Annotated in this window: 58 protein-coding genes (1 of these 58 cut by a window edge); 31 read left to right on the top strand and 27 right to left on the bottom strand. The window is 71.3% G+C overall.

The features are described from left to right. Positions 1-100 carry the beginning of a nucleopolyhedrovirus P10 family protein gene (locus AQI88_RS03850; RefSeq protein ID WP_066991867.1) on the bottom strand. Its footprint begins 623 nt before the window's first position, so the window shows 100 of its 723 coding nt (coding positions 1-100); its start codon is at positions 98-100; the stop codon falls past the left edge of the window. 87 nt (positions 101-187) lie between these two features. Between AQI88_RS03850 and AQI88_RS03845 the strand changes: the two genes are divergently transcribed. From AQI88_RS03845 to amaP, 5 genes are read left to right on the top strand one after another with little or no spacing between them, the layout of a single operon-like run. After that, positions 188-658, top strand: a complete 471-nt coding sequence (locus tag AQI88_RS03845) for an Asp23/Gls24 family envelope stress response protein (RefSeq protein WP_066991864.1) — start codon at positions 188-190, stop codon at positions 656-658. 49 nt (positions 659-707) lie between these two features. Continuing rightward, positions 708-902, top strand: coding sequence for a hypothetical protein (locus AQI88_RS03840; protein WP_066991861.1), 195 nt, complete (start codon positions 708-710; stop codon positions 900-902). Continuing rightward, positions 899-1,282 carry a hypothetical protein gene (locus AQI88_RS03835; protein WP_066991858.1) on the top strand — a complete coding sequence of 128 codons (384 nt, stop codon included), beginning with the start codon at positions 899-901 and terminating at the stop codon, positions 1,280-1,282. The genes AQI88_RS03840 and AQI88_RS03835 overlap by 4 nt, the downstream gene beginning before the upstream one ends. Next, positions 1,279-1,914, top strand: coding sequence for a DUF6286 domain-containing protein (locus AQI88_RS03830; RefSeq protein ID WP_066991854.1), 636 nt, complete (start codon positions 1,279-1,281; stop codon positions 1,912-1,914). The genes AQI88_RS03835 and AQI88_RS03830 overlap by 4 nt, the downstream gene beginning before the upstream one ends. Before the next feature lie 5 nt (positions 1,915-1,919). Beyond that, on the top strand, positions 1,920-2,501 hold the full coding sequence (gene amaP / locus AQI88_RS03825) for an alkaline shock response membrane anchor protein AmaP (protein WP_066991852.1): 582 nt from the start codon (positions 1,920-1,922) through the stop codon (positions 2,499-2,501). 3 nt (positions 2,502-2,504) lie between these two features. Here amaP and AQI88_RS03820 read toward each other — a convergent pair whose 3' ends face one another. From AQI88_RS03820 to AQI88_RS03795, 6 genes are all read right to left on the bottom strand, one after another. Further along, the gene (locus tag AQI88_RS03820; RefSeq protein WP_066991848.1) at positions 2,505-3,260 is read right to left on the bottom strand and encodes an SDR family oxidoreductase; all 756 of its coding nucleotides are present in this window, start codon (positions 3,258-3,260) and stop codon (positions 2,505-2,507) included. Between the two features lie 5 nt (positions 3,261-3,265). Continuing rightward, complete coding sequence (locus tag AQI88_RS03815; RefSeq protein WP_066991845.1) at positions 3,266-5,050, bottom strand: glycoside hydrolase family 15 protein; 1,785 nt, start codon at positions 5,048-5,050, stop codon at positions 3,266-3,268. A gap of 84 nt (positions 5,051-5,134) precedes the next feature. Beyond that, complete coding sequence (locus AQI88_RS03810) at positions 5,135-5,941, bottom strand: SURF1 family cytochrome oxidase biogenesis protein (protein WP_066991842.1); 807 nt, start codon at positions 5,939-5,941, stop codon at positions 5,135-5,137. A gap of 49 nt (positions 5,942-5,990) precedes the next feature. Further along, the gene (locus AQI88_RS03805) at positions 5,991-6,224 is read right to left on the bottom strand and encodes a hypothetical protein (RefSeq protein WP_066991839.1); all 234 of its coding nucleotides are present in this window, start codon (positions 6,222-6,224) and stop codon (positions 5,991-5,993) included. Between the two features lie 93 nt (positions 6,225-6,317). Continuing rightward, on the bottom strand, positions 6,318-7,304 hold the full coding sequence (locus AQI88_RS03800) for a DEDDh family exonuclease (RefSeq protein WP_066993610.1): 987 nt from the start codon (positions 7,302-7,304) through the stop codon (positions 6,318-6,320). A gap of 313 nt (positions 7,305-7,617) precedes the next feature. Then, positions 7,618-8,244, bottom strand: a complete 627-nt coding sequence (locus AQI88_RS03795; protein ID WP_066991836.1) for a TetR/AcrR family transcriptional regulator — start codon at positions 8,242-8,244, stop codon at positions 7,618-7,620. Between the two features lie 102 nt (positions 8,245-8,346). Here AQI88_RS03795 and AQI88_RS03790 point away from each other — a divergent pair, with 102 nt between their 5' ends. The 6 genes from AQI88_RS03790 (at position 8,347) to AQI88_RS03765 (ending at position 14,872) form a co-directional block, all read left to right on the top strand. Next, on the top strand, positions 8,347-9,144 hold the full coding sequence (locus AQI88_RS03790; RefSeq protein ID WP_066991833.1) for an acetoacetate decarboxylase family protein: 798 nt from the start codon (positions 8,347-8,349) through the stop codon (positions 9,142-9,144). Between the two features lie 85 nt (positions 9,145-9,229). Then, positions 9,230-10,114 (top strand): SDR family NAD(P)-dependent oxidoreductase, encoded by an 885-nt coding sequence (locus tag AQI88_RS03785; RefSeq protein ID WP_066991830.1) that lies wholly within the window; start codon positions 9,230-9,232, stop codon positions 10,112-10,114. A 13-nt stretch (positions 10,115-10,127) separates the two neighbouring features. Further along, on the top strand, positions 10,128-11,423 hold the full coding sequence (locus tag AQI88_RS03780; RefSeq protein ID WP_066991825.1) for an amidohydrolase family protein: 1,296 nt from the start codon (positions 10,128-10,130) through the stop codon (positions 11,421-11,423). Further along, positions 11,420-12,646, top strand: a complete 1,227-nt coding sequence (locus AQI88_RS03775; protein WP_066991823.1) for an amidohydrolase family protein — start codon at positions 11,420-11,422, stop codon at positions 12,644-12,646. The genes AQI88_RS03780 and AQI88_RS03775 overlap by 4 nt, the downstream gene beginning before the upstream one ends. Positions 12,647-12,976: 330 nt before the next feature. Continuing rightward, positions 12,977-13,687, top strand: coding sequence for a VIT1/CCC1 transporter family protein (locus tag AQI88_RS03770; RefSeq protein WP_066991821.1), 711 nt, complete (start codon positions 12,977-12,979; stop codon positions 13,685-13,687). 135 nt (positions 13,688-13,822) lie between these two features. Continuing rightward, on the top strand, positions 13,823-14,872 hold the full coding sequence (locus tag AQI88_RS03765; RefSeq protein ID WP_066991819.1) for a zinc-dependent alcohol dehydrogenase family protein: 1,050 nt from the start codon (positions 13,823-13,825) through the stop codon (positions 14,870-14,872). Positions 14,873-14,876: 4 nt separating this feature from the next. Here AQI88_RS03765 and AQI88_RS03760 read toward each other — a convergent pair whose 3' ends face one another. From AQI88_RS03760 to AQI88_RS03745, 4 genes are all read right to left on the bottom strand, one after another. Next, entirely contained in the window at positions 14,877-15,881 is a 1,005-nt protein-coding gene (locus AQI88_RS03760; RefSeq protein WP_066991814.1) for a CopD family protein, read from the bottom strand. A gap of 106 nt (positions 15,882-15,987) precedes the next feature. Beyond that, complete coding sequence (locus AQI88_RS03755; protein ID WP_066991811.1) at positions 15,988-17,367, bottom strand: CoA transferase; 1,380 nt, start codon at positions 17,365-17,367, stop codon at positions 15,988-15,990. 79 nt (positions 17,368-17,446) lie between these two features. Further along, the gene (locus AQI88_RS03750) at positions 17,447-18,970 is read right to left on the bottom strand and encodes a S8 family peptidase (RefSeq protein ID WP_066991808.1); all 1,524 of its coding nucleotides are present in this window, start codon (positions 18,968-18,970) and stop codon (positions 17,447-17,449) included. A 65-nt stretch (positions 18,971-19,035) separates the two neighbouring features. Then, positions 19,036-20,562, bottom strand: coding sequence for a S8 family serine peptidase (locus tag AQI88_RS03745; protein ID WP_066991806.1), 1,527 nt, complete (start codon positions 20,560-20,562; stop codon positions 19,036-19,038). A 285-nt stretch (positions 20,563-20,847) separates the two neighbouring features. Here AQI88_RS03745 and AQI88_RS03740 point away from each other — a divergent pair, with 285 nt between their 5' ends. From AQI88_RS03740 to moaA, 3 genes are all read left to right on the top strand, one after another. Next, entirely contained in the window at positions 20,848-21,204 is a 357-nt protein-coding gene (locus tag AQI88_RS03740; RefSeq protein ID WP_066991803.1) for a DUF485 domain-containing protein, read from the top strand. After that, the gene (locus AQI88_RS03735; protein WP_066991802.1) at positions 21,201-22,826 is read left to right on the top strand and encodes a solute symporter family protein; all 1,626 of its coding nucleotides are present in this window, start codon (positions 21,201-21,203) and stop codon (positions 22,824-22,826) included. The genes AQI88_RS03740 and AQI88_RS03735 overlap by 4 nt, the downstream gene beginning before the upstream one ends. Positions 22,827-22,998: 172 nt before the next feature. Beyond that, the gene (gene moaA, locus AQI88_RS03730; RefSeq protein ID WP_066991799.1) at positions 22,999-23,988 is read left to right on the top strand and encodes a GTP 3',8-cyclase MoaA; all 990 of its coding nucleotides are present in this window, start codon (positions 22,999-23,001) and stop codon (positions 23,986-23,988) included. Here the strand turns inward: moaA and AQI88_RS03725 are convergent. Together AQI88_RS03725 and AQI88_RS03720 are read right to left on the bottom strand one after the other, a co-directional pair. Then, positions 23,985-24,200 carry a hypothetical protein gene (locus tag AQI88_RS03725; protein ID WP_066991797.1) on the bottom strand — a complete coding sequence of 72 codons (216 nt, stop codon included), beginning with the start codon at positions 24,198-24,200 and terminating at the stop codon, positions 23,985-23,987. The two genes, moaA and AQI88_RS03725, sit on opposite strands and share 4 nt — an antisense overlap. A 216-nt stretch (positions 24,201-24,416) precedes the next feature. Beyond that, positions 24,417-24,815 (bottom strand): DUF3099 domain-containing protein, encoded by a 399-nt coding sequence (locus AQI88_RS03720; RefSeq protein WP_066993608.1) that lies wholly within the window; start codon positions 24,813-24,815, stop codon positions 24,417-24,419. 170 nt (positions 24,816-24,985) lie between these two features. Here AQI88_RS03720 and AQI88_RS03715 point away from each other — a divergent pair, with 170 nt between their 5' ends. Next, the gene (locus AQI88_RS03715) at positions 24,986-25,264 is read left to right on the top strand and encodes a GlsB/YeaQ/YmgE family stress response membrane protein (RefSeq protein ID WP_066991793.1); all 279 of its coding nucleotides are present in this window, start codon (positions 24,986-24,988) and stop codon (positions 25,262-25,264) included. Positions 25,265-25,351: 87 nt separating this feature from the next. Here AQI88_RS03715 and tyrS read toward each other — a convergent pair whose 3' ends face one another. Both tyrS and AQI88_RS03705 read right to left on the bottom strand, forming a co-directional pair. Next, positions 25,352-26,620 (bottom strand): tyrosine--tRNA ligase, encoded by a 1,269-nt coding sequence (tyrS, locus tag AQI88_RS03710; RefSeq protein ID WP_066991791.1) that lies wholly within the window; start codon positions 26,618-26,620, stop codon positions 25,352-25,354. A 56-nt stretch (positions 26,621-26,676) separates the two neighbouring features. Beyond that, positions 26,677-28,089: a metallopeptidase TldD-related protein gene (locus AQI88_RS03705; protein ID WP_066991788.1), complete on the bottom strand. Its 1,413-nt coding sequence runs from the start codon at positions 28,087-28,089 to the stop codon at positions 26,677-26,679. A 333-nt stretch (positions 28,090-28,422) separates the two neighbouring features. Here AQI88_RS03705 and AQI88_RS45745 point away from each other — a divergent pair, with 333 nt between their 5' ends. Further along, positions 28,423-29,055 carry a hypothetical protein gene (locus AQI88_RS45745; RefSeq protein ID WP_159050293.1) on the top strand — a complete coding sequence of 211 codons (633 nt, stop codon included), beginning with the start codon at positions 28,423-28,425 and terminating at the stop codon, positions 29,053-29,055. A gap of 120 nt (positions 29,056-29,175) precedes the next feature. On the opposite strand, the gene AQI88_RS03695 is transcribed toward AQI88_RS45745, so the two are convergent. Then, positions 29,176-30,735 carry a TldD/PmbA family protein gene (locus AQI88_RS03695; RefSeq protein ID WP_066991782.1) on the bottom strand — a complete coding sequence of 520 codons (1,560 nt, stop codon included), beginning with the start codon at positions 30,733-30,735 and terminating at the stop codon, positions 29,176-29,178. 248 nt (positions 30,736-30,983) lie between these two features. Here AQI88_RS03695 and fabG point away from each other — a divergent pair, with 248 nt between their 5' ends. The 3 genes from fabG (at position 30,984) to AQI88_RS03680 (ending at position 32,971) form a co-directional block, all read left to right on the top strand. After that, positions 30,984-31,688 (top strand): 3-oxoacyl-[acyl-carrier-protein] reductase, encoded by a 705-nt coding sequence (gene fabG / locus AQI88_RS03690; RefSeq protein ID WP_066991779.1) that lies wholly within the window; start codon positions 30,984-30,986, stop codon positions 31,686-31,688. A 5-nt stretch (positions 31,689-31,693) separates the two neighbouring features. Further along, positions 31,694-32,461 (top strand): enoyl-ACP reductase FabI, encoded by a 768-nt coding sequence (gene fabI / locus AQI88_RS03685; protein ID WP_066991777.1) that lies wholly within the window; start codon positions 31,694-31,696, stop codon positions 32,459-32,461. Between the two features lie 159 nt (positions 32,462-32,620). Next, positions 32,621-32,971, top strand: a complete 351-nt coding sequence (locus tag AQI88_RS03680; RefSeq protein ID WP_066991774.1) for a hypothetical protein — start codon at positions 32,621-32,623, stop codon at positions 32,969-32,971. Here AQI88_RS03680 and AQI88_RS03675 read toward each other — a convergent pair. Next, complete coding sequence (locus AQI88_RS03675; protein ID WP_066991770.1) at positions 32,949-33,641, bottom strand: FadR/GntR family transcriptional regulator; 693 nt, start codon at positions 33,639-33,641, stop codon at positions 32,949-32,951. The two genes, AQI88_RS03680 and AQI88_RS03675, sit on opposite strands and share 23 nt — an antisense overlap. A 217-nt stretch (positions 33,642-33,858) precedes the next feature. Between AQI88_RS03675 and AQI88_RS03670 the strand changes: the two genes are divergently transcribed. The 4 genes from AQI88_RS03670 to AQI88_RS03660 all read left to right on the top strand — a co-directional run bounded on the left by AQI88_RS03670 (position 33,859) and on the right by AQI88_RS03660 (position 36,242). Continuing rightward, positions 33,859-35,073 carry a CynX/NimT family MFS transporter gene (locus AQI88_RS03670; protein WP_066993603.1) on the top strand — a complete coding sequence of 405 codons (1,215 nt, stop codon included), beginning with the start codon at positions 33,859-33,861 and terminating at the stop codon, positions 35,071-35,073. Between the two features lie 70 nt (positions 35,074-35,143). Next, a complete protein-coding gene (locus AQI88_RS48435; RefSeq protein ID WP_279616522.1) occupies positions 35,144-35,263 on the top strand; it encodes an SGM_5486 family transporter-associated protein in 120 nt (39 codons plus the stop codon). A gap of 175 nt (positions 35,264-35,438) precedes the next feature. Then, positions 35,439-35,645: a hypothetical protein gene (locus tag AQI88_RS03665; protein WP_066991767.1), complete on the top strand. Its 207-nt coding sequence runs from the start codon at positions 35,439-35,441 to the stop codon at positions 35,643-35,645. A 78-nt stretch (positions 35,646-35,723) separates the two neighbouring features. Then, positions 35,724-36,242, top strand: coding sequence for a SixA phosphatase family protein (locus AQI88_RS03660; protein ID WP_066991764.1), 519 nt, complete (start codon positions 35,724-35,726; stop codon positions 36,240-36,242). 75 nt (positions 36,243-36,317) lie between these two features. Here AQI88_RS03660 and serB read toward each other — a convergent pair whose 3' ends face one another. Further along, positions 36,318-37,526 (bottom strand): phosphoserine phosphatase SerB, encoded by a 1,209-nt coding sequence (gene serB / locus AQI88_RS03655; RefSeq protein ID WP_066991760.1) that lies wholly within the window; start codon positions 37,524-37,526, stop codon positions 36,318-36,320. Positions 37,527-37,743: 217 nt separating this feature from the next. Continuing rightward, on the bottom strand, positions 37,744-39,807 hold the full coding sequence (locus AQI88_RS03650; RefSeq protein ID WP_079057381.1) for a streptophobe family protein: 2,064 nt from the start codon (positions 39,805-39,807) through the stop codon (positions 37,744-37,746). Positions 39,808-40,048: 241 nt separating this feature from the next. On the opposite strand from AQI88_RS03650, the gene AQI88_RS03645 reads away from it, so the two are divergent. Next, on the top strand, positions 40,049-42,622 hold the full coding sequence (locus AQI88_RS03645) for an ABC transporter ATP-binding protein/permease (RefSeq protein WP_066991754.1): 2,574 nt from the start codon (positions 40,049-40,051) through the stop codon (positions 42,620-42,622). A gap of 78 nt (positions 42,623-42,700) precedes the next feature. Here AQI88_RS03645 and AQI88_RS03640 read toward each other — a convergent pair whose 3' ends face one another. The 3 genes from AQI88_RS03640 to AQI88_RS03630 all read right to left on the bottom strand — a co-directional run bounded on the left by AQI88_RS03640 (position 42,701) and on the right by AQI88_RS03630 (position 45,528). After that, positions 42,701-43,447, bottom strand: a complete 747-nt coding sequence (locus AQI88_RS03640; RefSeq protein WP_066991751.1) for a transglycosylase SLT domain-containing protein — start codon at positions 43,445-43,447, stop codon at positions 42,701-42,703. 300 nt (positions 43,448-43,747) lie between these two features. Then, complete coding sequence (locus AQI88_RS03635; RefSeq protein ID WP_066991748.1) at positions 43,748-44,833, bottom strand: S-adenosylmethionine:tRNA ribosyltransferase-isomerase; 1,086 nt, start codon at positions 44,831-44,833, stop codon at positions 43,748-43,750. Next, complete coding sequence (locus AQI88_RS03630; RefSeq protein ID WP_066991744.1) at positions 44,830-45,528, bottom strand: SDR family NAD(P)-dependent oxidoreductase; 699 nt, start codon at positions 45,526-45,528, stop codon at positions 44,830-44,832. Before AQI88_RS03630 ends, AQI88_RS03635 begins: the two co-directional genes overlap by 4 nt. A 228-nt stretch (positions 45,529-45,756) precedes the next feature. On the opposite strand from AQI88_RS03630, the gene AQI88_RS03625 reads away from it, so the two are divergent. The 3 genes from AQI88_RS03625 (at position 45,757) to AQI88_RS03615 (ending at position 47,953) form a co-directional block, all read left to right on the top strand. Beyond that, on the top strand, positions 45,757-46,902 hold the full coding sequence (locus tag AQI88_RS03625) for a GAF domain-containing sensor histidine kinase (protein ID WP_066991741.1): 1,146 nt from the start codon (positions 45,757-45,759) through the stop codon (positions 46,900-46,902). Continuing rightward, complete coding sequence (locus tag AQI88_RS03620) at positions 46,895-47,536, top strand: response regulator (RefSeq protein WP_066991738.1); 642 nt, start codon at positions 46,895-46,897, stop codon at positions 47,534-47,536. Before AQI88_RS03625 ends, AQI88_RS03620 begins: the two co-directional genes overlap by 8 nt. Positions 47,537-47,707: 171 nt before the next feature. Beyond that, a complete protein-coding gene (locus tag AQI88_RS03615) occupies positions 47,708-47,953 on the top strand; it encodes a chaplin (protein ID WP_066991734.1) in 246 nt (81 codons plus the stop codon). A 93-nt stretch (positions 47,954-48,046) separates the two neighbouring features. Here AQI88_RS03615 and AQI88_RS03610 read toward each other — a convergent pair whose 3' ends face one another. Then, on the bottom strand, positions 48,047-48,835 hold the full coding sequence (locus AQI88_RS03610) for a hypothetical protein (protein WP_079057380.1): 789 nt from the start codon (positions 48,833-48,835) through the stop codon (positions 48,047-48,049). 150 nt (positions 48,836-48,985) lie between these two features. On the opposite strand from AQI88_RS03610, the gene AQI88_RS03605 reads away from it, so the two are divergent. From AQI88_RS03605 to AQI88_RS03595, 3 genes are all read left to right on the top strand, one after another. Further along, complete coding sequence (locus AQI88_RS03605) at positions 48,986-49,777, top strand: ABC transporter ATP-binding protein (protein ID WP_066991729.1); 792 nt, start codon at positions 48,986-48,988, stop codon at positions 49,775-49,777. Between the two features lie 61 nt (positions 49,778-49,838). Then, positions 49,839-50,270 carry an NfeD family protein gene (locus tag AQI88_RS03600; protein ID WP_066991726.1) on the top strand — a complete coding sequence of 144 codons (432 nt, stop codon included), beginning with the start codon at positions 49,839-49,841 and terminating at the stop codon, positions 50,268-50,270. A 110-nt stretch (positions 50,271-50,380) separates the two neighbouring features. Further along, positions 50,381-51,334: an SPFH domain-containing protein gene (locus AQI88_RS03595; protein WP_066991723.1), complete on the top strand. Its 954-nt coding sequence runs from the start codon at positions 50,381-50,383 to the stop codon at positions 51,332-51,334. Positions 51,335-51,403: 69 nt separating this feature from the next. Here AQI88_RS03595 and AQI88_RS03590 read toward each other — a convergent pair whose 3' ends face one another. The 4 genes from AQI88_RS03590 to AQI88_RS03575 form a co-directional block, all read right to left on the bottom strand. Further along, positions 51,404-51,775, bottom strand: coding sequence for a peptidoglycan-binding domain-containing protein (locus AQI88_RS03590; protein WP_066991720.1), 372 nt, complete (start codon positions 51,773-51,775; stop codon positions 51,404-51,406). Between the two features lie 195 nt (positions 51,776-51,970). Then, on the bottom strand, positions 51,971-52,477 hold the full coding sequence (locus AQI88_RS03585; protein ID WP_066993601.1) for an HNH endonuclease: 507 nt from the start codon (positions 52,475-52,477) through the stop codon (positions 51,971-51,973). A 154-nt stretch (positions 52,478-52,631) separates the two neighbouring features. Then, on the bottom strand, positions 52,632-53,183 hold the full coding sequence (locus tag AQI88_RS03580; RefSeq protein WP_066991717.1) for a YbhB/YbcL family Raf kinase inhibitor-like protein: 552 nt from the start codon (positions 53,181-53,183) through the stop codon (positions 52,632-52,634). A gap of 40 nt (positions 53,184-53,223) precedes the next feature. Next, positions 53,224-54,006, bottom strand: coding sequence for a sporulation protein (locus tag AQI88_RS03575; protein ID WP_066991713.1), 783 nt, complete (start codon positions 54,004-54,006; stop codon positions 53,224-53,226). 100 nt (positions 54,007-54,106) lie between these two features. Between AQI88_RS03575 and AQI88_RS03570 the strand changes: the two genes are divergently transcribed. Next, entirely contained in the window at positions 54,107-54,757 is a 651-nt protein-coding gene (locus AQI88_RS03570; protein WP_066991710.1) for a DNA-3-methyladenine glycosylase, read from the top strand. The last annotated feature ends 273 nt before the right edge of the window (positions 54,758-55,030 follow it).

The following is a 55,030-nucleotide window of genomic DNA, read 5'->3' as shown; positions in this document are numbered from 1 at the left end:
CCTCCGCGATCCACGCCCCGTCGCGCGGGCCGCCGAGCGGCAGCAGCCTGCCGAGACCCAGCTGATGCCGTACTCCCTGTGCCCACCGGTCCGCCGTCATTCCTCCAGCCTGCCGCACATCCGGCGCGCAACCGCGCAACCTTGCTTACGGTGGTCGAAGGACGACGACCGAGAGGGACGTACGGCGATGACCGAGATGACGACGACCTCAGACGGTGACAACGAACCCCAGGTGTCGACTCGCAAGACCACCCGGCGCGGCGGCGGGGACCCGGCGACCCGTGGCCGGACGACCATCGCCGACGGGGTCGTGGAAAAGATCGCCGGAATGGCCGCCCGGGACGTCGTCGGCGTACACGCCATGGGCGGCGGACTCTCCCGCACCCTCGGAGCCGTGCGCGACCGGGTGCCGGGCGGCTCGAAGTCGGTGACCCGGGGTGTGAAGGCCGAGGTCGGCGAGGTCCAGACGGCGCTCGACCTGGAGATCGTCGTGGACTACGGCGTGTCCATCGCCGACGTCGCCCGCGCGGTACGGGAGAACGTGATCGCCGGCGTGGAACGCATGACCGGACTGGAGGTCGTCGAGGTCAACATCGCCGTGAGCGACGTCAAGCTGCCCGAAGAAGAGGAAGAGGAGCCGGAGCCCCGGATCCAGTGAGGCATCGCGGCGCCGGACGCCGCCTGCCTGACGAGCTGAGGAGCGCTGCATGAGCATGGCCCTGGTCGGCATGATCGCCGGAATGGCGCTGGGTTTCGCCGGGTACTTCGGCGGGTTCGGAGCCTTCCTGCTGGTGGCGGCGCTGGGAGCCGTCGGGTTCGTCGTCGGCCGGTTCGCGGAGGGTGATCTGGAAGTCGGCGAGTTCTTCCGTACCCGCGGCGACCGGCGCGACCGGCGGCGGTGACCGCCGTGAGCGCGGAGACCGGCACGGTGCGCCCGTCCCTGGAGCCGGTGCTGCCGGGCGAGCGCGGCGCCACCCGGATCGCCGACCGGGTCGTCGCGAAGATCGCCGCGCAGGCCGCACGCGAGGCACTCGCCCCGCTGCCCGCGGGCGCCGCGGCCCCGCACGCCACGGTCGTCGTGTACCGGCAAACGGCCCGCGTCCGCGTCCATCTCGAACTCGGCTATCCCTGCGACCTCGGCACCCGCTGCGCCGCCGTGCGTCGCCAAGTCATGGAGCGGGTAGGCGCATGGGTGAGCATGGAGGTGCCGGAGGTCGTCGTCCAGGTCGAGCGGCTGCATCTGACACCGGCACCCGGCGCGCCACACGGGAGGACGCCATGAGCGAGCCCCGGCCACCCGAGGGCACCACCACCCAGCGACTGCCGGTCCTCGACAAGACCCCCACCGCCCTACCGCCCCTGCTCCCCGAGAGCAGCGGCCGCTTCTGGTCGGCGCGCCGCGTCCCGGCGGGCATCGTCGCCCTGCTCCTGCTGGCGGGCGCGGGTGTCCTCCTGTACGACATCGCCGCCGTCCGCGCCCACCGTCCCGCGATGCACTGGCGCCGCGCACTGGCCCGGCAGCTCGCCGAGCGCCCCCTGGACGACACCTGGGTGCTGGTCGGAGCGGGCATCGCCGCAGCCGTCGGCCTGTGGCTGATCGTGCTCGCCGTCACGCCCGGCCTGCGGGAGTTGCTGCCCATGCGGCGCCCGCACCTTGACGTCCGCGCCGGACTCCGGCGCGAGGCGGCCGCGCTGGTGCTGCGCGACCGGGCCATGGACGTCTCCGGCGTACGGGCGGTACGGGTGCGGATGCGTCGGAAGAAGGCCGACGTCCGCGCGGTCTCGCACTTCCGCGACCTGGACGACGTGCACGCCGATCTGGACGTGGTGCTCGCCGACACGGTCCGGGGGCTCGGGCTGGCCCGCCCGCCCGCGCTGTCGGTGCACGTCCGACGGCCCGGACGGAAAGGGTGAGGCGGATGCGCAACGGTGCCGTCAACCGCGTCCTGCTCGCCCTCGTGGGCCTGCTGCTGCTCGCCCTCGGCGGCTCGGTGCTGGCCGTGGGCCTGGGCGCACCGCCGCCGCACTGGTGGATCCACTCCGGCCCGCACGACGTGCTGCTCAGCCAGGCCGAGCGCACCCGTCGGCGGGACACCGTCTGGTGGTGGCCGGCGGTCATCGCGGCCCTGGCCGTTCTCGTCGTGCTCGCCCTGTGGTGGCTCACCGCCGTCCTGCGCCGGCGCCGGCTGACCGAGGTCCTGGTCGACACCGGCGACGGCGAGGGCGCCCTGCTGCGGGGCGGGACCCTGGAGTCCGCCCTGGCCGCAGACGCCGCCCGGCAGGAGGGGGTGGCCCACACCGAGATCCTCCTGACGGGCCGCCGTACGACTCCTGCGGTACGGGCCCGGCTTCAGCTGGAGCCGCATGTGGACCCCGGCACCTCACTGAGCGACTTCACCGCCCGGGCCCTGACCCACGCCCGGGAGTCGGCAGGCTTGGCGTCACTTCCGGCGGAGGTACGGCTGAGGGCAGTCAAACACCGTGCGGAGAGGGTGAGTTGACGCTCAGAACCCGTGCCTCATCCCGCCGTCCACAGGCACCATGATCCCCGTCAAGTACGACGCAGCCGGCGACAACAAGAAGGCCGCAACCCGCCCGAACTCCTCGGGCGCCCCGTACCGGCGCAACGGGATCCGCGACTCATTGGCCGCCCGAGTGGCCTCGGGATCCGCGGACATCCCGTCGAGCTCCCGCACGCGGTCCGTGTCGATACGCGACGGCAGCAGCCCCACGACCCGAATCCCGCGCGGCCCCAGCTCATCGGCGATCGACTTGGCGAACCCGGCAAGCCCCGGCCGCAGCCCGTTGGAGATCGTCAGCCCCGGAATCGGCTCGTGCACCGACGCGGACAGGACGAATCCGATGACCCCGCCCGTCTCCAGCTCGGCCGCCGCCGCGCGAGCGACCCGTACCGCGCCGAGGAACACCGACTCGAACGCGCCCCGCCACTGCTCGTCCGTGTTGTCGGCGACGAACCCGGGCGGCGGCCCGCCGACGCTGACGAGAACGCCGTGGAAGCCGCCGAAGTGCTCCCGGGCGGCCGCGATCAGCCGCTCCGGCGCCCCCGCCTCGGAGTTGTCGACGGCCACGCCCAGCGCGTTCGGGCCCAGTTCGGCGGCCGCGTCGGCGACCCGCTTCTCGTCACGGCCGGTGATGACCACCTTCGCCCCGTCGGCGACCAGTTCCCGCGCTGCGGCGTTGCCCAGCCCGCGCGTGGCGCCCGTGACGACGTACACCCGGTCCTTCAGTCCAAGATCCATGGTCCCTATCCTGCCCCCTCGCCCCCGAACAGCGTGAGGGCGGTGTTCACCAGCGCGATGTGGCTGAACGCCTGCGGATAGTTGCCCACCTGGCAGCCCAGTTCCGGGTCGTACTCCTCGGCCAGCAGTCCCACGTCGTTGGTGAGGCCCGCCAGCCGCTCGAACAGGTCCCGGGCCTCGTCCGTGCGGCCGGTCATGTGCAGGGCGTCGGCGAGCCAGAACGAGCAGGCGAGGAAGGCGCCCTCGCCGCCCGGCATTCCGTCGACGCCGACGGCGTCCGTGTCGTAGCGGCGCACGAAGCCGCCGTGGCCCAGGTCCTCGCGGATCGCGTCGACCGTGCCGATCACCCGGGGGTCGTCGGGCGGAAGGAAACCGACACGCGGGATCAGCAGCAGGGCGGCGTCCAGCTCGCGCGAGCCGTAGTACTGGGTGAAGGTGTTGCGCCGGGGGTCGAAGCCCCGCTCGCACACCTCCCGGTGCACCTCGTCGCGCATCGCCCGCCAGCGCTCCAGGTCGCCCTTCAGCTCCTGGTGCTGCTCCAGCGCCTGTACGGCGCGGTCCGCGGCCACCCACACCATCACCTTCGAGTGCACGAACTGGCGCCGGCCGCCGCGCACCTCCCACAGGCCCTCGTCGGGCTGCCGCCACGACGCCTCCAGGAACGTCATCAGCGCGCGCTGAATCGACCACATGTGCGGCTTGGTGGGCAGACCCGCGCCGCGGGCCAGCGACAGCGAGTCCATGACCTCGCCGTACACATCCAGCTGGAGCTGCTCCACGGCGCCGTTGCCGACCCGTACGGGCGCGGACCCGGCGAAGCCGGACAGCCAGGGCGCCTCCCACTCCGGCAGCCGTCGCTCGCCCGCCAGGCCGTACATGATCTGCAGGTCCGCCGGGTCGCCCGCGACCGCGCGCAGCAGCCAGTTGCGCCAGGCCTCGGCCTCTTTGTGGTAGCCCGCGGCCAGCAGGGCGCCGAGGGTGAGGGTGGAGTCGCGCAGCCAGCAGTAGCGGTAGTCCCAGTTGCGCACACCCCCCAGCTCCTCGGGCAGCGAGGTGGTGGCCGCGGCGACGATCCCGCCCGTCGGGGCGTAGGTGAGGGCCTTGAGCGTGATCAGGGACCGTACGACGGCCTCCCGGTGCGGCCCGTCGTAGCGGCAGCGGGCCGTCCAGCGCCGCCAGTCCCGGACGCTGGTGCTCAGCGCTTCGTACGGGTCGATGAGCGCGGGACGCGGCTCGTGCGAGGGGTGCCAGGTCAGCACGAAGGCGACCCGCTCGCCCTCGGCGACGGTGAACTCCGAGTGCGTCGCCATGCGCTCGCCCCAGGTGTGCACGGGCGGTTCGGAGCGCAGCCACGTCGAGTCCGGGCCGGCGACGGCCACCCGGTGGCCGTCGGCGCGGCGCACCCACGGCACGATCGAGCCGTAGTCGAAGCGCAGGCGGAGCGTGCTGTGCACGGTGACGCGCCCGCTGACGCCCTCCACGATGCGTACGACGTCGGGGGCGAGGTCGCGCTGCGGCATCAGGTCGGTGACGCGTACCGTGCCCTCGGCGGTCTCCCACTCGGTGTCGAGGACGAGGGTGTCACGCCGGTAGGCGCGGCGCGTGCAGGTGTCCGCGCCCTTCGGCGCGATTCTCCAGTGGCCGTTGTCCTCGTTGCCGAGGAGCCGGGCAAAGCAGGCTCCCGAGTCGAAGCGGGGCAGGCACAGCCAGTCGATCGAGCCGTCCCGGCCGACCAGTGCGGCCGTCTGTTCGTCGCCGATGAGGGCGTAGTCCTCGATGCGCGCGTTCACGGGATGCGGCTTCCCGCCGAACCTGGGGGCCAATCAGGTGGTGCGCCGGGGGAGTGACGTTTCCCCGGGGCGCCGGGCCGTGGATCACACGGTGGCCGGCGCCGTCTCCTCCGTCTCCTCGGGCTTCTCCTCGGCCGCGGCCTCCTCGCGGTCGCGGATCTCGCGCCGGACCAGGAACCACCAGCCCACCGGGACGCCCGCGGCGAACAGCCACCACTGGATCATGTACGCGTAGTTCAGCGGGGCGTCCTCGCTGCCCGGGTCGGTGATCTGCTCCGGGGAGCCGCCCTTGGAGTCGGGGGCCGTCTGCTCGACGTAGCCGCCGAGCACCTTCGCGCCGAGACGCCGGGCCTCCTCCGCGCTGTTGATCAGCATGATCTGCCGGTCCGGCAGGCCCTTGACGTTCTTGATGCCGCTCGCCGCGGTGGTCTCGTCGGCCTTCAGCCGCCCGGTGATGGTGACCCGGCCCGCGGGCGGCGCGGGGATCCTGGGAAAGGCGGTCTGCACGCCGTTCGCGGGGATCCAGCCGCGGTTGACCAGCAGCACCTTGCCGTCCGTCAGGACGAACGGGGTCAGGACGTGGAAGCCGACCTCGTCGTCGGAGTTGGTCCGGCGCCGGACCACGACCTCCCGGGAGGTGTCGAAGGTGCCGGTCGCGGTGACGGTGCGGTACTTCTCGGTGCGGGTCACGCTGTGACCGGGCGAGGTCAGCTGTTCGACCGGGACCGGCTTGGCGTGCAGCGCGTCGGAGACCAGGTTGTTCCGTGCGGTGCGCTCCTCGTACCGGTGCTGCTGCCAGAAGCCGAGCCTGATCATCGTCGGGATCAGCGCGATCGCGACGAGGGTGAGGATCACCCACTGGCGGGTCAGCAGGAAGCGGTAGCGGTGCACCCCACGACGGTACAACTCGGTCGTGGGGTGCGATCGGGCGGGTGCCGGGTCACACTCGGTCGACGATCCCCACCTTCCCCTCGGCGCGGGCGCAGTGGGCGCCGCAGTAGAAGCTGCCGTCGGCCTCCACGCCCTGGCCGATGATCGAGACCTTGCAGTGCTCGCAGACCGGGGCCATGCGGTGGATCGCACAGGAGAAGCAGTCGAACACGTGCACAGCACCCTGTGCGTGGACCTCGAAGGTCATCCCGTAGTCATTGCCGCAGACTTCACAATTCGCCATGCGCCACAGGGTGAGCCGTCGCCCGCGCCGCGGGCCGACGGGCGCCGGGCGAGTCGCGATGAATCACCCGTCCGTACGGGTCCTTGCGTCCGCTCACCCGTCGGCGGGCTCGACATCCCGCAGCAGCTGCCCGAAGGCGGCCTCGTCGACGACCGGCGTGCCGAACTGCCGCGCCTTGACCACCTTCGAGGTGCCCGAGTCGGGGTCGTTGGTGACCAGCAGGCTGGTCAGCCGGGACAGGCTCGTCGCCACGTGCAGCCCGGCCTCGGTCGCCCGGTCCTCCAGCAGCTCCCGTTCGGTGGACGTGTCCCCGGAGAACGCCACCCGCATGCCCTGTTTGAGGCGTTTGCCGTCTTCGTACCGTCCCGGGTTGGGGTAGGGGCAGGCCGGCCGCTTCCGGGACGGGCGCCAGCCGGACGGCTGGTAGCCGCCGTATCCCCCGCTCGCCTGCCGGCCGATCCGGGGCGTCTGCGCCCACTCCGTCAGCGGCCGGCACTCCAGCAGCGGCAGCCGTACGCCGCCCGCCGCGGCGGCCCGCAGGCTCGGCCGGAACGCCTCGGCGAGCACGCGCGCGTCGTCCAGCGCGTGGTGCGCCCGCTGCTGGACGACCCCGAAGTGGGCCGCCAGCGACTCCAGCTTGAAGTTGGGCAGCGGCAGCCCCAGCTCCTTCGACAGCGCGATGGTGCACAGCCGCTGCCGCACCGGCGCCTCACGCTGCACGCGCGCGTACTCGCGCGCGATCATCTGCCAGTCGAAGACCGCGTTGTGCGCGACCAGCACCCGGTCGTCGAGGCGGGCGGCGAACTCCTCGGCGACGTCCGCGAAGAGCGGCGCCCCTTCGAGCACCTCGCTCGTCAGACCGTGTATCCACACGGGGCCCGGATCACGCTCCGGGTTGACCAGGGTGTACCAGTGGTCCTCGACCTCACCGCGCGCGTCCAGCCGGTAGACGGCGGCGGAGATGATCCGGTCGTCCCGGGCCAGGCCGGTGGTCTCCACGTCAACGACCGCGTATCCCTTCGGATACGCGGCCGGCCACTGGGTGGGGGAGGACACTGCGGTCGCACGGTCTTCGAGCATGGTCACTGAGGATACGGGCCGCGACTGACAGCGCCGTCCCCCAGGGCCGACCCCGCCCCTTCGCACCCGCCCTCCCGCTCGGACACCGCACACGCGTGCGTGCCCGCAATGCGGCCGACCCGCAGGACAGTTCGGGCGGCCGGCCGGGCGTCGTCCGCGGCGCCGCAACCAGGTGCCGCGTCCCTCTTGGCGGCCGCGTGACCCGGACGGGCGCCGTCATCCGCCACATCCGCCGCGGGCTCCCGGTGCCCCGGCGGCGTCGGCGCGCGGACCCGGTGGCCGGTTCCCCGCCCCGGCGCCGGCAGCCCGCCGGTCATGTTCCGCTCGGTGTGAGCAGTGCCCCCACCAGCGCCCGTACGGAGGTGACGAAGAGCCGCTCCGTGTCCACCGGGCGGGCCAGCGCACGGGCCAGGGCCGGGTCGGCGCCGGTGGTCTCGGCGCTCCACAGCTCCTCCTCGCCCGGGCTCTGCACCGGGGCGCGCTCGCGGTTGCGCTCGACCAGCACATGGCCGACGACCTGGAACTGCACGGCCCGGACGAACTCGGCGGCCCGGGCACCGCGCAGTCCCGCCGCGCGTGCCTCGCGCACCAGGACCTGCTGGGCGGGCAGGAACATCCGCTCGGTCAGCCCGCGCTCGTGCACCAGGGCCACCAGATGCGGATGGTCGCGCAGCTGCCGGCGCAGGGCACACGCGACGGAGACGACCCGCTGTTCGGGTGTGCCGCCTGCCGGGCGGATCTCGCCGAGACCGGCCACGGTCCGCTCCACCAGGGCGTCCAGCAGGGCTTCACGGCCGCCGACGTGCCAGTAGATCGAGGTGACGGCGGTGCCCAGCTCGGCGGCGAGCCCCCGCATGGTCAGCGCCTGCGGGCCGTGCCGCTTCACCAGGCCCGCGGCGGTGTCCAGCACCTCGTCCCGGGTCAGCGTGCCTTTCGGCATGATCCCCCCAACTCTCCTCGGTGCACGCGTATTTACCCCGCACGCGGTCTGCTGTAACTGTGTTACAGGTGACGGTCCGTCAGGAGAAGGGCGGTACGGCATATGGCACGCGTACGGTACGGCGCACGGACCGAGCGGGAGATCGCCGCCACGCGCACCGCGAGTGCGCGGCTCCCGGAGATCTGGTCCACCGGTGTGGCGGCCGTCTGGGAGACCGACCCGGACGCGGTGGCGGTGGTGCTGCCACCCCCGCTCAAACCCACCTCACGCCCCCTGGCGCGGGTGAACATCAGCAAGGTCGACCTGCCCGGATACCCGCTCGGCGCGGGCTCCTTCGCGGTCGCCGCCGCCCACGGAGGTGTCGAGGGCTGGTACCCGCTGGTGATGCCGATGACCCACGAGCGGGCCCTCACCGGCGGCCGCGAGGTCTTCGGGGAGCCCAAGAAGCTCGGTGAGGTGGCCGTCGAGCGCGAGGGGCTCGTCGTGCGGGCGTCGCTGGCACGGCACGGCATCGCGTTCGTCGAGATACGCGGCGCGGTGAGCGGCACGCTGCCCCTGCCGGAGCCGTCCCGCAAGACCGACTTCTACTTCAAGTTCCTTCCCGCGGTGGACGGTTCCGGCTTCGACGGCGACCCCGTACTGGTGCACTGCGTACGGCACGAGAAGGTGCGCCGGCTGGAACGGGTCACCGGGGACGTGGTGCTCCGCGAGTCCCTGTACGACCCCGTCGCCGACCTCCCGGTGCTGCGCCTGCTGGAGATCACCATCGGTGAGAAGACCAGCGACCAGAGCGGCCGGGTGGTCGAACGGGTCGACGCCCAGGCCCTGCTGCCGTACGTCCACCAGCGCTACGACGACCCGCTCCAGGTCCATGACGGGCCGCCCGAAGGGAGCGCGTGATGCTGTGCCTGCCTGGGGGACAACCCCCGGACCCCCGGCCGGGAACCGTGTCGTCCCGGGCGACGTGGGGAGGAGGTGAGCGGCCGTGGAGCTGAGGGCAGGACAGGTCGCCGTCGTCACCGGGGCGGCGAGCGGGATCGGGCTGGCGATGGCCCGGCGGTTCGCCGCCGAGGGCCTGAAGGTCGTCCTCGCCGACGTCGAGGGGACCGCGCTGGACAAGGCCGCCGCGGACCTGCGCGCCGAGGGCGCCGACGTGCACGCGCGCGTGGTCGACGTCGGCGTACGCGAACAGGTCCTGGAGCTGGCCGAGTCCGCGTACGAGGTCTACGGCGCCGTGCATGTGCTGTGCAACAACGCCGGGGTCGGTTCGGGCGCCGAAGGGCGCATGTGGGAGCACGAGCCGAACGACTGGCAATGGGCCTTCGCCGTCAATGTGTGGGGCGTCTTCCACGGCATCCAGGCGTTCGTGCCACGGATGATCAAGTCGGGTCAACCTGGTCATGTCGTCAACACGTCCTCCGCAGACGGCGGCATCGCGCCGCTGCCGACCGCCTCCGTCTACGCGGTCACCAAGGCGGCCGTCGTCACCATGACCGAGTCCCTGTACGCCCATCTGAAGGCGGAGCACGCGCGCGTGGGCGCCTCGGTGCTCTTCCCGGGGCCGCACATGCTGCGCACCGGCCTGTGGGAGTCCCACCGCAACCGGCCCGCCCGCTACGCCAAGCAGCGCCCCCGCAAGACGCCCTACCGCAGCCTCGACCAGTGGGAGGCGGCGATGCGGGCGGCCGGCAAGGAGGTCCGCTTCACGCCCGTGGAGGAGGTCGCCGGGCTGGTCGTGGACGGCATCCGCGCCGACCGCTTCTGGCTGCTGCCGGCGAGCGACCACAGCGACGCCCTGATCCGCGCGCGGGCCCACTCGATGCTGGACCGCGCGAACCCGTCGTACCTCGAGAGCTTCATTCTGGACTGAGAGGGGGACTGCCGTGACCGACGCTGTTTCCGGCCAGGACCCGTACCTGATCATCTCCTCCGACTGCCATGCCGGGCTGCCCACCGAGGAGTACCGGCCCTACCTGGAGTCCCGTTTCCACCGGGACTTCGACGCGTTCCTCGCGGGCCGCGACCGGCGCCGCGAGGAGATGACCCGGCTCGGCGTCCGCAACGAGGCCTTCGCGGCCACGTGGTTCCAGGACAACGAGGAGGGTCTGCGCGGGGGCTGGGACACCGCGCAGCGCCTCAAGGAGCTCGACGGGGACGGCGTGGCGGCGGAGGTGGTCTTCCCGGACGCCGACGCCGTGGACAGCCGGACGGCCGCACCCTTCGGGGTGGGCCTCGGCCTGTCCGGCGACCACGACCCGGAGCTGGGCATGGCGGGCGCGCGGGCGCACAACCGCTGGCTCGCGGACTTCGTGTCCGAGCACCCCGAACGGCACTGCGGCGTCGCCCTGTTGCCGGTCACGGCCGACGCGCCGAAGGTGGTCGCCGAGATCCACCGCGCCAGGGAGGCCGGGCTCGGCGCGCTGATGATCCCCGCCCTGTGGGGCGACAAGGAGCCGTACCACGACCGCCGCTACGACCCCGTGTGGGCGGCGGCGGCCGAGTGCGGGATGCCGGTGCTGACGCACTCCGGATCGGCGCCGCGCCACGAGTACGGCGACCACCTGGGGATCTTCGTCAGCGAGGTCACCTGGTGGCCGGCCCGGCCGCTGTGGTTCCTGCTCTGGTCCGGCGTCTTCGAACGCCACCCCGGCCTGCGGTTCGGCGTCGCCGAGTCGGGCTGCTGGTGGCTGCCGAACCTGCTGTGGTTCATGGACCGCCTCTACCTCGGCGCGCACGGCGGCAAGAAGCTGTCCCCCTTCGAGGAGCTGAAGCGGCCGCCGCACGAGTACCTCGACCGCCAGATCTTCATCTGCGCGACGAACACCAAGCGCCGCGAACTCGCCCAGCGCTACGAGATCGGCGTCGACAACATCCTCTGGGGCAGCGACTTCCCGCATCCCGAAGGTACCTGGCCCGACACGCGCGCGTGGCTGCGCCGCACCTTCCACGACATCCCGGTGAGCGAGACGCGCCGGATGCTGGGCCTGGCGGCGGCGGAGGCCTTCGGCTTCGACGCCGACCGGCTCGCCCCGCTGGCCCGCCGCATCGGCCCTACCCCGGCCGACCTCGGCCAGTCGGCCGACCAGGCGGCCGTGGAGGCATCCTGGGCGCGCTCGCGCGAGGCGGGCCGGCACTGGCTGACCGATCACGACTTCCCGGTGCTGGGGGTGACGCAGTGAACGACCGGTACACGGTGATCTCCGCCGACTGCCACGCGGGGGCCGACCTCCTGGACTACAAGCCGTACCTGGAAAAGCGCTACCACGACGACTTCGACGTCTGGGCGGCCACCTACGTCAACCCCCACGAGGACCTGCTCGCCGACGCGGCCGACCGGAACTGGAACTCCGAGCGGCGCCTCGCGGAGCTGGAGGCGGACGGGATCGTCGCGGAGGTGATCTTCCCGAACACCATCCCGCCTTTCTTCCCGTCGAGTTCGCTGATGACGCAGCCGCAGACCGCCGAGGAACTCGAACGGCGCTGGGCGGGCCTGCGCGCCCACAACCGCTGGCTGGCGGACTTCTGCGCGGCCGCACCGGGCCGCCGGGCCGGCGTCTTCCAGATCCTGCTCGGCGACGTCGACGAGGCGGTCAAGGAGATCAGGCGGGCCGCGTCGGCAGGCCTCGAGGGAGGCCTGATGCTGCCCGGCACCCCGCCGGGTTCGGGCCTGCCCGAGCTGTACGCGCGCGCGTACGACCCGATCTGGGCCGTCTGCGCGGAACTCGGCGTCCCCGTCAACCACCACGCGGGCTCCGCCTCCCCGCCGCTCGGCGACGAACCGGCCGCCCGCGCGGTCTTCATGGTCGAGACGACCTGGTTCTCCCACCGCGCGCTGTGGCACCTGGTCTTCGGCGGCGTCTTCCGCCGTCACCCGGGGCTGAAGCTGGTACTCACCGAGCAGGGCTCCGGCTGGATCCCCGGCGTCCTCGACATGCTGGACTACTACCACGGCCGCCTGGTCTCGGCATCCACGAAGGCCGACACCGCCGAGGCCAAGTTCGGCGCCGGCCTGGCCGAGGGCATGGGCGAGGCGCCGTCCCGGGTCTGGCGCGACCACTGCTTCGTCGGCGCCAGCTTCATGAGGCCGCACGAGGTCCCGCTGCGCGGCCGGATCGGCATCGACAAGATCATGTGGGGCAGCGACTACCCGCACGATGAGGGCACCTACCCGTACACCCGAGAGGGCCTGCGGTTCGCCTACGCCGGCGTCCCGCGCGCGGAGGTCGCCGCCATGCTCGGCGGCAACGCGGCCCGTGTCTACGGCTTCGACCTGGACTTCCTGGACCCCATCGCGGCGAAAGTCGGCCCGACGGTGGCGGAGATCGCCGAGCCGCTCACGGAACCACCGCCGGACGCGACCAGCCCGGTCTTCGCGAGGGGAGCGTCGGTGCGGGTCTGGTGAAGCGGCACCTCGCGCTCCGGCCCGGGCCATGCCGACCTGCGCGTCGCAGGGGCACCCACACCGTCCGCCGCACCACCGGGATCGCTGGACGCCGGCCGTCCGGGACGCGGAACGGTGGGCCGCGGTCACCTGCGAGGCACGGTCACCTGCGAGGCGCGGACAGCTCGGGCAGCAGACCTGGCCCAGCGGTGACCGGCTGATGTCGGCGGTCGCCAAGTCCGCAGAGCCCGCGAGGGGCGGCGGCCCGCGAGGTCCGGTCCGTGGCGCCGGCCGCCCACTGCTGACGAGTCGGAGCGCGGATCCGTACGCCGGGGGTGTCATATTCCGGGTGTGACGGAACCACCCCACGACGAGGCCCACGGGGGCGCCCTCGGCTCCCGGCTGAACTGGCTGCGCGCGGCCGTGCTGGGCGCGAACGACGGCATCGTCTCCACCGCGGGACTCGTCGTTGGCGTGGCCGGCGCGACCCAGGACCGGGCCGCCCTGCTCACCGCCGGCCTGGCCGGGCTGCTCGCCGGGTCGATGTCCATGGCGGCGGGGGAGTACGTGTCCGTCTCCACCCAGCGCGACTCCGAGATGGCCGCGCTGGCCATGGAGAAGCGGGAGTTGAGGGAGCAGCCGGAGGCCGAACTCGAGGAGCTGACCGAGCTGCTCCGGGAACGCGGCCTCTCCCGGGACGTGGCCCGGGAGGCCGCCGCACAGCTCACCGCGCGGGACGCGCTGAAGGCGCACGCGCGCGTGGAGCTGGGTATCGACCCGGACGAGCTGACCAACCCCTGGCACGCGGCCTGGGCGAGCTTCGTGGCCTTCACGGTGGGCGCGCTGCTGCCCCTGCTGGCCATGGTGCTGCCCCCCGCCGCCTGGCGGCTCCCGGTCACCGTGGTGTCCGTGCTGGGCGCGCTCGTCCTCACCGGGTGGAGCAGTGCCCGGCTGGGAGCGGCCGACCCGAAGCGCGCGGTGCTGCGGAACGTGGTGGGCGGCGCGCTCGCCATGGGGGTGACCTACGCGGCGGGCAGCCTGCTGGGGGCGGCGGGGGTGTAGCCGGCCCGTGAGCCGTACCCGCTGGTCCGGGGCAACCCTCGGCGAGCAGCCCGCCGCGGCGACGGCGTACCGTGAAATGCGCTCGACCACCCCCCGAGCGCACCGCACGACACCCGCACGAGAAGGACCCTCGCCATGCGCGCCACCACCATCCACGCTCCGTACGACATGCGCGTGGAGAACGTGCCCGAGCCCGTGGTGCAGCTGCCCACCGACGCCGTGGTGCGGGTGCTGCGCGCCTGCATCTGCGGCAGCGACCTGTGGGCGTACCGGGGGGAGGCGGCCCGGCAGCCGGGGCAGCGCATCGGGCACGAGTTCCTCGGTGTCGTCGAGGAGACCGGCTCCGAGGTGGGCACCGTCCGGCGCGGTGACCTGGTGGTCGCGCCCTTCATGTGGTCCGACGGCGTCTGCGACTACTGCCGCGAGGGCCTGACGACGTCCTGCGAGCACGGCGGCTTCTGGGGCTCCGTCGGCTACGACGGCGGCCAGGGCGAGGCCGTGCGCGTGCCCTTCGCCGACGGCACCCTCGTCCAGCTGCCGAAGGAGGCGGTCTCCGACGACCACCTGCTCTCCGCCCTGCTGACCCTCTCCGACGTCCTCGGCACCGGCCACCACGCGGCCCTGGGTGCGGGCGCCCGCCCGGGCGCCACGGTCGCCGTGGTCGGCGACGGTGCGGTCGGCCTGTGCGCGGTGCTGGCCGCCAAGCGGCTGGGCGCCGAGCGGATCATCGCGCTGGGCCGGCACGAGGTCCGTACCGACATCGCGCGCCGTTTCGGCGCCACCGACGTCGTCGCCGAGCGCGGGGACGCGGCCGTCGAGGCCGTCCGGGAACTCACCCGCGGCCAGGGCGCGCACGCCGTCGTCGAGGCCGTCGGTACGGAACAGTCGATGCGTACGGCAGTCAACATCACCCGCGACGGCGGCGCGATCGGCTTCGTGGGCGTGCCGCACGGCAGCGGCACCGGCCTGGACCTCGGCGTCATGTTCGACCGGAACATCGCCCTGCGCGGCGGTGTCGCCCCGGTCCGCGCCTACATCCCCGACCTGCTGCCCGACGTCCTCGACGGCACGATCGACCCCTCGCCCGTGTTCGACCTGACCGTCGGCATCGAGGGCGTGCCGGACGGCTACAAGGCGATGGACGAGCGCACCGCCCTCAAGGTGCTCGTCACCAACGGCCGGTGACCGGCTAGGACCAGCGGATCGGCAGCGGCAGCGCCGTGAGCAGGCCCGAGACCGCGACCACCGCGCCCAGGGCGATCACCTCGGCCCGGGCGGGAGCGTACGCGGTCAGCGGGTCGGCCGCCCGGCGCAGCCGGATCCGCGCCCACAGGGCGAGCGCGGCGACGGCGGCGACCAGGATCGCCTTGGCCAGCAGCGTGCGTCCGTACGCCGTCGTCGTCAGCTGGTCCAGGATCGTGGCCGCCGGCATCCGCCGCAGCGCACTGCACAGGCCCGTCGCGGTGAGGGCCGCGAGCAGGACGGCCGCCACGCGCGCGTAGAGCCCGAGCAGCCTGGCCCCGGCCGCGTCGCCGTGCCACCGGCGCAGGGTCCGCAGCGCGTGCAGCAGGCCGCCCATCCACAGCGCCGCGCAGGTCAGATGCACCAGCGTCAGACCCGAGCCGGTCAGCGGGCCCTGTTCGGTCGTGGGGTGCGCGCGCAGCGCCTCCGCGACCACCACCGCGGCCAGCGGCCACACCTGGGCCGCCGGGCGGCGCGAGCGCGCGCACAGCGCCGCCACCAGGAAGCCGTTGACCTCCAGCAGGGCCAGCTTGCCGTCACGGGAGTCGTACAGGCCGCCGAGGTCGATCTGGCCGGGGCTGTGCGGGACCAGATTGCCGGTGGCGACCACCGAGGCGAGCACCAGTGCGGCGACGAAGCCGGTGCCGTTCGCGAACGCCGCCCAGCTGCGCGGCCGTTCGGGCGGGGCACCGGGCAGCTGCCGGGCGAGCCGGAGCACGAACAGCTCGCCCAGCGGGACGCACAGCGCGGCGAACAGCACCCCGCGCAGCAGCGCGATGCCTCCCACACCGGGAGCGGCGGCCTCCCCGGTGCCGTGCAGCGCGGCGGACGGCCCGAGCAGGGGTATCAGGGCGGCCAGGGACAGGAGGACCAGGACGGCGACGGCCCGGGCGGTGCCGGGCCGTCGGGCCGGGTCGTTCGCGTCGGCGGCGTCGGCACTCGGACGTGACAAGGTCCCCCCGTGATCTTCACCAGCCGCCGCAGAACCGGGCAAGTCCCGGAAAACGACTGGGGCTACGGCATTCCACCCATACGTACGTTTCCGGCCGCCCGCCCACTCATGCCCAGCGAGCCGGATCCGAACCCCAGGGCACCGGAGGCCGTGCCCAGCCGGCGGGACCACCCGCGAAGGAGACCGGCGGCCGGGCGTGCCGCAACCGCCCGAGCGGGCCGTCCGTCTCGGCCAGCCAGGCGTCCGGGCCCTCGTAGGGGGCGGCGTTCCCGGCCTGGTCCGCCGGTATTCCGTCCGTCAACCAGTGCGCGGTCCGGGCGAGGGCCAGCCGGACGAGCCGGCCGCCCCCGTCGTGAGACTGCTCGGTCACCGCCCGCAGCACGGCCGCCGCCAGCAGATAGCCGGTGCCGTGGTCCAGGGCCTGCGCGGGCAGCGCGCCGGGCTGCCCGGCCGAGCCCTCGGTCACCGCGATGCCGGTCGCGACCTGCACCAGGCTGTCGAAGCCGCGCCGGCCGCCCCAGGATCCGTACGCGCCCCATGCCGACACCTGCGCCACGACCAGACCCGGGCGCCGCTCGGCCAGCGCCTCGGGGGAGAGCCCGAACCGGTCCAGGGCGCCCGGACGGTAGCCGGTGACCACGACGTCCGCCGAGGCCAGCAGCTTCTCGAAGGTGTCCCGGTCGGCGGTGAGGTCCAGGGTCGCCGACCGTTTCCCGAAGCCCGTGTCGGCGTGCTGGTCGGCGAGTTCGGGCAGCTGCGGGGCGTCCACGCGCAGCACCTCCGCGCCGAGCAGGGCCAGCGTCCGGGTGGCGACCGGCCCGGCCAGCACCCGGGTCAGGTCGAGGACGCGGAGCCCGGCGGCGGGCAGCAGGGGAGAAGCCTCAGGGGCGAGCGGCGTGAGCACGCGCGCGTGCGTGGAGTCCAGCCGCTCGCGCTCGACCAGCGGGCGCGCGGCCACCTCGGCGGCCTGCTCGTGCGCCGCCCACTCCTTCGGGGTGCGCAGGGCCACGGCGAGGCCGCCGGCGCCGTAGACCGTCTCCTCCACCTCCAGGGCGGGCCGTTCGGCGAGCCGCGCGGCCACCTCCTCCACCGAGGCGCCGTCCGGCAGGTCCAGCGCGCGAAGCAACCGCGCCCGGTGGTGCGGGTAGTTGGCGTGCGTGCGCACCCAGCCGTCGGCCGTCTGCCAGAACCGCGACAGCGGCGCGAAGGCGACCGGCGCCCGCCCGTCGACCTGCAGGAGCCGCTCACTGTGGAAAGCGGCGGCGACCGCTCCGTCGTCCACCAGGGCCCCGGGCACCTCGGTGAGCCCGGCCCGCTGCGCCCCCAGCTCGGCCGCGGCCAGCGCACACGCGCCGACGCACGCGCGCGCCAGCCGCCGTACGGGGAGGCGCGCCGCAAGCGCGCCCTCCCGCACCACGGAGGTGACCCGTTCGGCCAGGGCGGGATCGCCGCCCAGGACGGACCATGCGAACTTGATTTCAGTCATGACTGCACTATGCAGTATTGACTGAATCAATACATGGAGGAGGCACCTCTGCAGGCCTCTGCAGTCCCTCTGGGTCCGTCTACTCGGTCACCGCGGCCAGCGCGTCCGCCGTGCCCCAGCCGTAGAAGCCGTTGTAGTTCTTCGACCCCTCGCACACCGCGTCGACCTTGCCGTCACCGTTGATGTCGTACGGGTCCGTGCACGGCGTGGCGTTGGCCTCGGCGTACAGCAGGGCTTTCACCAGGGCGGCGGGTGCATGCGGATGGGTTGACTTGATCAATGCGGCAACGCCGGCGACATGCGGCGTGGCCATCGACGTACCGGCCATGTAGCCCCACTTGCCACCCGGCAGCGGGCCCAGGATCTGGCCGCTGGTCGCCGGGGGCTCCGGCTTCTGGTAGGCCGTGGAGTCGCCGCCGGGAGCGGCGATGTCGATCACCCCGAGGCCGTAGTTGGAGAACGAGGACTTCAGGCCCTTCGCCCCGGTCGCCGCCACGGTCACCACACCCGGCAGCTGGGTCGGTATGTCGTAGCACTCGTGCGGGTCGATCACCCGGTCCGACGGAGTGCCGTCGTTCGGTGACACCGGGTCGGTGATCGAGTCGGACGCGAGGTCGTAGTTCTCGTTGCCCGCCGCCGCGACGTTGACCGTGCCCTTCCTCTCCGCGTACCGCGAGGCCCGGGCGATGGCGTCGACCAGCGCCTTCTGGTCCGGGTCGGTGCTGCAGTTGAAGTACCACGGATCGGTGTAATAGCTGTTGTTGGTCACGTCGACGTGGTGCTCGGCCGCCCACACGAAGCCGCAGACCACGGCCTCCGTGTAGAAGTAGCCCTTCGGATTGCCGACCTTGATCCCTGCCACCTTGACGCCCGGCGCCACGCCCGTGACGCCCACGCCGTTCCTGGCGGCCGCGATCTCGCCCGCCACGTGCGTGCCGTGCGGGCTCTCCGACGCGCTCGGCCGCCAGGCGCCGTCCGTCGTGTCCGGCTTGCCCGACACACAGTTGGCCGAGGCGTCACGGTCGAAGTTGGGCGCGATGTCCGGGTGGGTGTCGTCGACGCCCGTGTCGATGACGGCGACGGTCACGTCCGGGCTGCCCAGGGTCTTCTCGTGCGCCTTGTCCGCCTTGATGGCCGGCAGGTCCCACTGGAGCGGCTCCAGCGGGTCCTGCCCGTCCGTCGCCTTCGCACCGGCCGCGGCGACGTCCTCGGCGCTGAGCACCTTCGGCGTGCCGACGTCGGTGGTGGACTGGGCGGGCAGCGGCGCGTTGCGCGTGGCACCGGCCGAGTCGACCCCGCGCACCGTGCGGATCTCCTTGGCGAAGTCCGGGTTCGAGGAGTGCACGACGATCACGCCGATCTGGTCGTACGCGATCACCATCGACCCGCCGGCCTCGGCGACGGCCTTCTCCACGTGCGCCGAAATCCCGTGTCCGGGGCGGACGTTGACGACATAGCTGAGCGAGGGACCGTCGGCGGTGGCCGCGGAAGCGGCGTCGGCCGCGGACGCCGTGACGTTGGGCAGGAACGCGAGGGCCGTGGCCATGGCCATCCCGACCGGGATCACCAGGGCACGGCGGTAGCGCGGCTGGGGCGCTGTCATGTATCTGTCTCTCCAGTTCGTTCGCGATGCGGGCGTGCCGTGCGGGACGTCGTGCCGGAGGGCGCCTACTGGACCGCGCGCAGCGCGTTGACGACCCCGAAGCCGTAGAAGCCGTTGACGCGTTTGCCGCCGACACAGGTCGCGTCCACGACCCCGTCGCCGTTTCCGTCGTAGGGATCGCTCGGGCATCCCGGGTTGTCCGCCTCGGCCTTCAGAAGGGCCTGCAACTGGGCGGGGTTCGCGTACGGGTGGGCCGACTTCAGCAGCGCGGCCACGGCGGCCACGTGCGGGGAGGCCATCGACGTGCCCTGGAGGAAGCCGTACTGGTCGTTGGGCAGCGTCGACAGGATGCGGCCGTTCTTCGACGGCGTGTCCGGAATCTGGTACTTGTCGCCGCCCGGCCCCGCCACGTCGACCACACCCTGGCCGTAGCTGGAGTAGTACGACTTGGCGCCCTTGACGCCCACCGCGCTCACGGTGACCACACCGGGCAGCTGGGTCGGCACGTCGAAGCACTCGTGCGGGTCGACCGTGCGGTTCGTGGCGGTGGAGTCGTCGGGGCTGGAGGCGTCCACGATCGCGTCCGCGTCGAGGTCGTCGTCGGAGTTGCCCGCCGAAGCCACATTGAGCGTGCCCTTGCGCTGTGCGTACAGCTGGGCACGATTGACCGCGTCAACGATGGCACGTTGATCGGGGTCGTCCATGCAGTTGTACAGCCACGGATCAACGTAGTAGCTGTTGTTGGTGATCTCTATGCCGTGGTCGGCGGCGAACACGAAGGCGCAGACCACGCTCTCCGGGTAGAACAGCGACTTCGCGTCCGGCTGGGCCACGGTGATGCTCGCGACCTTCACCCCGGGGGCCACGCCCGCCACGCCTATGCCGTTGCGGGCCGCGGCTATCTCGCCCGCCACATGCGTGCCGTGGTAGTGATCGGCGTCCACCGGGCGCCAGGCGCCGTACGTCGTGTCCGCCTTGCCGCTCACGCAGTTCGCCGACTGGGACGCGGAGAAGTTCGGCGCTATGTCCGGGTGGGTGTCGTCGACGCCTGTGTCGATGACACCGACGGTCACGTCTCTGCTGCCCGGGTTGATTCCGGCGGCCTTGTCGGCGCCGATCGCCCGCAGATCCCACTGGTCGGCCTCGAGGGGCTCCTCGCCCGCCGCCGCCCCCTTGGCGATCTTCGCGGCCTCCGCCTTCGACAGGACCTGTACCGCGCCCTCGTCCGTCGTGCCCGCCGCGCTCAGCGGCGCGGTGCGCGTGGCACCCGCCGACTGCACCCCGCGTACCGCGCGCATCTGCGTGCCGAAGTCCGGGTTCGCGGAGTGGGCGACGATCACGCCGATCCGGTCGTAACTCGCCACGACGGTGCCGCCGTTGCGGGTGATCGCCTGCTGCACCGACTCGATCGTGTGGTGGTCCGTCCTGGTGTTGACCACGTACGCGAGGGCCGGGCCGTCCGCCGCCCGCGCCGCCGTGGGTGCCAGGGGTGCCGCGGAGGCCGCCGTCGGCAGGAAACCGAGCGAGGCGGTCAGCGACAGCACGACCGGCACGGCGAGCGCGAGCCGGCGTCTGGAGCGCAGATGAGCCATGGGATCTCCACATCATCCGGATACAAAACCGCCCGAGACACAGGTGGTGCTCGGGCAGGTACATGACGGGTGGTGCAGGGCGAAGCTATCTCCACGGGCTGATCTCCGAAAGGGCCCGGCGGACTTGAACCGCTCCGCGCGTGGCGCCGTGACCGTGGACGGAGGGCGCATCAGGATCGTGCCCCCGCCGGAATCACTATGGGGAGTCGGTCGGTGACAACCGGTAACGTGACCCCCGTCCCTGTGAGACCCAGAACGCGCATGCCCGCAACGCGAGGAGACTCCGTGGCTACCGAGACACCGCCCCCCGCGAAACCCCAAGCCCACCTTCCCTCCACCGAGGAGTTCGCCGAGGTGCAGCAGAGCGCGGAGTTCGGTGAACTGCGCCGCTCCCACCGCTCCTTCGCCTTCCCCCTGACCATCGCCTTCATCGCCTGGTACCTGCTGTACGTCCTGCTCTCCAACTACGCGGGCGGCTTCATGGGCACCAAGGTGGCCGGCAACATCAACGTGGCCCTCGTCCTGGGCCTCGCCCAGTTCCTCACCACGTTCCTCATCGCCTGGTGGTATGCACGTCACGCCGCCGCCAAGCTCGATCCCAAGGCCGAGGCCATCAAGTCCCGGATGGAGGGCGGAGCATGAGCCCCGCACAGCACACCCTGCTCGCCGCCGGCGAGGCGAGCGAGCACCGGTCGCTGATCATCACCCTGTTCGCGGTGTTCGTCGCAGCGACCCTCGTCATCACCGTCTGGGCGGGCCGGCAGACCAAGGACGCCGCCGACTTCTACGCCGGCGGACGCCAGTTCACCGGCTTCCAGAACGGCCTGGCCGTCTCCGGCGACTACATGTCCGCCGCGTCCTTCCTCGGCATCGCCGGCGCCATCGCCCTCTTCGGCTACGACGGCTTCCTCTACTCCATCGGCTTCCTGGTCGCCTGGCTCGTCGCCCTGCTCCTGGTCGCCGAGCCGCTGCGCAACTCCGGCCGCTACACGATGGGCGACGTGCTGGCCTACCGGATGCGCCAGCGGCCCGTCCGTACGGCCGCAGGCACCTCCACGATCGTCGTGTCGATCTTCTACCTGCTCGCCCAGATGGCCGGCGCGGGCGTCCTGGTCTCGCTGCTCCTGGGCATCACCAGTGACGGCGGCAAGATCGGCATCGTCGCCCTGGTCGGCGTGCTGATGATCGTCTACGTCACCGTCGGCGGCATGAAGGGCACCACCTGGGTCCAGATGGTCAAGGCGGTGCTGCTGATCGCGGGCGCCCTGCTGCTGACCTTCCTGGTCCTGCTGAAGTTCCACTTCAACATCTCCGATCTGCTCGGCAAGGCCGCCGACAACAGCGGCAAGGGCTCGGCCTTCCTGGAGCCCGGCCTGAAGTACGGCGCCACCGGCACCACCAAGCTGGACTTCATCTCGCTCGGCATCGCCCTCGTCCTCGGCACCGCGGGCCTGCCGCACATCCTGATCCGCTTCTACACGGTCCCGACTGCCAAGGCCGCCCGCAAGTCCGTGATCTGGGCGATCGGCCTGATCGGCGCCTTCTACCTGATGACCCTCGCCCTCGGCTTCGGTGCGGCCGCACTGATCAAACCGGACGAGATCATTGCCTCCAACAAGGCGGGCAACACCGCGGCACCCCTGCTCGCCCTGCATCTGGGCGGAGTGGACTCCGACGGGGGCGCGATCCTGCTGGCCACGATCTCCGCGGTCGCCTTCGCCACGATCCTCGCGGTCGTCGCGGGCCTGACCCTGGCCTCGTCCTCCTCCTTCGCCCACGACATCTACGCCAACGTCATCAAGAAGGGGCAGGCCACCGAGAAGCAGGAGATCAACGCCGCCCGCTACGCGACCGTAGGCATCGGCGCCGTCTCGATCGTCCTCGGCGCCCTCTCCCGCGACCTGAACGTGGCCGGTCTCGTCGCCCTCGCCTTCGCGGTCGCCGCCTCCGCCAACCTGCCGACCATCCTCTACAGCCTGTTCTGGAAGCGGTTCACCACCGCGGGCGCCCTGTGGTCGATCTACGGCGGCCTGGTCACCGCGGTCGGCCTGGTGCTGTTCTCGCCGGTGGTGTCCGGCAAGCCGACCTCGATGTTCCCCGACGTCGACTTCCACTGGTTCCCGCTGGAGAACCCGGGCATCATCTCGATCCCGGTCGGCTTCCTCCTGGGCGCCGTGGGCACCCTGCTCTCCAAGGAGGCCCCGGACGCCGGCAAGTACGCGGAGCTGGAGGTGCGGTCCCTGACCGGGACGGGCGCGCACTGAGTCTCGTGGCGCACTGAGCTTCGTACGGACGGCCGCGTCGTTCGGGATCGTACGGTCCTACGACGCGGCCGCGTCGTAGCTCGTCGGATCGGGTCGCTGTCGTTGTCAGTGGTCTCACGTAGGCTCGCAGGTAACGGAAAACAAGTGTTCCGGATCGAGGGAGGGGGCCCACGTGCTCATCGACACCTACGGCCGAGTGGCCACCGACCTGAGGGTCTCACTGACTGACCGGTGCAATCTGCGCTGTACGTACTGTATGCCCGAAGAGGGCCTGCAGTGGCTGGCCAAGCCCGATCTGCTCACCGACGACGAGATCGTCCGCCTCATCGACATCGCGGTCCGCCTGCTCGGCATCGAGGAGGTCCGCTTCACCGGCGGCGAGCCCCTGCTGCGCCCCGGCCTGGTCGGCATCGTCGAGCGCGTCGCGGCCCTGGCCCCCCGCCCCCAGACGTCCCTCACGACGAACGGCATCGGCCTCAAGCGCACCGCGTCCGCCCTGAAGGCGGCGGGCCTGGACCGGGTCAACGTCTCCCTGGACACCCTCCGCCCGGACGTCTTCAAGACCCTCACCCGCCGCGACCGCCACAAGGACGTCATCGAGGGCCTCTTCGCCGCGCGCGAGGCCGGCCTGACCCCGGTCAAGGTCAACTCGGTCCTGATGCCGGGCCTGAACGACGACGAGGCCCCGGACCTGCTGGCCTGGGCGCTGGAGCACGCGTACGAACTGCGCTTCATCGAGCAGATGCCCCTAGACGCCCAGCACGGCTGGAAGCGCGAGGGCATGGTCACCGCCGGGGACATCCTGGCCTCCCTGCGCACGCGTTTCGACCTCACCCCCGAGGGCGCGGACGAGCGCGGCTCGGCACCGGCGGAGCGCTGGCTGGTGAACGGCGGCCCGCAGCGGGTCGGCGTGATCGCCTCGGTCACCCGGCCGTTCTGCGCGGCCTGCGACCGCACCCGCCTCACCGCCGACGGCCAGATACGCACCTGTCTGTTCGCCACGGAGGAGACGGACCTGCGAGCAGCCCTGCGCTCCGGGGCCCCCGACGAGGAGATCGCCCGCATCTGGAAGCTCGCGATGTGGGGCAAGAAGGCGGGAGCGGGCCTGGACGACCCCTCGTTCGTGCAGCCGGACCGCCCGATGTCCGCAATCGGCGGCTAGGACCCTTCGGGGGCTTCCCAGTCCTCGAACTTCACCACGTCCTTCAAGAACCCCCGAACCCCGAGAAACTGCGAAAGATGCTCGCGATGCTCCGCGCAGGCGAGCCACGTCTTCCGCCGCTCCGGCGTGTGAATCTTCGGGTTGTTCCACGCCAGCACCCACACGGCATCGGCACGGCAGCCCTTGGCGGAACAGATGGGCGTCTCACTCACAGGTTCGTCTCACAAAACGGGGTGCAAACAAGGCGACGCCGAGCAGCCACGGGGGGAGCTGCCCGGCGTCGGTCCGTCGCTCCGACGGGGGATGCGGAGCGCGTACGCAGTATGTCACGGGTAACCCATCGCCCGGCACTGGAACTACACGATTGATCTGAGCTTTTCTTGAGCTTGACGCGCAGCCGCCGACCGGCTCTTCCGCGTCCGCCATGGTCAGGTCCTGTTGGGCCGCTCACCAGGGACTCCCGCCGCCGGATCCGGCGGCACATCCTCCGGAACGGACTCCGCCCGCGCGGCCTCTTCCTCCGCCCGCGGCGGCGCGATCATCGGCCGCATCGGTGCCTCGACGAAGGTCGAGGGAAGGTCGGGCGGCCGCTCGCGGCCCGCGTTCGCGATCACCACGGCGACGTAGGGAAGGAGTGCACCGAGGACCAGCGCCACGATCGCGACGTACCGTTCGACGTTCCACAGCGTGGCCGCGAGGATCACCGAGGCGGTGCGGATCGTCATCGAGATGACGTACCGCCGCTGCCGGCCCCGCACGTCCTCGGCCAGTCCCGTCCGGGCGCCGGTGATCCGGAACACTTGAACGCCGCCGCGCTGCTTCCCCATCACGCTCACCACGTTACGCCGCGCCCGCGAGGCCATCGAGACCGGGTTGCTTCCTGCCAGCGCGAATGCCATCGGCCCTGCCGCGTACGGGGGACCCCGACATGCGCCGTACGGCGGACGGACCCAGACTGACCGTAAGGCTCACATTCGAGCCGTAGGAGGAGGCAGCCATGGGCTGGTTGTGGGCGATCATCGTGGGATTCGTGCTGGGCCTCATCGCGAAGGCGATCATCCCGGGCAAGCAGCACAGCCCCCTGTGGCTGACCACCATCTGCGGCATCCTGGGCGCCGTCGCGGGCAACGCGATCGCCCGCGCCTTCGGCGTCGAGGAGACCCGCGGCATCGACTGGAGCCGCCACGCCTTCCAGCTCATCGCCGCGATCATCATCGTCTTCGCCGTGGACTCGCTCTACATGGCGACGCTGGGCAAGAAGAAACAACGGGCCTGAGTCGAAGCGCCCCGAAAGGGGCGCGGGGAACTGCGCGAACAACCACGAACGACCCGCGGCCCGCAGACCACCCACGCCCCGGCGGCGCTATGCGGAAACGACCTCCACAGCAGCCAGGTTCTTCTTCCCACGCCGCAACACCAGCCACCGCCCGTGCAGCAGCTCCTCCTTGGAAGCCACCGCATCCTCGGCGGTGACCTTCGCGTTGTTCACGTAGGCCCCGCCCTCCTTCACGGTCCGCCGCGCAGCGGACTTGCTGGCCACCAGACCGACTTCGGCGAACAGGTCGACCACCGGGCCCAGCTCGGCGACCTGGATGTGCGGTACCTCGGACAGCGCCGCGGCCAGCGTCCGCTCGTCCAGCTCCGTCAGTTCGCCCTGGCCGAACAGGGCCTTGGACGCGGCGATCACGGCGGCCGTCTGGTCGGCGCCGTGCACCATCGTCGTCAGCTCCTCGGCGAGCGCGCGCTGCGCGGCCCGGGCCTGCGGACGCTCCTCGGTCTGCTTCTCCAGCTCCTCGATCTCCTCACGGGACTTGAAGCTGAAGATGCGCAGGAACTTGGAGACGTCCCGGTCGTCCGCGTTGACCCAGAACTGGTAGAACGCGTACGGCGTGGTCATCTCGGGGTCGAGCCAGACCGTGCCGGACTCGGTCTTGCCGAACTTGGTGCCGTCCGCCTTCGTGATCAGCGGCGTGCCCAGCGCGTGCACGACGGCGTCCGGCTCGACCCGGTGGATCAGGTCCGTGCCCGAGGTGAGGTTGCCCCACTGGTCGCTGCCGCCGGTCTGCAGCGTGCAGCCGTACCGCCGGTACAGCTCCAGGAAGTCCATGCCCTGCAGGATCTGGTAGCTGAACTCGGTGTAGCTGATGCCCGCGTCGGAGTTGAGCCGCCGGGCGACGGCCTCCTTGGCGATCATCTTGTTGACCCGGAAGTGCTTGCCGACGTCCCGGAGGAACTCGATGGCCGACATGCCCTGGGTCCAGTCCAGGTTGTTGACCATCTCCGCCGCGTTCGGCCCCTCGAAGTCCAGGAACTTCTGGATCTGGCCGCGCACCCGCTCCACCCAGCCGGCCACGACCTCCGGCGAGTTCAGCGTGCGCTCGGCGGTGGGCTTCGGGTCACCGATCAGACCGGTGGCACCCCCGACCAGGCCCAGCGGGCGGTTGCCCGCCTGCTGGATCCGGCGCATGGTCAGGATCTGCACGAGGTTGCCGAGGTGCAGGCTGGGCGCGGTCGGGTCGAAGCCGCAATAGAACGTGACAGGGCCGTCCGCGAACGCCTTGCGCAGTGCGTCCTCGTCCGTGGAGAGGGCGATGAGCCCACGCCACTTCAGCTCGTCGACGATGTCCGTCACGGTTCTCGTGTCTCCTCGGTGATCTTCGGGCGGTCGGGTGACAGCCGACTACGAGGTTATACGCCCTGGCTGACAGAGCTCATATTGAAATCGGGGATCCGCAGCGCGGGCATCGCAGTCCGGGTGAAGTAGTCGCTCCACTCCCGCGGCAGCGTCTTCTCGGTCCGCCCCGCCTCCGTGGCCCGGCCGAGCAGGTCCACCGGCGACTCGTTGAACCGGAAGTTGTTCACCTGACCGGTCACCTCGCCGTTCTCGACGAGGTAGACGCCGTCCCGGGTCAGGCCCGTGAGCAGCAGCGTCGCCGGATCGACCTCACGGATGTACCACAGGCAGGTCAGCAGCAGACAGGGCCCGCGATGGTCCGTGGCCGCGACCATCTCCTCCAGGGAGCGGTCCTGCCCGCCGTCAAGGATCAGGTTTCCGAGGGCCGGGGCGACGGGCAGCCCGGTCAGACCCGCGCTGTGCCGGGTGGTGGTGAGGTGCTTCAGCACGCCCTCGCTCACCCACTCGGTGGCCTGCACCGGCAGCCCGTTGTCGAACACGGACTGGTCACCGCCGGAGGAGTGGGCGACCACGAAGGGCGGGCACTCCAGGCCGGGCTCGTTCGGGTCGCTGCGCAGGGTCAGTGGCAGCCCGGCGAGCTTCTCGCCGACGCGGGTGCCGCCGCCCGGCTTGGAGAACACCGTCCGGCCCTCGGCCGCGTCCCGGCCCGAGGCCGACCACAGCTGGTAGATCAGCAGGTCGGCGACCGCGGCCGGCGGCAGCAGCGTCTCGTACCGACCCGCGGGCAGCTCGATGCGCCGCTCGGCCCAGCCGAGGCGTACGGCCAGTTCGGCGTCCAGGGCGCCCGGGTCGACGTCCTTGAAGTCCCGCGTGGAGCGGCCCGCCCACGCCGAGCGCCTCTGGTCCGGGGACTTGGCGTTCAGCTCCAGCGTGCCGGTGGGCTGGTCGTGCCTGAGGCGCAGCCCGGTGGACGTGCCCAGGTACGTCGACACCAGCTCGTGGTTGGCGAAGCCGTACAGGTCACGGCCGCCGGCACGCGCGCGTGCGAAGGCCTCGCCGAGCGCCGGGGCGAAGTCGGCGAACACGGCGGAGGAGGTCTCGGCGGGCGCGTCCGTGAAGTCCGGCGACTCCGGGACGCCGCTGATCAGCGGCTGGGCGTCCTCGGCGGGCCCGGCCCCGTGCGCGGCGGCTTCCGCGGCCCGCACCAGCGGCTCCAGCTCCTCGGCCGTCACCGCCGACCGCGACACGACACCGGAGGCCGTGCCCTCCTTGCCGTCCACGGTCGCGATCACCGTGAGGGTACGGCCGCGGGTGACACCGTTGGTGGTGAGGGCGTTGCCCGCCCAGCGCAGGTTGGCGGTCGAGTGCTCGTCGGCGATGACGACACAGCCGTCGGCCCGGGACAGCGCGAGCGCCTGCTCGACGACCTCGTGCGGCTTGTTCGCCTTGCTGCCTGGCGCGCTCATCGATCAGCCTCCTGGGCGTTTGTGCAGGTCAGGCGGTTGTCCACGGTCTGCCCTCAATCCCTTGTCGTGGAGGCCTGCTCCGGATCGGATCAGAGACTACCCACCGGTGACCCGGATCGGGGATGCAATATCGCTCTGACCTGAGGCTCTCTCCGGCCGCAGCAGAACGCTTCCGGCGGGAGTGAGAGGCGGGGAAGGGTGCACGGACGGGAGTCTCGCCATGGGCCGACACGGCGCCCGGCCCGAGATCAACAGTACTTACGATTTGCGCATCTATTCTCACACTGAGTAGCCAATCCAGGGCTTCACGCCCAGGTGAGAAAGGGTCAAACCATGCGCAAGTTTCAGCGCGCAGCAGTCGTAGCCACCGTGGTCGTGGGGCTGTCCGCCTTCGGCGTCGGTGTCAGCTTCGCCGACGATTCCGATGGTCCGCAGCAGGTCAGCGCGGTGGCTAGCTCGCAGGCCAGCGCCGTGGTCACGTTGGGTGTCCCGTACAGCGAGCAGGATGACTCGCACGGGGCCTCGCATTCGGCACCGAAGCACGGTCACAAGCACCGGGCGCACAAGCACGGTCACAAGCACCGGGCGCACAAGCACGGTCACAAGCATCACGGGTCGAAGCATGCTCACAAGCACCATGGGCCGAAGCATGCTCATAAGCACCATGGATCGAAGCCTGACCACAAGCACCACGGGTCGAAGCCTGACCACAAGCAGCATGGATCGAAGCCTGACCACAAGCACCACGGGTCGAAGCCTGCCCACAAGCAGCATGGATCGAAGCCCGTTCACAAGCAGCATGGGTCGAAGCCCGTTCACAAGCAGCAGGCATCGAAGCCCGCCCACAAGTACCAGGCATCGAAGCCTGCTCACAAGCAGCAGGCATCGAAGCCCGCTCACAAGAAAGTGGTTGAAACTGTACGTTTCGCCCGCGCTGATGCTGTGATGCGCGTCGAAGCTGAGTGACGGGTCGGATCGCCTGGCCGTGGCAGACCTGGCGCGGCCGGTGGCGCCCCGGACCGGACCGGCCGAAGGCCGCACACCGGTCCGGGGCGCCATCCAGGAGATTGGCTGACGACCGCCCCGTCAGGAGCGGCCGGACTCGTTCGAGGTGTTCAGGATGTTCACCCCCCGAAACAGTGCGGACGGGCACCCGTGAGACACGGCAGCGATTTGCCCCGGCTGGGCCTTCCCGCAGTTGAAGGCCCCTCCCAGTACGTAGGTCTGGGGGCCTCCGACCGCCTCCATGGAGCCCCAGAACTCGGGCGTGATCCCCTGATACGCAAAGTCCCGGACCTGCCCCTCGAGGCGGCCGTTGCGGATCAGGTACGCCCTCTGGCCCGTGAACTGGAAGTTGTACCGCTGCATGTCGATCGACCAGGACCGGTCGCCGACGACGTAGAGGCCCCGGTCGACGCCCCCGATCAGATCCTCGGTGGCCAGTCCGGCCGGATCCGGCTGCAGGGACACATTGGCCATGCGCTGCACCGGCACATGCCCGGGGGAGTCGGCGAACGCGCACCCGTTGGACCGGTCGAACCCGGTCAGCTTCGCGATCCTGCGGTCCAGCTGGTAGCCGACGAGCGTGCCGTCCTTCACCAGGTCCCAGGACTGCGCCTGGACGCCCTCGTCGTCGTACCCGACGGTCGCGAGGCCGTGCTCGGCGGTGCGGTCACCGGTGACGTTCATCAGCTCGGAGCCGTACTTCAGCTTGCCCAGCTGGTCGAAGGTGGCGAAGGAGGTGCCGGCGTAGGCGGCCTCGTAACCGAGGGCCCGGTCCAGTTCGGTGGCGTGGCCGATGGACTCGTGGATGGTCAGCCACAGGTTGGACGGATCGACCACCAGGTCGTACAGGCCCGGCTCCACGCTCGGCGCCCGCATCTTCTCGGCGAGCAGTTCCGGGATCCGCTCCAGCTCGGCGTCCCAGTCCCAGCCGGTCCCGGTCAGATACTCCCAGCCGCGCCCGACGGGCGGCGCGATGGTCCGCATCGAGTCGAACTCACCGCTCGACTCGTCCACCGACACGGCCGTCAGCTGCGGATGCAGCCGCACCCGCTGCTGGGTGGTCACGGTACCCGCGGTGTCGGCGTAGAACTTGTTCTCGTGCACGGTGAGCAGCGAGGCGTCCACGTGGTTCACACCGTCCGCCGCCAGCAGCCGCGTGCTCCACTCCGCCAGCAGCGCGGCCTTCTCCTCGTCGGGCACCGAGAAGGGGTCGATCTCGTACGACGAGACCCACGTCCGGTCGGCGTGCACCGGCTCGTCCGCCAGCTCCACCCTCCCCCACTGCCCGAAAGGCGTGGGAGGTGCCCCCACATCCGCCCCGGCCGCCTTGATCACCTGGGCGGAGAGCTGCGCCATCGCCACCGCCTGCGAGGCGACCTTGGCGGCCGCGTCCAGAGTCAGGTCCACCCCGGACGCGAAGCCCCACGTACCGCCGTGCACGACGCGGACCGCGTACCCGAGGTCGGTGGTGTCCGACGATCCCGCGGGCCTGGCGTCCCTGAGCCGCCAGGACGCGCTGCGCACCCGCTCGAACCGGAAGTCCGCATGCGCGGCCCCGAGCGCACGCGCGCGTGCGAGCGCGGCGTCCGCGAGGGCTCTGAGCGGAAGCGCCGTGAAGGCTTCGTCGATGGAATGAGGCACGGAGGTCTCCCTGCTGTCGTCGCCTGTCGGGTCCGATCATGTCGCGCAAGCGGCGCGGCGGACCACATGTTTCGGTCCCGTACGGGTCCTTTCTGTAGGGATCCGACAGGGACTGCCGTGCGCCACTGTCGGTGCCCGCTTGCCCACGGAAGGGGCGCTACCGATAGGTTTTCGATGAAGCCGCCTGCCATCCAAGTGTTCGGGCGGGTTGTCCGACCGCATCAGACCGCTATCGAAAGGGTGATCCGTTGAGCCGCTCGGTTCTCGTCACCGGAGGAAACCGGGGCATCGGCCTCGCCATCGCCCGCGCTTTCGCCGACGTCGGCGACAAGGTCGCGATCACGTACCGCTCGGGTGAGCCGCCGGCCGGCTTCCTCGCCGTCAAGTGCGACATCACCGACCCCGAGCAGGTGGAGCAGGCCTACAAGGAGATCGAGGCCGAGCACGGCCCGGTCGAGGTGCTGGTCGCCAACGCCGGCATCACCAAGGACCAGCTCCTGATGCGCATGACCGAGGAGGACTTCACCTCGGTCATCGACACCAACCTCACGGGCACCTTCCGCGTGGTCAAGCGCGCCAACCGCGGCATGCTGCGCGCCAAGAAGGGCCGCGTCGTCCTCATCTCGTCGGTCGTCGGGCTGTACGGCGGCCCCGGCCAGGCGAACTACGCCGCCTCCAAGGCCGGCCTGGTCGGCTTCGCGCGCTCCCTCGCCCGTGAGCTGGGCTCGCGCAACATCACCTTCAACGTCGTCGCGCCCGGCTTCGTCGACACCGACATGACCAAGGTGCTCACCGAAGAGCAGCGCGAGAACATCGTGTCGCAGGTGCCGCTCGGCCGGTACGCGCAGCCGGAGGAGATCGCCGCGACGGTGCGGTTCCTCGCCTCGGACGACGCCTCGTACATCACTGGAGCCGTCATCCCCGTTGACGGCGGACTGGGAATGGGTCACTGATCACCATGAGCGGAATCCTCGAGGGCAAGCGCATCCTGATCACGGGTGTGCTGATGGAGTCCTCCATCGCCTTCCACGCGGCCAAGCTGGCTCAGGAGCAGGGCGCGGAGATCATCCTGACGGCGTTCCCGCGGCCCACGCTGACCGAGCGCATCGCCAAGAAGCTGCCGAAGCCCACCAAGGTCATCGAGCTGGACGTCACCAACGACGAGCACCTCGGCCGCCTGGCCGACGTGGTCGGCGAGGAGCTCGGCGGCCTCGACGGTGTCGTGCACTCCATCGGCTTCGCGCCGCAGGACGCGCTCGGCGGCAACTTCCTCAACACGCCGTTCGAGTCGGTCGCCACCGCCATGCACGTCTCGGCGTTCTCCCTGAAGTCGCTCACCATGGCCTGCCTGCCGCTGATGCAGAACGGCGGCTCGGTCGTCGGCCTCACCTTCGACGCGCAGTTCGCCTGGCCGCAGTACGACTGGATGGGCCCGGCCAAGGCCGCCCTGGAGGCGACCAGCCGCTACATGGCGCGCGACCTGGGCAAGCAGAACATCCGCTGCAACCTCATCTCCGCGGGCCCCATCGGCTCCATGGCTGCCAAGTCCATCCCGGGCTTCAGCGACCTGGCCTCCGTCTGGGACACCCGCTCCCCGCTGGAGTGGGACCTGAAGGACCCGGAGCCGGCCGGCCGGGGCATCGTCGCCCTGCTGAGCGACTGGTTCCCGAAGACCACCGGCGAGATCATCCACGTCGACGGCGGGCTGCACGCCATCGGCGCGTGACCTTCGTCCGGCACCGGCGCCCCGTTCTCCGCACTGCGCGGGGGCGGGGCGTCACTCGTTCGGCGTACCCGGCCGGGCGGGGCCGGGAGCGGACGGCGCACTCTGGATTACGCGTTCACCTCGCGCATCCCTCCGCAGCCCGGCCGAGGAGGTCCCCTTGTGCGCCTGTCCCGCAGCCTGGCCTCGGTGACCGTGGCCGCAGCTCTCGTGATCTCCCTGCCGTACGACGCGATGTCGCACGCGCGCGTGAGCCACGGAAAGCCGCCCGCGCCGAGGCTGTTCGGCGCCGCCTGCCGTACGGCCGTACACGGCTCCCATGTGGTGGCCTACTGCCACAACCCCTACGTCGACACCGACCGGGTGCGCCTGCACATCGAGTGCGCCCGCTGGTGGGACATCGACACCGACAGCGCTCCGGTGGACACGGGGGCCGCCATGACCGTACGGCTCACCGGCCGCTGCTGGAAGAACGTCTCCTCGGTGTGGATCAGCCACCAGAAGGGGCACTGAACCGGCCCGGCCGGCACAGGAACGGATAGCTCGCGGCCTCCGCGGCCGCCGCCTCCGCGTCGCCCGCGCGGATCGCGTCCACCAGCCGCGCATGGTCCATGTGCGTCTGAGGCGTCAGTTCCGCGCCGACGTCCGCGCGCAGCCAGTCCCGCAGCACCTCGCCCAGGTCGGCGTACATCGCCGTCATGACGTCGTTGTGGGAGGCGGCCACCACGGCCAGGTGGAAGGTCGCGTCGGCGGCCACGAAGGCCTCGGCCTCGCCGGTCGCCCAGGCCTCCTCGCGGCGCACCAGGAGAGCGTCCAGCTGCTTGAGGTCCTTCTCGGTGCGCCGCTCGGCGGCCAGCCTCGCCGCCGCCGACTCCAGGGCCGAGCGCAGCTCGGCGATGTGGCGGGGGTCGGCGCCGGCGAACCGGCGGTGCATCACGCCGGCCAGCTCGCTCGTCGCCGCGACATACGTGCCCGAGCCCTGGCGGATGTCCAGCAGACCGTTGTGCGCGAGCGCGCGGACGGCCTCGCGGACGGTGTTGCGGGCGACACCGAGCTGCTCGACCAGTTCCGGCTCGGTCGGGATGCGTGAGCCGACCGGCCACTCGCCGGAGGCGATTTGACTGCGCAGCGCGGCGATGACCTGCTCGGACAGCGCCGACCGGCGCGGGTGGCTCAGGGGCATGGCACACCTTCGCACGAGGAGCCCGGGCGGCGACGTCCCGGGGATGGACAACCAATCATCCCATGATTCTATGATGGGTGACATGGCTAGTGAGGAAACCCGGACTGCGCAAACCCGTACGGAGATGTCCACGGCCGAGGGGTCTTGGGCCGAGCGGTCTTCGACCGAGGAGTCGTCGGCCGAACGCGGTACGACCACGACAGCCGGCCCACGCGAGATGCCGCCCACGCGCGCGTGGGCGACACGGCTGGTCGTCGTCGCCATCGTGCTGTCCGCGCTGAACCTCCGTCCGGCCATCACGAGCCTCGGTGCCCTCCTGGAGGAGGTCCGTCACGGGCTCGGCATGAGCGGCAGCGTGGCCGGGCTGCTGACCTCCGTGCCCCCGCTCTGCTTCGCGGTCTTCGGCGTCACCGCGCCCCGCCTGGCCCGCCGCTTCGGACCGGGCGCCGTGGTGTGCGCCGGCATGGCCGCCATCACCGCGGGCCTGCTGATACGGCCGTACACCGGGAGCACCGCCGGCTTCCTGGCCGCCAGCGCACTCGCCCTCATGGGCATCGCCGTCAGCAACGTGCTGATGCCGGTCATCGTCAAGCGCTGGTTCCCCGACCGGGTCGGCTCCATGACCGGCCTGTACTCCATGGCCCTCGCCCTCGGCACCTCCCTCGCCGCCGCGGTGACCGTGCCCCTGACCGACGCCCTGGGCGGCAACTGGCACTCCGGGCTCGCCGTGTGGGCGGGGCTCGCGGCCGCCGCCGTACTGCCCTGGCTCCCGCTGGTACGGGACCGGAGCGCCACCCCCGCAACGGCCCAGGAGCCGGTGCGCGCGATGGAGGACCGGCAGGCCCCACTGCGCATCACCCGGAGCCGCACGGCCTGGGCGCTCGCCGTCTTCTTCGGACTCCAGGCCACCGCCGCCTACATCACGATGGGCTGGATGGCGCAGATATTCCGGGACGCCGGTGTCCCGGCGGGCACGGCCGGCGTCCTGCTCGCCGTCACCATGGTGATGGGCGTGCCGCTGGCCTTCGTCATCCCGCGGCTCGCCACCCGGCTGCCCCACCAGGGGCCGATCGCGCTGGCCCTGGGCGTCTGCGGCCTCGCGGGCTACGCGGGCCTGTACTTCGCGCCGGCCGACGGCGCCTGGGCCTGGGCGCTTCTGCTCGGCATCTCCAACTGCGCCTTCCCGCTGGCGCTGACGATGGTCGGCATGCGGGCCAGGACCGGCCAGGGTGTGGCCCAGCTGTCCGCGTTCGCGCAGAGCACCGGCTACCTGATCTCCATCCCCGGCCCGCTCCTGGTCGGCGTGCTCTACCAGCAGAGCGGCGGCTGGGGACTGCCGATCGCCCTCATGGCGTGCCTGATGCTGCCCCAGATGGCGGTGGGCTTCCTGGCCGGCCGCAACCGCACGGTGGAGGACGAGGCGGCCGGCTAGCCCGTCCCCGACGATCCGCCGGCCGGCCCCCCGCCGGTCGGTTCCGGACGAAGGGTGCGAGACTGGGCGCATGCAGCCTGTGCTCGATCCGAACCCGAAGAACAGCCAGAAGAAGATGCTGCTGGTCTTCGGCGCGTTCTTCGCCATCTTCGTGATCATCGCCGTCATCGCGACGATCGCCTCGCCCTGACCCGCTCCGACGCGCCCCGCGGCCTCGGGGTGGGGCTAGCCCCACCATCCCCTAGGGGGCCAGGGTCAGGGTCAACTGGGTGGATGCCCGGATGGGTTGGCGGCCCGATGTTCCGTAACTTCGAGATGTGACCGCAGCAGGCGGCCAGGACCACTCGAGGACCACGGAGGCGATCATGCCGGCCCGTACGCACACCCGGCTCCACCCGGCGACCACGGGCAGCGTCGACATCCGGCTGCCCTGGTGGGCGCTCGCCCTGCCCGCGCTCGCCTTCGTCGCGCTGCTCGCGCTGATACTGAACCCGTCGGACGCCCACGCGGCAAGCGGCGGCCCGGCGATCACGCACCTTTTCGAGCGCGTGCAGCAGCTCCTCGCGCGCTGATGGGGAGCCCCCTCACGCGGTGAATCCGCATGTCAACTCCCTGCGCCAGGTGGCCTGTTTCATGCGAAGCTGGGACCCATGAGCGTCGCAGAACCCCGCAGGATCGTCCTCTTCCGCCATGCGAAAGCCGACTGGCCCCAGGTGTCCGACCATGAGCGCCCGCTCGCCGAGCGCGGCCGCATGGACGCCGCAGTCGCCGGGCGCAAGCTGGCCGACACCGGCATCACCTTCGATCTGGTCGTGTGCTCCACCGCCGTCCGGACCCGCGAGACCTGGAAGCTCGCCGTCCATGAACTCGCGCACCGGCCGAAAACCGTCTACGAGGAGCGGGTCTACGAGGCCTCGCCCGGCGAGCTGATCGCCGTGCTCAACGAGATCCCGGACGACGTGCAGAACGCGATCCTGATCGGTCACAACCCGGGCGTGCACGGCCTGGCCGACATCCTCGCGGGTGAGTCCGAGGGTGACGCCCGCGGGCGGATGAACCGCCGCGGCTTCCCCGCCGCCGGCTTCGCACTGCTGACTTTCGACGGCGCCTGGAAGAGCCTGGAGCCGGGCGTGGCCACCCTGACGGACTACTGGGCACCCTCCGAGTGACGGCACCCATGGCAGGAGGGCCCGGCACCGCTGCGGTGCCGGGCCCTCCTCATGGCGTACGGCGCAGGGGCCCGCTCAGCCCTCGTCGTGCGTGTCGGCCGCCTCGACCTCTTCGCGGGTGATGCCCAGCAGATACAGGACGGTGTCCAGGAAGGGGAAGTTCACCGCCGTGTGCGCGGCCTCGCGGACCACCGGCTTGGCGTTGAAGGCGACGCCGAGACCGGCCGCGTTCAGCATGTCCAGATCGTTGGCACCGTCACCGATCGCCACCGTCTGCGACAGCGGAACCCCGGCCTCCGCGGCGAACCGGCGCAGCAGCCGCGCCTTGCCCGCGCGGTCCACGATCTCGCCGGTGACCCGCCCGGTCAGCCTCCCGTCGACGATCTCCAGCGTGTTGGCCTGCGCGAAGTCCAGCCCCAGCCGCTCCTTCAGATCATCCGTGACCTGCGTGAACCCGCCGGAGACGACACCCACTTGGTAGCCGAGGCGCTTCAGGGTGCGGATCAGCGTGCGCGCGCCCGGCGTCAGCCGCACCTCGTTGCGCACCTTCTCCACCACCGAGGCGTCCAGCCCCTTCAGCAGCGCCACGCGCGCGTGCAGCGACTGCTCGAAGTCCAGCTCCCCGCGCATCGCCGCCGCCGTCACCTCGGCGACCTTGTCCTCGCAGCCCGCGTGCGCGGCGAACAGCTCGATGACCTCGTCCTGGATGAGCGTGGAGTCCACGTCCATGACCACCAGCCGCTGGGCGCGCCGGTGCAGGCCCGCCGAGACGACCGCGATGTCGACACCCAGTGCCGCCGCGTCGGTCGCCAGGGCTGTGCGCAGCGGCTCCGTCTCCACACCGGACACGGCGAACTCCACCGCCGTCACCGGGTACTTGGCGAGGCGGAAGATACGGTCGATGTTGCCGCCGGTCTTGGCGATCCGAGCGGCGACGGCGGCCGTCGACTCGGCGGTGAGGGGGTGGCCGAGAACGGTCACCAGGGAGCGCCCGAGACCACGCGGGCGGTTGTCGCCGTGCCCCGAGATGATCTCCGCCTGCATCTTCATCGACTCGGCCCAGCTGTGCACGGTGGCCCGCAGGTCGCCCTCCAGGCCGGCCGGCGGCTGGCTGACCAGCACGCACAGCACCAGTCGGCCCCGGGTGACGACCTGCTCGATGTCGACCACGTCGACGAGGTACGCGGCAAGGGTGTCGAAGAGGCCGGCCGTGATGCCCGGCCTGTCCTTGCCGAAAATCTTGACGAGGAGAGTGGGGACCTCGGAGGTCTGCGAAGCGCTCATGGTGTCACCACCGTATCCGGCACCCAGTGCCTTCCGCCCGTGAGGTCCGCCTGACGGACACGGAACAATGGGTGACCGGCCGATGTAGGGGATCTTGCCTCTCGGCGACGGCCGTCCGTGGCCGCCGTGCCGAGCCGTAGTGCGGTCCGGCTCACCACGACTGTGCCACGGTGGCGCTCCCGACGCGTCGCCTGCGCATCTCATGAGAGCCGCGGGCTCACTTCCTGGGCGTTCCGGGCGGTCGTGGGGGCGGGGGTGGCGGAGGCGGCGGCCCGTCGTCCGGTCCCTCCTGCGAACGATCACGCGAGCGCCCGCCACGACGGCCCCGGGGCGAGGGGGGAGGCGGGTCGAAGGGCCGGGCGAGGGTGGGCGCGCCGTACACGTCGTCCCCGGCCGAGGGAGGACGCAGGTCCTCGGTCTCCGCCCGCAGCTCCTCCGGCACCCGGAGATAAGGGTTCGTATCGGGGTTCGGCGGCCGGTAAGGCCTGCCCGGCGCATACGGCCCGGCCGCGCCGCCATACCCGGAGCGCCCGGCTCCGCCGTCGCGCCCGGCCGTCCCTGGGGCCCCGCCGTCGTACTGGGGGTGCCCCGTGCCCCCGCTGTCGTATCCGGAGCGCCCGGTTCCGCCGTCGCGCCCGGCCGTCCCGGGGGCCCCGCCGGTGTAGTCAGGGCGTCCGGCGCCCCCGCCGTCGTACTGGGGGTGCTCCGTGCCCCCGCTGTCGTACCCGGAGCGCCCGGCTCCGCCATCGCACCCGGCTTGCCCCGGGGCCCCGCCGCCGTAGCCAGGGCGTCCGGCGGCTCCGCCGTCGTACTCAGGGTGCCCCGTGCCCCCGCCGCCGTACCCGGAGCGCCCGCCCCCGCCCGCCCCGCCCCGTATCTCACCCGGGGTCGGCCACACCGCGCGCGTACCCGCGGCGCCCAGCGTCCAGGCGAGCAGTGCTCCCGCAGCGCCGGCCCCCGCACCCCACACGGCGCCCAGGAGCAGCGCCATGCCCAGGTGTCCGTGCAGTTGGATGCCCGCGCCGAAGGCGTCGAAGCCCAGTACGGACAGCGAGGCGTTCACCGAGACGTCCGCCAGCCAGGCGAGCAGGGGCAGGGCCGGCGCGGTCGCGATCCCGAGCCGCAGGGCGCAGCGTCCGGCGAAGCCCACGGCGCCACCGGGCTCACCGGACGGGGCCCGCACCGGCGTCCGTACCGCCGTCAGCACCCCGGCCAGCAGCATCATCAGCGCCGCCGCCACCGCGAGCACCCACACCCGCTCGTCCAGCCCGGCCAGCCGGCCCACGGTGACGGGCTGGTCCGACCGCGCGCTCAGCAGCTGGTCGATCGGGTGGGGCAGCAGCTTGCCCAGCGCGCCGGTGGCCCTGCCGTCCCAGGGGACGAACAGGCCGAGGGGGACGCCGAGCCACACCCCGTTCGGGGCGCCGAGCAGGGCCGCACCCGCGATCCGACGCGGGTGATCGTCGCCGATCGCCGCGTACGCCGCCGCCGCGAGCCCGGCGACGACGGCCACCAGCAGCACGGTGACCAGCGCCGAGACGGCAGGCCGCACCACCCGGTGCACGGCCTCCCAGCCGCGCGGCAGGGGGGTGCGGCGGGAGGCGAGCAGGGCGATCAGCAGGATGCCGGCGGACCAGCAGAGGCCGCCGAGGAGGGTGGGCGCGGTGTCCACGGTGAAGCCGACGGCGGCCTTGGCGTGGATCAGGTCGCCGACCCGGTCCGGCAGCAGCCCGCCGATGTCCCCCAGGCCGGGGATGTTCAGGCCGCCCCCCTTGCCGCCCCCGCCGGGCAGCTGGTCCAGGCCGAGCGAGCCGCCGTCGATCGTGATGACATCGTGTCCGGCCCAGGCCAGCCCGCCGAGCGTGGCCACGAAGAGCGCGACCACCGTGCCCGCGCGCGCGAGCAGTTCGGCGGGCGCGATGACAACTCCGGCCGTGCGCAGGGACCGTAGGAAGAACCAGGAGAGCAGCAGGGCGCCCACCAGGCTGACGCCGAGTGGCGTGATCTCGACGGCCGTGTGAGCCTCGGCGCCTTTCAGTCCGAAAGCGGACACATCGCCTGCCGGCGAGACCGAACCACCTGCCCCGAGCGCCACAACCGCCGCCGTCATGGGGCCCAGTGAGCCGGCCGCGTCCGCCCGCAGCAGATGCAGACCGAGCGCGGCCGTGCCCGCCATCCCTATCAACGCCCAGCTCACGGCGGCGATCGCGGACAGCAGGATGTCCGCCCACGGCAGCGACGTGCCGTGCCGTGCGGTCCCGACGCCCGTGGCAGCACTCATGGCAGACCCCCCGATCCGCGGCGCGGCACCGCGGCCGCGCATGTCCCCCTCGCGGGGGATTACCACTCTCCGGCCCGGTTTCAACCCCGTCAACGGGGCGAGTTGAAGCGCGCGCGGGCGCTCTTCACAAGGCCCGACTTTCGGTCACGGGGCCGAGCCTGAAATAGTTCCCCACGATGTTCGACATCCCTAGACTCCCTCTGTTGGGGGTAACTCGGGGGACAACTCAGTGGGGCATGGAGTGCCGGAACTCGTACTGGAATCAAACGGACGGACCTGGACGCTCGATTCGTCCAGGACCTACACACTCGGACGCGATCCGCAGGGAGACGTCGTGTTCGACGACGCCAGGGTCTCCTGGCGGCACGCCACGGTCAGCTTCAACGGCCGCAGTTGGGTCATCGAGGACCACGGCAGCACCAACGGCACGTTCGTGCAGGGCCAGCGGATCGGTCAGATGGAGATCGGCCCGGGTTCGGCGGTGAACCTCGGCAACGCGACCGACGGACCGCGCCTGAACCTGTCCGGCGCCGCGACCGCGGTCGCGCAGCCCCAGCAGCCGCAGGCGGCGCCGTACGCCGCCGCCCAGGGCGCGGGCCCCGGCTGGGCCCAGCAGGTGCCGCAGCAGGCCGGCGCGCACCAGCAGGCCGCGCAGGCCGACTGGCAGCAGCCGCAGCCGCAGCAGGCGCACCAGCCGCCGGCGTTCCCGCAGCAGCAGAGCGGGCCGCCCGAGCAGTACGCGCAGAAGACGCCCGGTGGTGGCGCGGGGGCGCCGCCGGTCTACGGCGACCGCAGCCCCACGACCTTCCACCAGTTCGCCGTCGGCCGCGTGATGCGCATCGGCCGTGCCCTGGAGAACGAGCTGGTCGTCTCCGACCTGCAGGTCTCCCGGAACCACGCCGAGTTCCACTCGACGCCCGACGGCCGCTTCGAGATCCGCGACCTGGGCTCGCACAACGGCACCTACGTCAACGGCCAGCCGATCGCCAAGGGCGGCTCGGTACTGCTCGGCCCCAGCGACATCGTCGGTGTCGGCCACTCCACCTTCCGCATCGTCGGCGACCGCCTCGAGGAGTTCGTCGACACCGGTGAGGTCTCCTTCTCGGCGCGCCACCTGACGGTCACGGTCGACGGCGGCAAGCAGATCCTGAAGGACGTCTCCTTCGGCGTCCCGGAGAAGTCGCTGATCGCGGTCATCGGCCCGTCCGGCTCCGGCAAGTCGACCCTGCTGAAGGCGCTCACCGGCTACCGGCCCGCCAACCAGGGCGAGGTGCTGTACGACAACCGGAACCTCTACAAGCAGTTCGCCGAGCTGCGCCAGCGCATCGGTCTGGTCCCGCAGGACGACATCCTGCACAAGGAGCTGACCGTCAAGAAGGCCCTGAAGTACGCGGCCAAGCTGCGCTTCCCGGCCGACACCACCGCGCAGGAGCGCGACGCCCGCATCGACGAGGTGCTGCGCGAGCTGAAGCTGGACATCCACAAGGACAAGAAGGTCACCTCCTTGTCCGGTGGCCAGCGCAAGCGTGTCTCGGTGGCCCTGGAGCTGCTCACCAAGCCGTCGCTGATCTTCCTGGACGAGCCGACCTCGGGCCTCGACCCGGGCATGGACCGCGACGTCATGCAGCTGCTGCGGGGCCTGGCCGACGACGGCCGTACGGTCCTCGTGGTCACCCACTCGGTGGCCGAGCTGGCGATCTGCGACAAGCTCCTGGTGATGGCGCCGGGCGGTTCGGTGGCCTACTTCGGCCCGCCGGAGGAGGCGCTGAACTTCTTCGGCTACGACACCTGGGCCGACGTCTTCTCCGCCTTCGAGAACTACCGCGACTACGACTGGGCGGGCCGCTGGAAGGGCTCGCAGCACTACCAGATGTACGCCGCGGACATCGACGCGGTCGCCCCGCAGTCCGTACACATGCCTCCGCCGCAGGCCATCAGACCGCCCAAGCCGCAGGCCTGGGGCTCGCAGCTGATGACCCTGATCCGGCGCTATGTGTCGGTCATCGTCTCCGACAAGGGCTTCCTGGCGCTGACGGTGATCCTGCCGGCGGTACTCGGCGCGGTCAGCCTGCTGATCGACCACAAGCGGGGCCTGCTGGTCAACGAGGCGATCAACCCGCGCACCGGCGCGCACATCCCGAACGGTACGGCCACCACCGTGCTGCTGATCCTCGCGGTCGGCGCGTGCTTCGCGGGCGCCGCGAACTCCGTGCGTGAGCTGATCAAGGAACGGGTCATCTACGAGCGGGAGCGCGCGACCGGCCTGTCCCGGTCGGCCTACCTGATGTCCAAGGTGGTCGTCCTGGGCGCGGTCACCGTGCTCCAGGGCCTGATGGTCGGCGTGATCGGCTTCTCCAGCCGGGAGATCCCCGACCAGGGGCTCGTCCTCGGCAGCTCGACGCTGTTCGAGCTGTGCCTGCCGATCATGGCGCTCGGCTTCACCTCGATGATGTTCGGCCTGGTGATCTCCTCGCTGGTGAAGACCGCCGAGAAGACCATGCCGCTGCTGGTGATGTTCGCGATCATCCAGGTCGTCTTCACCGGCTGCCTCTTCACCCTGCACGGCACCCTCGGCGTCAACGAGTTCTCGTACCTGATGCCGTCGCGCTGGGCGGTGGCCGCCGCGGGCGCCACGCTGGACTTCAACAACATCGCGCCGAACACCGACGACCCGAGCAGCACGGACCCGCTGTGGAACCACGAGGCCTCGGCCTGGGGCCTGGACATGTTCGCGCTGATCGTCCTCGGTGTGATCTGCGGCTTCTTTGTTGCCCGCTTCCTGCGCCGGCACGAGCCGGAGGTCATGCGGAAGTAACCGCGGCCGTACGACGTGAAGGGCGGCACCCCCTGAGGGGTGCCGCCCTTCCGCGTATGTCAGAGGCCCGCGCCGGCCTCAGTACGCGCTGTTGACGTTGTCGATCGAGCCGTACTTGTCGGCCGCGTAGTTGGCGGCTGCGGTGATGTTGGCGACCGGGTCGTAGATGTTCCACGAGGTGCCGGCGACGTGGTACGCGTTGAAGGTCGGCGGGATGACCTGCAGCAGGCCCTTGGACGGGATGCCGTTGACGGCGTTGACGTCCCAGTCGTTGATGGCCTGGGGGTTGCCGGAGGACTCCCGCATGATGTTGCGGTGCAGGCCGTTGTAGCTGCCCGGGATGCCCTTGGACTTCATGATGTCCAGGGCCTGGCGGATCCAGCCGTCGAGGTTGTTCGTGTAGGTCTTCGCGGCGACCAGCTGCATCTCGGGGCGCTGCGCGGAACGGCTCGCGGCCTCCTTGGCAGCACGCTCCTGGGCGGCCTTCTTGGCGGCCTCGGCGGCGGCCTTCTGCTTCGCCTGGGCCTCGGCCTGCTTCTTGGCGGCCTCGGTCGCGGCCTTCTGCTTGGCGGCGAGGGCGTCGAGCTTGACGGTCTCGGTGGCGATCTGGTCGGTCAGCGTGCCCTTGACGTCCTTGACCGGCTGGGTGGCGTACTGCACCTGAGCCGCCGTGGCCGGGGCGCCGGTGGTGATGGTCTCGGCGCTGCTGGGAACGGCCGAGAAGGCGAGGGCGGCGGCACCGAGCGTGGCGACACCGGCGATCGCGATCTTGTGCTGCTTGGTCAGCGCACGACTATGACCACGGCTGAGGATGTTCTTGGGCATGGCTGATGGACCTCTTCGAATAGCGCGGAGGTCGCTCCTGCGTCCGCCGGGGGAATCGCTTCCTCCTGCACGAACGCCGCGGGGAGAAACCCACGGCGCTGAGCGACGGGAGCAATTCTTAGCGGCCGCAAAATGCCCTGGCAAAGGTGTGACGTACGATGCCCGGTAGTAGACCGGGGAAGGGCAAAACGGGACAGACTGGACCGTCTGTCCCGTTCATGCGGGGATGCTTTATCTCCTATGTCCATTCGTACGTGATGTGCGCCCTATGCGCGGGCTCACATCAGAGGCGTAACAGTCTCACCAGGAGTTGCCGTCGCAACGCTCTGCGTGAGGGGCCTCCTCCGGGAGGATGAGGTGGACGTCTCCGAACTCGTGCCACAGATAGAGCCCGCGCAGCGCCTCCTCGTACGCGCGGTCGACCGCGGTCCGCCCCGCGACCGCCTCCAGCATCAGCAGATGCGAGGCCTTTGGTTCGTGCAGCCCGGTCAGCAGCCCGTCGACGGTGCGTACCCCGCGCTCGGGCGTGACCACCAGATCGGTCCAGCCGTCGGCCGCCCGCACCACCCGGTCCGGCCCGGTCGCCGACTCCACGGCCCGTACGGCCGTCGTCCCGACCGCGATGACCCGGCCGTCGCCTGCTCCGACGGCGTTGATCAGCCGAGCCGACGCCTCCGGCACCGTGAACCGCTCCGGATACGGCGGCTCGTGCGCCTCCGCCGACGCCACCCCCGTGTGCAGCGTGACCGGCGCGAACTGCACCCCGCGGCTCACCAGCTCCGCCACCAGCCGCGCCGTGAAGGGCCGCGCCGCACTCGGCATCTCCGCGCTGCCCGTCCCGTCCGGCGAGGGCAGCGCGAACACCGTCTGGTAGACCGACAGCGGCTGGTCCCGCTCCGTATAGGAGTAGCGGATGGGCCGCCCGTGCTCCCGCAGTACCCCAAGGACCTCCGCCCCGGACGCCCGCGCCCACCACAGCCGCTCACCGTGCCCGCTCAGCGGCTCCTCCAGGACCAGCCGAGCCCCGCCGGGCAACCCCACCTCTGTCCCCGCGGGCCTGCCCGCACGCGCGCGTGTAGTGCCCCGCCCGTCCGGATCCCGCAGTTCGACCGCCCACCGCCCGTCGTCCCCGCGCGTGGAGAAGTGCACCACCACGCGCGCGTGCCCGATGCGCCCGTCCACCGCGGCGGCCAGCGTGGACGAGGTGTTCACCACCAGCAGGTCCCCCGCCCGCAGCAGCCGCGGCAGCTCGGCGAACCCGTGGTGCGACACCTCGGTCCCGCGCGACACCAGCAGCCGTACGGCATCCCGGTCGAGGCCGGGCCCGCGCTGCTCGGCCGGCACGCGCGCGGACAGCTCCTCCGGGACCCGCACCACGACGGTCACAGCGCCTCCAGCAGCGCCGCCGCGGTGTAGCGGCTGCTCGCCGGGCGCTTGTCGAGCAGCCGCAGGAAGGCAGGAGCGATTTCCTCCGGTGCCGGCGTACCCGACAGGTCCTCGCCGGGCTCGGCGGCGGCCAGCATGTCCGTCCGCATACCGCCCGGGTCGACCCACCAGACGCGCAGCCCCGGCTCCTCCACCGAGAGCACGGCGGAGAGCTGGTCCACGGCCGCCTTCGTCGCCCCGTACGCGCCCCAGGTCCGGTAGGCCTCCACCGCAGCGTCCGAACTCACGTTGATCACCGCGCCGGCCGGAGCCGTGCGCAGCTGCGGCAGCGCCTCCTGGAGCAGTCCCAGCGGAGCCACCACATTGGTCTCCAGCGCGGCCCGGAAGCCGTCCAGCGGCTGGCTGCCGAGCGGGACCAGGGGCTCGGCGCCCAGGATGCCCGCGTTGTTCACGACCAGGTCGACTCCACCAAGCTGTCGCGCGGCGGCCACCAGCCCGGCCCGGTGCCCGGCGTCCGTGACGTCCCCGGGCAGCGCCTCCACCCGCACACCGTGCACGGCGACCGCCTCCGCGGCCTCCTTCAAGGGCCCCGCGCTCCGGGCGTCGAGCACCAGATCCCAGCCCCGCGCGGCCAGCGCCTCGGCGAGCGCCCGCCCCAGACCCCTGGAGGCCCCCGTGATGATCGCTACCGGCATGACAACCGTCCCCTCGTCGCTTGCCGCCCTCGTCGGGGCGGTGACCACAACGTAGGAACGGCACCCCCCGCGCCGCCTCGGACGCGGGGCGCAAAGCGGCGGGGCCCTTCGACGTACGCCGCAGGTCCGGGACCGGGGGCCTACACCACCGGTCCTAGGCCCAGCGGCCCGGACCCTGCCGTCACAGGTCCGATCCGAACTGTCACACCCCGCCGGTACCGTGAGGGCATGAGTCAAGGCCCCCGGTCCGGCCTCGCCGCGGTGAGTTCCGCGCTGCTGGCCATGAGCAGGCACCTCGAGGTGCGCGACGTCCTCAAGACGATCGTCGCCTCCGCCCGCGAACTGCTCGACGCGCAGTACGCCGCCCTCGGCGTCCCCGACGACCACGGCGGCTTCGCCCAGTTCGTCGTCGACGGCGTCAGCGACGCCCAGTGGAAGGCCATCGGCCCGCTGCCCCGCCAGCACGGCATCCTCGCCGCGATGCTGCACGAGGCCCGGCCCGAGCGCCTCGCCGACGTGCGCAAGGACCCGCGCTTCGAGGGCTGGCCGTCCGCCCACCCGGACATGTCCGACTTCCTGGGACTGCCGATCAAGGACGGCGACGACGTCATCGGAGCACTGTTCCTCGCGAACAAGCGCTGCCCCAAGCCGGAGGGCAGCTGCGGCTTCACCGAGGAGGACGAGCAACTGCTCTCCATCCTCGCCCAGCACGCCGCCATCGCCCTCACCAACGCCCGCCTCTACGAGCGCAGCCGCGAGCTGACCATCGCCGAGGAACGCTCCCGCCTCGCCCACGAACTGCACGACGCGGTCAGCCAGAAGCTCTTCTCCCTGCGCCTGACCGCCCAGGCCGCGGCCGCGCTGATCGACCGCGACCCCTCCCGCGCCAAGGGCGAGCTGCACCAGGTCGCCGCGCTCGCCGCCGAGGCGGCCGACGAACTGCGCGCCGCCGTCGTGGAGCTGCGTCCCGCCGCCCTGGACGAGGACGGCCTGATCGCCACCCTGCGCACCCAGATACAGGTCCTCGACCGCGCCCACACCGCGCGCGTCACCTTCGCCGTCGCCGGATGCCGCGCGCTGCCCGCCGCACAGGAGGAGGCCGTGCTGCGGGTCGCCCAGGAAGCCCTGCACAACGCCCTGCGCCACTCCGGCGCCGAGCATGTCCACGTGAGCATGGAGCGGCGCGGCTCCGGAGCCGTCCTGCGCGTCACCGACGACGGCGGCGGCTTCGACCCGACAGCGGTCCGCCGCGCCGGACGCCACCTGGGCCTGGTCTCGATGCGGGACCGGGCGAGCGCGGCCGGCGGCACGCTGGCCGTGCAATCGGAGCCCGGCAAGGGCACCATGATCGAGATGGAGGTCCCCGGTGGCTGACGCAATCAAGGTGCTGCTCGTCGACGACCACCAGGTCGTCCGCCGGGGCCTGCGCACCTTCCTGGAGGTGCAGGACGACATCGAGGTCGTCGGCGAGGCCGCCGACGGCGCCGAAGGAGTCGCCCGCGCCGAGGAACTGCGGCCCGACGTCGTCCTCATGGACGTCAAGATGCCGGGCATGGACGGCATCGACGCCCTGCGCAAGCTCCGCGAACTCGACAACCCCGCGCGCGTGCTGATCGTCACCAGCTTCACCGAGCAGCGCACGGTGGTTCCGGCCCTGCGCGCAGGCGCCGCCGGGTACGTCTACAAGGACGTGGACCCCGACGCGCTCGCCGGTGCCATCCGTTCCGTGCACGCCGGTCACGTCCTGCTCCAGCCGGAGGTCGCCGTCGCCCTGCTCTCCCAGGAGGAGGCCAACTCGGGCCAGGGCAGGGGAGGTTCGCTGACCGAGCGGGAGCGCGAGGTGCTCGGCCTGATCGCCGACGGCCGCTCCAACCGCGAGATCGCCCGCGCCCTCGTCCTGTCCGAGAAGACCGTCAAGACGCACGTCTCCAACATCCTGATGAAACTCGACCTCGCCGACCGCACCCAGGCCGCCCTGTGGGCCGTACGCCATGGCCTGACGGGCTGAAACGTCCTCCCCAGCGCCTCACGCACGGCAATTCGGAAGGTTCCGCTCCGGACTGAGATTCATACCGTCGTGGGAATGTCACCCGGATGGCGCATCCTCCGGTGATCTCAGCCGTTTTTCAGTGCGTGCTGCGGCGAACCGCCGCGGCGAACGCCAAGGAGGGCTTAGACAGTGAAGAACCTGAAGAAGGCAGCGGCCGTGACGATGGTGGCCGGTGGCCTGATCGCTGCCGGTGCGGGCATGGCCTCCGCCACGACCGGTGCCTGCGCCGACGCCCACGCCGTCGGCTCTCCGGGTGTCGTCTCCGGCAACGTCGTCCAGGCCCCGGTGCACATCCCGGTGAACGTGGTCGGCAACAGCGCGAACGTGGTCGGCGTGCTGAACCCGGCCTTCGGCAACCTCGGCGTGAACAACTGAGTCACCGCCGCCGATGACCTCAGGCCTCCCGGGTCCACCGGGAGGCCTGTCCGGTTGCCGACCACATCGCCCCGGACACCGAGGAAGCGACGCTCAGCGAACGCCCCGCTCCCGCTCCTCCACGATGGAGTTGTACGCCGCCACCTGCGCCCGCCGAGCCGTCCGCTCAACAGGCCGCAGCGCCTCGGACCGCGCCGCCATCTCGGCGGAGCTGACCGCCGCCCCGTGCCCGTTGCCGTACGCCAGGGACACCAGCAACCCGACCCGCTGGGCCAGTTCCAGCACCCGTACAGCGCGCGGCGGGTACCCCGGCGCCAGCACCTCGCGCCCCCGCTCGGCCCGCGCCCGGTACGCGTCGATCGCCGCCTCCGCCACCGGACCCGACCCGGCGAGATCCAGCCGCGACAGCACCTCGGTCGCCTCCCGCAGGGCCTCCGCCAGCTCCCGCTCCGCCTCGCCCAGCGACGGCACATCGGCGGGCGGCGCCTCCCGCACCGGCAGCACATGCCAGACCACCTCGGCATGCACATCACCCTCGGGTCCGGCCTCGTACACCTGAGGCACCAGCCCGAACGCGGCGCCGAAGCAGACCACCGCCTCCTCGGCCTCCAGCGCCCGCGCATTGAACTCCGGCGGCCCGCTCAGCCCCAGCGGATGCCCCGGCGCGGGCAGCGCCACCCGCAGGCCGGTCACCCCCAGCGTCCGTAGCCGCCCCAGCGCGAGCGTGAGCCCGACCGGCGCCGGCTCAGCCGGCAGCCCCTCCACCCGGTGCACCGCATCCTCGCCCACGATGGCGAGCACGGCGTCATCCGGAGAGACAACTCCGGCCAAAAGGGCATTTCCCCAAGCTGCGAGGCGTCCTGAACGCGGTTCCGAGAGCATGCCTCCACCCTAAGGACCGGACCGATGGAATGGAGCGGGGCACTCGTGGCGTAGATTTCATAAGGGCTGCGCCCACCGGCGCGGCGGACCGAGCCACAGGCGTACGCGACAGCCGAGACCGGCCACACTGCAAGGGGAGACAACGCGCTCATGAGCGATGTTCTGGAGCTTCAGGACGTATCCGTGGTCCGCGAGGGCCGGGCTCTGGTGGACCAGGTCTCCTGGTCGGTGAAGGAGGGCGAGCGCTGGGTCATCCTCGGCCCCAACGGCGCCGGCAAGACCACCCTCCTGAACGTCGCCTCCAGCTACCTCTTCCCCAGCAAGGGCACCGCCACCATCCTCGGTGACACCCTCGGCAAGGTCGACGTCTTCGATCTGCGCCCGCGCATCGGCATGGCCGGCATCGCCATGGCCGAGAAGCTCCCCAAGAGCCAGACCGTCCTGCAGACGGTGCTGACCGCGGCGTACGGCATGACCGCCGCCTGGCACGAGGAGTACGACGAGGTCGACGAGCAGCGCGCCCGCGCCTTCCTCGACCGCCTCGGCATGAGCGACTACGTGGACCGCAAGTTCGGCACCCTCTCCGAGGGCGAGCGCAAGCGCACCCTGATCGCCCGCGCCCTGATGACCGACCCCGAACTGCTCCTGCTCGACGAGCCCGCCGCCGGCCTCGACCTCGGCGGCCGCGAGGACCTGGTGCGCCGCCTCGGCCGCCTCGCCCGCGACCCCATCGCCCCCTCGATGATCATGGTCACCCACCATGTCGAGGAGATCGCCCCCGGCTTCACCCACGTCCTCATGATCCGCCAGGGCAAGGTCCTCGCCGCCGGCCCGATCGAACTGGAACTCACCTCCCGCAACCTCTCCCGCTGCTTCGGCCTCCCGCTCGTCGTCGAGCAGGTCGGCGACCGCTGGACCGCGCACGGCCTGCCGCTGTCCTGACAACGGCCCGCTCCCGTTCGCGCCCTGTCCGCCGCCCGACCCGCGGCCCTACCATGACCATGTGAACGACATCGACGCATGGGTGTGGTGGCTCGTCGGCGCGGCGGCGCTCGGAATCCCGCTCGTGGTCACCGCGATGCCGGAGTTCGGCATGCTCGCGGTGGGAGCCGTCGCGGCCGCGGTCGGCGCCGCCCTCGGCCTCGACGTCGTGGTGCAGGTGCTCACCTTCCTCGTGGTCTCGGTCGCCCTCATCGCCGTCGTCCGGCCCATCGCGGCCCGGCACGGCAGACAGCGGCCCCAACTCGCCACGGGCATCGACGCATTGAGGGGCAAGCAGGCGGTCGTCCTGGAGCGTGTGGACGGCTCCGGCGGCCGGATCAAGCTCGCCGGAGAAGTCTGGTCGGCCCGCTCCCTCGACACCGGCCGCGCCTACGAAGTGGGCCAGGAGGTGGACGTCGTGGAGATCGAAGGGGCCACGGCGATCGTCATCTGAGCCATCTGTCCCACGAGTTACGCGACGGTCTGTCAGACTCGACCAGCAAGATCTTCAACAACCGAGCATCTGCCGAAGGCGCCCAGGCAGAGAGGGGTACGGGGAACACGATGGAACCGGTCATCATCGTCCTGGTCATTCTGGTGGTGTTGGTCTTCATCGCCCTGGTCAGGACCATCCAGGTCATCCCACAGGCCAGCGCCGCCATCGTCGAGCGCTTCGGCCGCTACACGCGGACGCTGAACGCGGGCCTGAACATCGTGGTCCCCTTCATCGACACCATCCGCAACCGCATCGACCTGCGCGAACAGGTCGTCCCCTTCCCGCCCCAGCCGGTGATCACCCAGGACAACCTGGTCGTGAACATCGACACGGTCATCTACTACCAGGTGACCGACGCCCGGGCCGCCACCTACGAGGTCGCCAGCTACATCCAGGCCATCGAGCAGCTCACCGTCACCACGCTGCGCAACATCATCGGCGGCATGGACCTCGAACGCACCCTGACCTCCCGCGAGGAGATCAACGCGGCCCTGCGCGGCGTCCTCGACGAGGCCACCGGCAAGTGGGGCATCCGCGTCAACCGCGTCGAGCTGAAGGCCATCGAACCGCCCACCTCCATCCAGGACTCGATGGAGAAGCAGATGCGCGCAGACCGTGACAAGCGCGCCGCGATCCTCACCGCCGAAGGTACGCGCCAGGCCGCCATCCTCACCGCCGAAGGTGAGAAGCAGTCCCAGATCCTGCGCGCCGAGGGTGAGGCCAAGGCCGCCGCCCTGCGCGCCGAGGGCGAGGCCCAGGCCGTCCGTACGGTCTTCGAGGCGATCCACGCCGGCGACCCGGACCAGAAGCTCCTCTCCTACCAGTACCTCCAGATGCTCCCGAAGATCGCCGAAGGCGACGCCAACAAGCTCTGGATCGTCCCCAGCGAAATCGGCGACGCCCTCAAGGGACTGTCCGGAGCGATGGGTAACTTCGGCCCGCTGGGCGGGGGTTCGGGCAACGGCTCGTCGGGCAACGGCGGCGGGGGCACGGAGCGCCGCGAGAAGCCGCAGATCGACTGACCACACCGGCCCACGACACACGACGACGGCCCGCCTTCCCCGGGAAGGCGGGCCGTCGTCGCTCGGCGGTCAGTACGAGGTGGGCAGGTACTTGTAGCAGTAGCTGTCGCCGCCGATGGACTTCAGCAGCGCGTTGCCGGTCTTCTTGCCCACGATGCCGTCGGCGTTGCTGCCGGTGAGCCCGTGGTGCTCCTGGAAGTACTTCACCCACGCCTTGGTGTAGCTGCCGTACTTGGCGTCCTCGTCCAGCGACCCCGGGTAGTTGCGGTTGATGATGCGCTGGACGCACCACACACCATGCCCCGAGGAGCCGGTGTTGAGAGTCGGCGCGCCGGTGTTGGCCTGGGCCGCTCCGGCGGTCATCCCGGAGAACCCGAGCGTCGCCGCCACCACGGCGGTGGCCGACAGGGCGGCCCGGGTGCGCAGGCTGAGCTTGCTCATGACGTCATCGTCCCTTCCGCACGCCGCGGATCCGGGTCCCCCCGTTTCGGGCCCCTGGAACGACCCGCGGCTGGTGCAAGAAGTTACGACCGCCGCCGCCCGGCCGTCGTCCCGCACCGGGTTGACCTCGGCGGGCAACGGACGCCGTACGCCACCGGTTCCTGCAACTTTCGCGGTACACCGGGAGTTGACCGGCTACGCCGCCGACTGAGCCAGCCACTCCGGCAGCGTCTTGAAGTCGTCCTCCCGCAGGGCCAGCAGCATCGCGTCCGCCGGAGTCGGCTCGAACGGCTCCCGCAGCAAGGCCATCCCCGCCTCCTCCGGAGTCCGGTCGGCCTTGCGATGGTTGTCCTCCGCACACGCGGCGACGGTATTCAGCCACGTGTCCTGCCCACCCTGCGCCCGCGGCAGCACATGGTCCACGGTCGTCGCCCGGTGCCCGCAGTATGCGCACCGGTGCCGGTCCCGGACCAGCACACCCCGCCTCGACCACGGAGCTTGTCTTCGGAACGGCACCCGTACGTACCTGCACAGCCTGATCACCCGGGGCGCCGGTATGTCCACATCGGAACCGCGCATGCGCAGTTCGGGATGGGCCTGCTCGACGACGGCCTTGTCCTGGAGGACCAGGACGACGGCTCGGTTCAGAGTCACCGTCGACAGCGGCTCGAAGCTCGCGTTCAGGACCAACGTGTCACGCATCCAGCCCACCTCCCATGTGCACCTGCCCACTCCCCGGCGGGCTTGGATCAACTCTGGACGGGCGCGCCGAGATGGACAACGCAATAAAAAATGCCCGCCTCCGATCACTTCCAAGACCGGAGGCGGGCAAACGTTCAATGAACGCTTGGCCGAATCAATGCGGTGCGCCGCCCGCAGCGGGGTTCTCGTACTCACCGATGAGCTGGGCACGCGCAAGCGCGTGGAACCGGAGGTTGAAGCCGACGACGGCCGGAGAGGCGTCCGAGTCCGGGCCGAGCTTCTCCTGGTCCACCGCGTACACGGTGAAGACGTACCGGTGCGGCCCGTCCCCGGGCGGCGGAGCGGCACCACCGAAGTCCTTCGCCCCGTAATCGTTGCGCGCATGCACGGCACCTTCGGGCAGGCCCTCGAACTTGCCGCTGCCCGCACCCGCCGGCAACTCCGTCACCGAGGCCGGGATGTCGAACACGACCCAGTGCCAGAACCCGCTGCCGGTCGGCGCGTCGGGGTCGTAGCAGGTCACGGCGAAGCTCTTGGTCTCCGCGGGGAAGCCCTCCCACCGCAGCTGCGGCGAGGTGTTCCCCTCCGCATAGACCTGGGCGTTCCCCAGCGTCGCCCCCTCCTCGATGTCCTCACTCGTCACCGCGAACGACGGCACGGGCGGATGGAAGTCGTGGGGGAGCGGCCGCCGCTTGAGCTCGGTCACCTCGGTACCTCCTGATCGTTTTCGTTCAGTAGGTCAGAGCCTAGAACCAGTTGCGCTTGCCGCCGACCTCGGACAGCCACTGGTTGAGGTAAGCCGCCCAGTCGGTCCCGTGGAAGTCGTGCAGACCCACCTGGAAGGAGCGGTAGGTGTCCGAGCCCTCGCTGAACAGACCCGGCTTCTTGTCCATCTCCAGGATGACGTCCATCGCGTGCTCGTCGGCCACGAAGCTCAGCTCGACCTGGTTCAGACCCCGGTACTGCGACGGCGGGTGGAACTCGATCTCCTGGTAGAACGGCAGCCGCTGCCGCGTACCCCGGATGTGGCCGCGCTCCATGTCCGCGTTCTTGAAGCGGAAGCCCAGCTGGATGAAGGCGTCCAGGATCGCCTTCTGCGCCGGCAGCGGGTGCACGTTGATCGGGTCCAGGTCACCGGAGTCCACCGCACGGGCGATCGCCAGCTCGGTGGTCACCCCGATGTGCATCCCGCGCAGAGCCTGTCCGTCGATCATCGTGACCGGCGTCTCCCAGGGGATCTCCAGCCCGAACGGCACCGCGTGCACGGCACCCGCCTGCAGCTCGAAGGCACCGCCGAGCCGCACCTTGGTGAACTCGATGTTCTGCTTGTACTCCTCGTCGCCGCTCTCCACCTCGACCTTGGCCTGCAGGCCCACCGACAGGCCCTCGATGTCCTGGTTCACGGACCCGCCCTGGATCCGCACCTCACCCTGGACGACGCCACCCGGCACCACATTGACCTCGGTCAGCACCGTCTCGACCGAGGCCCCGCCGGCCCCGAGGCTCGCGAGCAGCTTCTTGAACGCCATGACTCTCCCTTTACGAATGGACCCTCGACCCGTACAAACGCGATCCGCTCACCACCGGTTCCGCAGGCGCGCTGACCCGTCTGGACTACGCTCGGACGGCATGATCGCGCCCCCGGACCGTATGCCACTGCCCCGAGAGTTCTTCGACCGCCCCGTACTCGAGGTCGCCCCCGATCTCGTCGGCCGCATCCTGGTCCGGACCACCCCCGACGGTCCGATCGCCGTCCGCCTCACAGAAGTAGAGGCATACGACGGACCGAACGACCCCGGGTCGCACGCGTACCGCGGTCGCACCGCCCGCAACGCAGTGATGTTCGGTCCCCCCGGACACGTATACGTCTACTTCACCTACGGCATGTGGCACTGCATGAACCTCGTCTGCGGCCCCGAGGGCACGGCGAGCGCCGTTCTGCTCCGCGCAGGCGAGGTCGTCGAGGGCGTTGAGCTCGCGCGCAAACGTCGGCTTTCGGCCCGAAACGACAAGGAACTGGCCAAGGGTCCGGCCCGCTTGGCCACGGCCCTGGAGGTCGGCCGGGCACTGGACGGCACGGACGCCTGCGCCTCGGGCGAGACGCCGTTGCGGATGCTGACCGGCACTCCGGTAGCCCCCGACCAGGTACGGAGCGGTCCGCGCACCGGCGTCGCCGGCGAAGGCGGCAACGGAGACGTCCATCCCTGGCGCTTCTGGTTCGCCAACGACCCGACGGTGAGCCCCTATCGGGCCCATGTGCCGCGCCGCCGCTCAAGTTGACGCGACCTTGGAAGGTGCGTAATGTATCCCGAGCCGCTGAACCGGGTACGGCAATCGCCTGCAGCCGGAGCGGCCAACCCACTACCCAGCTACAGCCCTCAACAGGGTCGATTTCGGCGTGCCCGCATGCCCGAATTCGAGCTTGTGAGACTCGATTATGAGTCGCCGAGGGAATGGGCTAAAGTAGTGAATGTCGAAAGGCCGACGAGCGAAAGCCCGAAAGCCTGAAGACATCCCGCCGACCGGGAATCGGATGCCGAAAGGATCTGATAG

Origin of the sequence: Streptomyces cellostaticus (assembly GCF_001513965.1) — a bacterium.
Lineage (GTDB): Bacteria > Actinomycetota > Actinomycetes > Streptomycetales > Streptomycetaceae > Streptomyces > Streptomyces cellostaticus.
Note: the sequence above shows the minus strand (reverse complement) of the source record. Positions and strands in the feature narration are given on the sequence as shown.

What these genes read in the sequence shown, in the direction of transcription:
- AQI88_RS03845 (WP_066991864.1), top strand. Translation starts at nt 188, where the DNA reads ATGACCGAGATGACGACGACCTCAGACGGTGACAACGAACCCCAGGTG.
- AQI88_RS03840 (WP_066991861.1), top strand. Translation starts at nt 708, where the DNA reads ATGAGCATGGCCCTGGTCGGCATGATCGCCGGAATGGCGCTGGGTTTC.
- AQI88_RS03830 (WP_066991854.1), top strand. Translation starts at nt 1,279, where the DNA reads ATGAGCGAGCCCCGGCCACCCGAGGGCACCACCACCCAGCGACTGCCG.
- amaP (WP_066991852.1), top strand. Translation starts at nt 1,920, where the DNA reads ATGCGCAACGGTGCCGTCAACCGCGTCCTGCTCGCCCTCGTGGGCCTG.
- AQI88_RS03820 (WP_066991848.1), bottom strand. Translation starts at nt 3,260, where the DNA reads ATGGATCTTGGACTGAAGGACCGGGTGTACGTCGTCACGGGCGCCACG.
- AQI88_RS03805 (WP_066991839.1), bottom strand. Translation starts at nt 6,224, where the DNA reads ATGGCGAATTGTGAAGTCTGCGGCAATGACTACGGGATGACCTTCGAG.
- AQI88_RS03800 (WP_066993610.1), bottom strand. Translation starts at nt 7,304, where the DNA reads ATGCTCGAAGACCGTGCGACCGCAGTGTCCTCCCCCACCCAGTGGCCG.
- AQI88_RS03795 (WP_066991836.1), bottom strand. Translation starts at nt 8,244, where the DNA reads ATGCCGAAAGGCACGCTGACCCGGGACGAGGTGCTGGACACCGCCGCG.
- AQI88_RS03790 (WP_066991833.1), top strand. Translation starts at nt 8,347, where the DNA reads ATGGCACGCGTACGGTACGGCGCACGGACCGAGCGGGAGATCGCCGCC.
- AQI88_RS03765 (WP_066991819.1), top strand. Translation starts at nt 13,823, where the DNA reads ATGCGCGCCACCACCATCCACGCTCCGTACGACATGCGCGTGGAGAAC.
- AQI88_RS03755 (WP_066991811.1), bottom strand. Translation starts at nt 17,367, where the DNA reads ATGACTGAAATCAAGTTCGCATGGTCCGTCCTGGGCGGCGATCCCGCC.
- AQI88_RS03750 (WP_066991808.1), bottom strand. Translation starts at nt 18,970, where the DNA reads ATGACAGCGCCCCAGCCGCGCTACCGCCGTGCCCTGGTGATCCCGGTC.
- AQI88_RS03745 (WP_066991806.1), bottom strand. Translation starts at nt 20,562, where the DNA reads ATGGCTCATCTGCGCTCCAGACGCCGGCTCGCGCTCGCCGTGCCGGTC.
- AQI88_RS03735 (WP_066991802.1), top strand. Translation starts at nt 21,201, where the DNA reads ATGAGCCCCGCACAGCACACCCTGCTCGCCGCCGGCGAGGCGAGCGAG.
- AQI88_RS03720 (WP_066993608.1), bottom strand. Translation starts at nt 24,815, where the DNA reads ATGGGGAAGCAGCGCGGCGGCGTTCAAGTGTTCCGGATCACCGGCGCC.
- AQI88_RS03715 (WP_066991793.1), top strand. Translation starts at nt 24,986, where the DNA reads ATGGGCTGGTTGTGGGCGATCATCGTGGGATTCGTGCTGGGCCTCATC.
- AQI88_RS03705 (WP_066991788.1), bottom strand. Translation starts at nt 28,089, where the DNA reads ATGAGCGCGCCAGGCAGCAAGGCGAACAAGCCGCACGAGGTCGTCGAG.
- AQI88_RS45745 (WP_159050293.1), top strand. Translation starts at nt 28,423, where the DNA reads ATGCGCAAGTTTCAGCGCGCAGCAGTCGTAGCCACCGTGGTCGTGGGG.
- fabI (WP_066991777.1), top strand. Translation starts at nt 31,694, where the DNA reads ATGAGCGGAATCCTCGAGGGCAAGCGCATCCTGATCACGGGTGTGCTG.
- AQI88_RS03675 (WP_066991770.1), bottom strand. Translation starts at nt 33,641, where the DNA reads ATGCCCCTGAGCCACCCGCGCCGGTCGGCGCTGTCCGAGCAGGTCATC.
- AQI88_RS03670 (WP_066993603.1), top strand. Translation starts at nt 33,859, where the DNA reads ATGCCGCCCACGCGCGCGTGGGCGACACGGCTGGTCGTCGTCGCCATC.
- AQI88_RS48435 (WP_279616522.1), top strand. Translation starts at nt 35,144, where the DNA reads ATGCAGCCTGTGCTCGATCCGAACCCGAAGAACAGCCAGAAGAAGATG.
- AQI88_RS03665 (WP_066991767.1), top strand. Translation starts at nt 35,439, where the DNA reads ATGCCGGCCCGTACGCACACCCGGCTCCACCCGGCGACCACGGGCAGC.
- AQI88_RS03660 (WP_066991764.1), top strand. Translation starts at nt 35,724, where the DNA reads ATGAGCGTCGCAGAACCCCGCAGGATCGTCCTCTTCCGCCATGCGAAA.
- serB (WP_066991760.1), bottom strand. Translation starts at nt 37,526, where the DNA reads ATGAGCGCTTCGCAGACCTCCGAGGTCCCCACTCTCCTCGTCAAGATT.
- AQI88_RS03650 (WP_079057381.1), bottom strand. Translation starts at nt 39,807, where the DNA reads ATGAGTGCTGCCACGGGCGTCGGGACCGCACGGCACGGCACGTCGCTG.
- AQI88_RS03640 (WP_066991751.1), bottom strand. Translation starts at nt 43,447, where the DNA reads ATGCCCAAGAACATCCTCAGCCGTGGTCATAGTCGTGCGCTGACCAAG.
- AQI88_RS03630 (WP_066991744.1), bottom strand. Translation starts at nt 45,528, where the DNA reads ATGCCGGTAGCGATCATCACGGGGGCCTCCAGGGGTCTGGGGCGGGCG.
- AQI88_RS03625 (WP_066991741.1), top strand. Translation starts at nt 45,757, where the DNA reads ATGAGTCAAGGCCCCCGGTCCGGCCTCGCCGCGGTGAGTTCCGCGCTG.
- AQI88_RS03610 (WP_079057380.1), bottom strand. Translation starts at nt 48,835, where the DNA reads ATGCTCTCGGAACCGCGTTCAGGACGCCTCGCAGCTTGGGGAAATGCC.
- AQI88_RS03605 (WP_066991729.1), top strand. Translation starts at nt 48,986, where the DNA reads ATGAGCGATGTTCTGGAGCTTCAGGACGTATCCGTGGTCCGCGAGGGC.
- AQI88_RS03595 (WP_066991723.1), top strand. Translation starts at nt 50,381, where the DNA reads ATGGAACCGGTCATCATCGTCCTGGTCATTCTGGTGGTGTTGGTCTTC.
- AQI88_RS03590 (WP_066991720.1), bottom strand. Translation starts at nt 51,775, where the DNA reads ATGAGCAAGCTCAGCCTGCGCACCCGGGCCGCCCTGTCGGCCACCGCC.
- AQI88_RS03585 (WP_066993601.1), bottom strand. Translation starts at nt 52,477, where the DNA reads ATGCGTGACACGTTGGTCCTGAACGCGAGCTTCGAGCCGCTGTCGACG.
- AQI88_RS03575 (WP_066991713.1), bottom strand. Translation starts at nt 54,006, where the DNA reads ATGGCGTTCAAGAAGCTGCTCGCGAGCCTCGGGGCCGGCGGGGCCTCG.
- AQI88_RS03570 (WP_066991710.1), top strand. Translation starts at nt 54,107, where the DNA reads ATGATCGCGCCCCCGGACCGTATGCCACTGCCCCGAGAGTTCTTCGAC.